The 54,670-nt window shown below is 68.7% G+C and carries 64 protein-coding genes (2 of these 64 running past the window's edge); 4 read left to right on the top strand and 60 right to left on the bottom strand.

Annotated features, from left to right (window positions below):
* Positions 1-21, top strand: the 3' end of a protein-coding gene (gene coaA, locus ITJ59_RS10550) for a type I pantothenate kinase (protein ID WP_194651072.1). Its footprint begins 924 nt before the window's first position; 21 of the gene's 945 nt are visible here — the last part of the coding sequence; the start codon falls outside the window, past its left edge; its stop codon occupies positions 19-21.
* A 118-nt stretch (positions 22-139) separates the two neighbouring features.
* Here the strand turns inward: coaA and glmM are convergent, their stop codons facing one another.
* The 9 genes from glmM to truA form a co-directional block, all read right to left on the bottom strand.
* Positions 140-1,513 carry a phosphoglucosamine mutase gene (glmM, locus tag ITJ59_RS10555; protein ID WP_194651073.1) on the bottom strand — a complete coding sequence of 458 codons (1,374 nt, stop codon included), beginning with the start codon at positions 1,511-1,513 and terminating at the stop codon, positions 140-142.
* A gap of 22 nt (positions 1,514-1,535) precedes the next feature.
* Positions 1,536-2,021: a 30S ribosomal protein S9 gene (gene rpsI, locus ITJ59_RS10560; protein ID WP_111083442.1), complete on the bottom strand. Its 486-nt coding sequence runs from the start codon at positions 2,019-2,021 to the stop codon at positions 1,536-1,538.
* Positions 2,022-2,058: 37 nt separating this feature from the next.
* A complete protein-coding gene (rplM, locus tag ITJ59_RS10565) occupies positions 2,059-2,505 on the bottom strand; it encodes a 50S ribosomal protein L13 (protein ID WP_071259898.1) in 447 nt (148 codons plus the stop codon).
* Between the two features lie 329 nt (positions 2,506-2,834).
* A complete protein-coding gene (locus ITJ59_RS10570) occupies positions 2,835-5,930 on the bottom strand; it encodes an ExeM/NucH family extracellular endonuclease (RefSeq protein WP_194651074.1) in 3,096 nt (1,031 codons plus the stop codon).
* Positions 5,931-6,021: 91 nt separating this feature from the next.
* The gene (locus ITJ59_RS10575; RefSeq protein WP_194651075.1) at positions 6,022-6,270 is read right to left on the bottom strand and encodes a hypothetical protein; all 249 of its coding nucleotides are present in this window, start codon (positions 6,268-6,270) and stop codon (positions 6,022-6,024) included.
* A 1-nt stretch (position 6,271) separates the two neighbouring features.
* Positions 6,272-6,982 (bottom strand): hypothetical protein, encoded by a 711-nt coding sequence (locus ITJ59_RS10580; RefSeq protein ID WP_194651076.1) that lies wholly within the window; start codon positions 6,980-6,982, stop codon positions 6,272-6,274.
* Positions 6,979-7,836, bottom strand: a complete 858-nt coding sequence (locus ITJ59_RS10585) for an ABC transporter ATP-binding protein (protein WP_194651077.1) — start codon at positions 7,834-7,836, stop codon at positions 6,979-6,981. The genes ITJ59_RS10580 and ITJ59_RS10585 overlap by 4 nt, the downstream gene beginning before the upstream one ends.
* 60 nt (positions 7,837-7,896) lie before the next feature.
* Entirely contained in the window at positions 7,897-8,163 is a 267-nt protein-coding gene (locus ITJ59_RS10590) for a hypothetical protein (RefSeq protein ID WP_194651078.1), read from the bottom strand.
* 272 nt (positions 8,164-8,435) lie between these two features.
* Entirely contained in the window at positions 8,436-9,323 is an 888-nt protein-coding gene (gene truA / locus ITJ59_RS10595; protein ID WP_194651079.1) for a tRNA pseudouridine(38-40) synthase TruA, read from the bottom strand.
* Positions 9,324-9,474: 151 nt separating this feature from the next.
* On the opposite strand from truA, the gene ITJ59_RS10600 reads away from it, so the two are divergent.
* The gene (locus ITJ59_RS10600) at positions 9,475-10,464 is read left to right on the top strand and encodes an ATP-binding cassette domain-containing protein (protein WP_194651080.1); all 990 of its coding nucleotides are present in this window, start codon (positions 9,475-9,477) and stop codon (positions 10,462-10,464) included.
* A complete protein-coding gene (locus ITJ59_RS10605; protein WP_194651081.1) occupies positions 10,461-11,291 on the top strand; it encodes an ABC transporter permease in 831 nt (276 codons plus the stop codon). Before ITJ59_RS10600 ends, ITJ59_RS10605 begins: the two co-directional genes overlap by 4 nt.
* A gap of 10 nt (positions 11,292-11,301) precedes the next feature.
* On the opposite strand, the gene ITJ59_RS10610 is transcribed toward ITJ59_RS10605, so the two are convergent.
* From ITJ59_RS10610 to infA, 8 genes are all read right to left on the bottom strand, one after another.
* On the bottom strand, positions 11,302-14,508 hold the full coding sequence (locus ITJ59_RS10610; RefSeq protein WP_194651082.1) for a BTAD domain-containing putative transcriptional regulator: 3,207 nt from the start codon (positions 14,506-14,508) through the stop codon (positions 11,302-11,304).
* A gap of 38 nt (positions 14,509-14,546) precedes the next feature.
* A complete protein-coding gene (locus tag ITJ59_RS10615; RefSeq protein WP_194651083.1) occupies positions 14,547-15,665 on the bottom strand; it encodes an FUSC family protein in 1,119 nt (372 codons plus the stop codon).
* Positions 15,666-15,837: 172 nt separating this feature from the next.
* Positions 15,838-16,407: a 50S ribosomal protein L17 gene (gene rplQ / locus ITJ59_RS10620; protein ID WP_194651084.1), complete on the bottom strand. Its 570-nt coding sequence runs from the start codon at positions 16,405-16,407 to the stop codon at positions 15,838-15,840.
* 63 nt (positions 16,408-16,470) lie between these two features.
* Positions 16,471-17,466: a DNA-directed RNA polymerase subunit alpha gene (locus ITJ59_RS10625; protein WP_071259847.1), complete on the bottom strand. Its 996-nt coding sequence runs from the start codon at positions 17,464-17,466 to the stop codon at positions 16,471-16,473.
* Between the two features lie 190 nt (positions 17,467-17,656).
* Positions 17,657-18,055 carry a 30S ribosomal protein S11 gene (rpsK, locus tag ITJ59_RS10630; protein WP_017885507.1) on the bottom strand — a complete coding sequence of 133 codons (399 nt, stop codon included), beginning with the start codon at positions 18,053-18,055 and terminating at the stop codon, positions 17,657-17,659.
* 9 nt (positions 18,056-18,064) lie between these two features.
* Complete coding sequence (gene rpsM / locus ITJ59_RS10635; RefSeq protein ID WP_058728274.1) at positions 18,065-18,439, bottom strand: 30S ribosomal protein S13; 375 nt, start codon at positions 18,437-18,439, stop codon at positions 18,065-18,067.
* Between the two features lie 186 nt (positions 18,440-18,625).
* On the bottom strand, positions 18,626-18,742 hold the full coding sequence (rpmJ, locus tag ITJ59_RS10640; protein WP_071276701.1) for a 50S ribosomal protein L36: 117 nt from the start codon (positions 18,740-18,742) through the stop codon (positions 18,626-18,628).
* A gap of 70 nt (positions 18,743-18,812) precedes the next feature.
* On the bottom strand, positions 18,813-19,034 hold the full coding sequence (gene infA, locus ITJ59_RS10645; RefSeq protein WP_017885509.1) for a translation initiation factor IF-1: 222 nt from the start codon (positions 19,032-19,034) through the stop codon (positions 18,813-18,815).
* Positions 19,035-19,327: 293 nt separating this feature from the next.
* On the opposite strand from infA, the gene ITJ59_RS10650 reads away from it, so the two are divergent.
* The gene (locus ITJ59_RS10650; protein WP_194651085.1) at positions 19,328-20,614 is read left to right on the top strand and encodes an LCP family protein; all 1,287 of its coding nucleotides are present in this window, start codon (positions 19,328-19,330) and stop codon (positions 20,612-20,614) included.
* Positions 20,615-20,954: 340 nt separating this feature from the next.
* Here ITJ59_RS10650 and map read toward each other — a convergent pair whose 3' ends face one another.
* The 43 genes from map to ITJ59_RS10865 form a co-directional block, all read right to left on the bottom strand.
* A complete protein-coding gene (gene map / locus ITJ59_RS10655) occupies positions 20,955-21,788 on the bottom strand; it encodes a type I methionyl aminopeptidase (RefSeq protein WP_194651086.1) in 834 nt (277 codons plus the stop codon).
* Between the two features lie 6 nt (positions 21,789-21,794).
* Positions 21,795-22,385 (bottom strand): adenylate kinase, encoded by a 591-nt coding sequence (locus ITJ59_RS10660; protein WP_194651087.1) that lies wholly within the window; start codon positions 22,383-22,385, stop codon positions 21,795-21,797.
* Positions 22,382-23,704 carry a preprotein translocase subunit SecY gene (gene secY / locus ITJ59_RS10665; protein ID WP_194651088.1) on the bottom strand — a complete coding sequence of 441 codons (1,323 nt, stop codon included), beginning with the start codon at positions 23,702-23,704 and terminating at the stop codon, positions 22,382-22,384. Before secY ends, ITJ59_RS10660 begins: the two co-directional genes overlap by 4 nt.
* 147 nt (positions 23,705-23,851) lie before the next feature.
* Positions 23,852-24,316 carry a 50S ribosomal protein L15 gene (gene rplO, locus ITJ59_RS10670; protein ID WP_027466723.1) on the bottom strand — a complete coding sequence of 155 codons (465 nt, stop codon included), beginning with the start codon at positions 24,314-24,316 and terminating at the stop codon, positions 23,852-23,854.
* Positions 24,313-24,498 carry a 50S ribosomal protein L30 gene (gene rpmD / locus ITJ59_RS10675; protein WP_173168934.1) on the bottom strand — a complete coding sequence of 62 codons (186 nt, stop codon included), beginning with the start codon at positions 24,496-24,498 and terminating at the stop codon, positions 24,313-24,315. The genes rplO and rpmD overlap by 4 nt, the downstream gene beginning before the upstream one ends.
* On the bottom strand, positions 24,498-25,361 hold the full coding sequence (gene rpsE, locus ITJ59_RS10680; protein ID WP_194651089.1) for a 30S ribosomal protein S5: 864 nt from the start codon (positions 25,359-25,361) through the stop codon (positions 24,498-24,500). Before rpsE ends, rpmD begins: the two co-directional genes overlap by 1 nt.
* Positions 25,358-25,732, bottom strand: coding sequence for a 50S ribosomal protein L18 (gene rplR, locus ITJ59_RS10685; RefSeq protein ID WP_031259041.1), 375 nt, complete (start codon positions 25,730-25,732; stop codon positions 25,358-25,360). Before rplR ends, rpsE begins: the two co-directional genes overlap by 4 nt.
* A gap of 2 nt (positions 25,733-25,734) precedes the next feature.
* Positions 25,735-26,271, bottom strand: a complete 537-nt coding sequence (gene rplF / locus ITJ59_RS10690) for a 50S ribosomal protein L6 (RefSeq protein WP_194651090.1) — start codon at positions 26,269-26,271, stop codon at positions 25,735-25,737.
* A gap of 6 nt (positions 26,272-26,277) precedes the next feature.
* Positions 26,278-26,676 (bottom strand): 30S ribosomal protein S8, encoded by a 399-nt coding sequence (rpsH, locus tag ITJ59_RS10695; RefSeq protein ID WP_017885519.1) that lies wholly within the window; start codon positions 26,674-26,676, stop codon positions 26,278-26,280.
* A gap of 153 nt (positions 26,677-26,829) precedes the next feature.
* Positions 26,830-27,423 carry a 50S ribosomal protein L5 gene (rplE, locus tag ITJ59_RS10700; protein ID WP_194651091.1) on the bottom strand — a complete coding sequence of 198 codons (594 nt, stop codon included), beginning with the start codon at positions 27,421-27,423 and terminating at the stop codon, positions 26,830-26,832.
* Positions 27,423-27,782 (bottom strand): 50S ribosomal protein L24, encoded by a 360-nt coding sequence (gene rplX / locus ITJ59_RS10705; RefSeq protein WP_194651092.1) that lies wholly within the window; start codon positions 27,780-27,782, stop codon positions 27,423-27,425. The genes rplE and rplX overlap by 1 nt, the downstream gene beginning before the upstream one ends.
* 3 nt (positions 27,783-27,785) lie before the next feature.
* Positions 27,786-28,154, bottom strand: coding sequence for a 50S ribosomal protein L14 (gene rplN, locus ITJ59_RS10710; protein WP_111083462.1), 369 nt, complete (start codon positions 28,152-28,154; stop codon positions 27,786-27,788).
* Positions 28,155-28,185: 31 nt separating this feature from the next.
* Positions 28,186-28,470 carry a 30S ribosomal protein S17 gene (gene rpsQ, locus ITJ59_RS10715; protein WP_194651093.1) on the bottom strand — a complete coding sequence of 95 codons (285 nt, stop codon included), beginning with the start codon at positions 28,468-28,470 and terminating at the stop codon, positions 28,186-28,188.
* Positions 28,470-28,790: a 50S ribosomal protein L29 gene (gene rpmC, locus ITJ59_RS10720; protein ID WP_111083464.1), complete on the bottom strand. Its 321-nt coding sequence runs from the start codon at positions 28,788-28,790 to the stop codon at positions 28,470-28,472. The genes rpsQ and rpmC overlap by 1 nt, the downstream gene beginning before the upstream one ends.
* Complete coding sequence (gene rplP, locus ITJ59_RS10725; RefSeq protein WP_111083465.1) at positions 28,790-29,209, bottom strand: 50S ribosomal protein L16; 420 nt, start codon at positions 29,207-29,209, stop codon at positions 28,790-28,792. Before rplP ends, rpmC begins: the two co-directional genes overlap by 1 nt.
* 2 nt (positions 29,210-29,211) lie before the next feature.
* Complete coding sequence (gene rpsC / locus ITJ59_RS10730) at positions 29,212-30,024, bottom strand: 30S ribosomal protein S3 (protein WP_017885527.1); 813 nt, start codon at positions 30,022-30,024, stop codon at positions 29,212-29,214.
* Positions 30,024-30,416, bottom strand: a complete 393-nt coding sequence (gene rplV, locus ITJ59_RS10735) for a 50S ribosomal protein L22 (RefSeq protein ID WP_111083466.1) — start codon at positions 30,414-30,416, stop codon at positions 30,024-30,026. Before rplV ends, rpsC begins: the two co-directional genes overlap by 1 nt.
* Before the next feature lie 25 nt (positions 30,417-30,441).
* Complete coding sequence (gene rpsS, locus ITJ59_RS10740) at positions 30,442-30,723, bottom strand: 30S ribosomal protein S19 (RefSeq protein ID WP_017885529.1); 282 nt, start codon at positions 30,721-30,723, stop codon at positions 30,442-30,444.
* An 11-nt stretch (positions 30,724-30,734) separates the two neighbouring features.
* Positions 30,735-31,574, bottom strand: a complete 840-nt coding sequence (gene rplB, locus ITJ59_RS10745; protein ID WP_194651094.1) for a 50S ribosomal protein L2 — start codon at positions 31,572-31,574, stop codon at positions 30,735-30,737.
* Between the two features lie 18 nt (positions 31,575-31,592).
* Complete coding sequence (rplW, locus tag ITJ59_RS10750) at positions 31,593-31,892, bottom strand: 50S ribosomal protein L23 (protein WP_111083468.1); 300 nt, start codon at positions 31,890-31,892, stop codon at positions 31,593-31,595.
* On the bottom strand, positions 31,889-32,548 hold the full coding sequence (gene rplD, locus ITJ59_RS10755; RefSeq protein WP_194651095.1) for a 50S ribosomal protein L4: 660 nt from the start codon (positions 32,546-32,548) through the stop codon (positions 31,889-31,891). Before rplD ends, rplW begins: the two co-directional genes overlap by 4 nt.
* A gap of 2 nt (positions 32,549-32,550) precedes the next feature.
* On the bottom strand, positions 32,551-33,207 hold the full coding sequence (rplC, locus tag ITJ59_RS10760; protein WP_027466731.1) for a 50S ribosomal protein L3: 657 nt from the start codon (positions 33,205-33,207) through the stop codon (positions 32,551-32,553).
* Positions 33,208-33,219: 12 nt separating this feature from the next.
* Positions 33,220-33,528: a 30S ribosomal protein S10 gene (gene rpsJ / locus ITJ59_RS10765; RefSeq protein ID WP_017885534.1), complete on the bottom strand. Its 309-nt coding sequence runs from the start codon at positions 33,526-33,528 to the stop codon at positions 33,220-33,222.
* A 510-nt stretch (positions 33,529-34,038) separates the two neighbouring features.
* Positions 34,039-34,866 carry a DarT ssDNA thymidine ADP-ribosyltransferase family protein gene (locus tag ITJ59_RS10770; RefSeq protein WP_194651096.1) on the bottom strand — a complete coding sequence of 276 codons (828 nt, stop codon included), beginning with the start codon at positions 34,864-34,866 and terminating at the stop codon, positions 34,039-34,041.
* 79 nt (positions 34,867-34,945) lie between these two features.
* Positions 34,946-35,923 carry a DNA topoisomerase IB gene (locus ITJ59_RS10775; RefSeq protein WP_194651097.1) on the bottom strand — a complete coding sequence of 326 codons (978 nt, stop codon included), beginning with the start codon at positions 35,921-35,923 and terminating at the stop codon, positions 34,946-34,948.
* A 207-nt stretch (positions 35,924-36,130) separates the two neighbouring features.
* Positions 36,131-37,318 (bottom strand): elongation factor Tu, encoded by a 1,188-nt coding sequence (gene tuf, locus ITJ59_RS10780; protein WP_123293136.1) that lies wholly within the window; start codon positions 37,316-37,318, stop codon positions 36,131-36,133.
* Positions 37,319-37,466: 148 nt separating this feature from the next.
* Positions 37,467-39,584 (bottom strand): elongation factor G, encoded by a 2,118-nt coding sequence (fusA, locus tag ITJ59_RS10785; RefSeq protein WP_194651098.1) that lies wholly within the window; start codon positions 39,582-39,584, stop codon positions 37,467-37,469.
* An 87-nt stretch (positions 39,585-39,671) separates the two neighbouring features.
* Complete coding sequence (gene rpsG, locus ITJ59_RS10790) at positions 39,672-40,142, bottom strand: 30S ribosomal protein S7 (protein WP_055950927.1); 471 nt, start codon at positions 40,140-40,142, stop codon at positions 39,672-39,674.
* A gap of 5 nt (positions 40,143-40,147) precedes the next feature.
* Positions 40,148-40,516: a 30S ribosomal protein S12 gene (gene rpsL, locus ITJ59_RS10795; RefSeq protein WP_017885540.1), complete on the bottom strand. Its 369-nt coding sequence runs from the start codon at positions 40,514-40,516 to the stop codon at positions 40,148-40,150.
* A 228-nt stretch (positions 40,517-40,744) separates the two neighbouring features.
* Positions 40,745-41,911, bottom strand: a complete 1,167-nt coding sequence (locus tag ITJ59_RS10800; protein WP_194651099.1) for a hypothetical protein — start codon at positions 41,909-41,911, stop codon at positions 40,745-40,747.
* 36 nt (positions 41,912-41,947) lie between these two features.
* On the bottom strand, positions 41,948-42,433 hold the full coding sequence (locus tag ITJ59_RS10805; RefSeq protein WP_194651100.1) for a DUF6121 family protein: 486 nt from the start codon (positions 42,431-42,433) through the stop codon (positions 41,948-41,950).
* A gap of 27 nt (positions 42,434-42,460) precedes the next feature.
* On the bottom strand, positions 42,461-43,258 hold the full coding sequence (locus ITJ59_RS10810; RefSeq protein WP_416354861.1) for a CBU_0592 family membrane protein: 798 nt from the start codon (positions 43,256-43,258) through the stop codon (positions 42,461-42,463).
* Positions 43,195-43,869, bottom strand: coding sequence for a hypothetical protein (locus ITJ59_RS10815; RefSeq protein WP_194651102.1), 675 nt, complete (start codon positions 43,867-43,869; stop codon positions 43,195-43,197). The genes ITJ59_RS10810 and ITJ59_RS10815 overlap by 64 nt, the downstream gene beginning before the upstream one ends.
* A gap of 1 nt (position 43,870) precedes the next feature.
* Complete coding sequence (locus tag ITJ59_RS10820) at positions 43,871-44,656, bottom strand: hypothetical protein (RefSeq protein ID WP_194651103.1); 786 nt, start codon at positions 44,654-44,656, stop codon at positions 43,871-43,873.
* Entirely contained in the window at positions 44,653-45,705 is a 1,053-nt protein-coding gene (gene pilM / locus ITJ59_RS10825) for a type IV pilus assembly protein PilM (RefSeq protein ID WP_194651104.1), read from the bottom strand. Before pilM ends, ITJ59_RS10820 begins: the two co-directional genes overlap by 4 nt.
* A 62-nt stretch (positions 45,706-45,767) precedes the next feature.
* Entirely contained in the window at positions 45,768-46,625 is an 858-nt protein-coding gene (locus tag ITJ59_RS10830; RefSeq protein ID WP_194651105.1) for a prepilin peptidase, read from the bottom strand.
* Position 46,626: 1 nt separating this feature from the next.
* Positions 46,627-48,519: a pilus assembly PilX family protein gene (locus ITJ59_RS10835; protein WP_194651106.1), complete on the bottom strand. Its 1,893-nt coding sequence runs from the start codon at positions 48,517-48,519 to the stop codon at positions 46,627-46,629.
* Positions 48,516-49,178 carry a PulJ/GspJ family protein gene (locus ITJ59_RS10840; RefSeq protein WP_194651107.1) on the bottom strand — a complete coding sequence of 221 codons (663 nt, stop codon included), beginning with the start codon at positions 49,176-49,178 and terminating at the stop codon, positions 48,516-48,518. The genes ITJ59_RS10835 and ITJ59_RS10840 overlap by 4 nt, the downstream gene beginning before the upstream one ends.
* Positions 49,178-50,521: a prepilin-type N-terminal cleavage/methylation domain-containing protein gene (locus ITJ59_RS10845; protein ID WP_194651108.1), complete on the bottom strand. Its 1,344-nt coding sequence runs from the start codon at positions 50,519-50,521 to the stop codon at positions 49,178-49,180. The genes ITJ59_RS10840 and ITJ59_RS10845 overlap by 1 nt, the downstream gene beginning before the upstream one ends.
* Before the next feature lie 71 nt (positions 50,522-50,592).
* Entirely contained in the window at positions 50,593-51,057 is a 465-nt protein-coding gene (locus ITJ59_RS19625) for a type II secretion system protein (protein ID WP_194651109.1), read from the bottom strand.
* Positions 51,058-51,241: 184 nt separating this feature from the next.
* Positions 51,242-52,474, bottom strand: coding sequence for a type II secretion system F family protein (locus tag ITJ59_RS10855; RefSeq protein WP_194651110.1), 1,233 nt, complete (start codon positions 52,472-52,474; stop codon positions 51,242-51,244).
* Entirely contained in the window at positions 52,474-53,997 is a 1,524-nt protein-coding gene (locus ITJ59_RS10860) for a type IV pilus twitching motility protein PilT (protein WP_194651111.1), read from the bottom strand. The genes ITJ59_RS10855 and ITJ59_RS10860 overlap by 1 nt, the downstream gene beginning before the upstream one ends.
* A gap of 19 nt (positions 53,998-54,016) precedes the next feature.
* Positions 54,017-54,670: the end of a GspE/PulE family protein gene (locus tag ITJ59_RS10865; protein ID WP_194651112.1), read on the bottom strand. It continues 1,014 nt past the right edge of the window; only the last 654 of its 1,668 coding nucleotides appear in the window; its start codon lies off the right edge, out of view; its stop codon occupies positions 54,017-54,019.

A 54,670-nucleotide genomic window follows, 5' to 3' on the forward strand; every position in this document is an offset into this window, starting at 1 on the left:
GTCCTGCTCCGCAAGATCTGAGCCGGGCCGGAGCCTGCGCGGCTGGTTCGGATTCGCCCCGCACAACCAAAGTGCGTTCGAACCGCGCATCTGCATGGTTCGAACGCACTTTGGTTGTGCCACGTGCGATCGGCGACCCCTACGCGGCGTCGAGCGCCAAGCGCTCCTGCACGACCGCGGCGAGCTCCTCGGCGATGCGCTGGGCGTCGTCCTGCGAGGCGGCCTCGACCATGACGCGCACGACGGGCTCGGTGCCCGACGGACGGAGCAGCACACGACCGGTGTCACCGAGCGCAGCCGATGCCGCGGCGACGGCATCCTGCACACCCTGGTCGGCCAGCCCGTGGCGATCGACCCCACGGACGTTGAGCAGCACCTGCGGGAACACCGTCATGCACGATGCGAGCTCCTGCAGCGACTTGCCCGTGCGTGCCATCTCGGCGACCAGGTGCAACCCCGTCAGGATGCCGTCACCCGTGGTGGCGTACTCGTTGAAGATGATGTGGCCGGACTGCTCGCCGCCGATGGAGTAGTCACCCTCGGTCATCTTCTCGAGCACGTAGCGGTCACCCACACCGGCCTCGATCACGGTGATGCCCGCGTCGGCCATGGCGCGCTTCAGCCCGAGGTTCGACATGACCGTCGCGACGAGGGTGTCGTCCTTCAGGCGGCCACGTTCCTGCAGCGACAGCGCCAGGATCGCCATGATCTGGTCGCCGTCGATGGCGTTGCCCGCGGCGTCCACCGCCAGGCAGCGGTCGGCGTCGCCGTCGTGCGCGATGCCGACGTCGGCCCCGGCGGCCAGGACGGCGCGGGACAGGTTGTCGATGTGGGTCGAGCCGACCCCGTCGTTGATGTTCCAGCCGTCCGGGTCGGCGCCGATCAGGGTCACCCTGGCGCCGGCGTTCACGAACACCTCGGGCGAGACGCCTGCGGCAGCACCGTTGGCGCAGTCGAGGACGACGTGGATGCCGTCGAGTCGGTGCGGCAGCGTGCCGAGCAGGTGGACGACGTAGCGGTCCTCGGCGTCGGCGAACCGCGAGATCCGCCCGACGTCGATGCCGGTGGGGGTCGGCGCGGAGTGGTCGTGCATGGCCGCTTCGATGCGGTCCTCGACCTCGTCCGGCAGTTTGCGACCACCCGTGGCGAAGAACTTGATCCCGTTGTCCGGGGCAGGGTTGTGCGACGCGGAGATCATCACGCCGAAGTCGGCGTCGATGTCCGCGACGAGGAACGCAGCTGCAGGGGTGGGGATGACCCCGGCGTCGAGCACGTCGACGCCGGCGGAGGCGAGCCCGGCGGCGACAGCTGCGCCGAGGAACTCGCCGGAGACGCGCGGATCGCGCGCCAGGACCGCGCGCGGGCGCGGTCGGCCGGACGCCCGGCGGGCGTCGGCGTGGTGTCCGTGTGTGAGGACGGCCGCGCTCGCCTGGGCAAGACCCAGTGCGAGCGCGGCCGTCAGCTCGCCGTTGGCGAGACCACGAACCCCGTCGGTACCGAACAGACGCGGCATTGCGATCTTCAGCCGGTGACGACTAGCGCTTCGAGAACTGCGAAGCCTTGCGGGCCTTCTTGAGACCGGCCTTCTTGCGCTCGATGACGCGGGCGTCACGGGTGAGGAAGCCGGCCTTCTTGAGGGTCGCGCGGTTGTTCTCGCGGTCGATCTCGTTCAGGGTGCGGGCGATGGCGAGGCGGAGCGCGCCGGCCTGGCCCGAGGGGCCGCCACCGGTGATGCGTGCGACGACGTCGTACGAGCCGAGGAGCTCGAGGACCTTGAACGGGTCGTTGATGAGCTGCTGGTGCAGCTTGTTCGGGAAGTAGTCCTCGAGCGAGCGACCGTTCACGACGAACGTGCCGGAGCCCGGAACGAGGCGAACGCGCGCGATGGCCTCCTTGCGGCGCCCGACGGCACCGCCGGAGACGTTGAGGATCTGACGGGGAGCGGCCTCGGCAGCGGCGGGTGCGCTCTCCGTGGTGAAGCTCTCCGGGGTCTGGTCGAGGGAATCAGCGATCTGAGCCATGAGTTTCTCTATGTCCTTGAAGTCGTCGTGGCCGGAACTACTGTGCGACCTGGTCGAAGATGTACGCCTTGGGCTGCTGCGCGGAGTGCGGGTGCTCCGCGCCGGCGTAGACCTTCAGCTTCTTGAGCTGCTCGCGACCGAGGGTGTTCTTCGGCAGCATGCCGCGGATCGCCTTCTCGACGGCGCGGGTGGGGTGCTTCTCGAGCATCTCCGGGTAGGAGGTCGCCGTGAGGCCGCCCGGGTAGCCCGAGTGGCGGTAGTAGACCTTCTTCGCGAGCTTCGAACCGGTCAGGGCGACCTTGTCGGCGTTCACGATGATGACGTAGTCACCCATGTCCATGTGCTGGGCGAAGGTGGCCTTGTGCTTGCCGCGCAGGAGCGCCGCGGCGTGGGTGGCGAGACGGCCGAGGACGACGTCGGTCGCGTCGATGACGATCCAGTCGTGCTGGACGTCTGCCGGCTTCGGTGAGAACGTGCGAGTCACAGGAGTGCTGCTTTCGTGTCGAGGTGAGGAGTCCGTGAATCCCACTCCGGTCGGGGTTCCCCGCGGCAGAAGCCGGCGGAACGCCCGTGTGGAGGGCTCATCTGACTGTCCGGCGCACGTGGCGCACAGACCAAGGTGAGAGCCTAGCGGACTCGGGTCGCGTCGGTCAAACGCGGGCGCCTCCGGACGGGAGGCCCGTGGCGGCCTGGCCACGGGCCTCCCGTCCGCCCCGGGGTCGCGCCCACCCCACGGGGTGAGCAGAAGACGTCGGGTCCCGCAGTGCGAACCCGACGTCTTCTGCTCACTCGGCGCCCCGTGGGGCCTGGGGACTACTCCGCAGCCGCAGCCGTGCGGCGGCGGCGGACGATCAGCACGCCGGCACCCGCCGCGAGCAGCAGGAACGCGACCAGTGCTCCGGCGCCGAGCCCGGAAGCACCCGTGAACGCGAGCTGGCCGTCAGCGGTGATCGTGATCGGGGTCCAGCCGATGAGACTGCCGTCCGTGGCCGTCACCGCGAGCCGGTGCTCCCCGACGACCGTGTCCGCCGGGATCGTCACCCGCACCGTGCCGTCGGCCGCGACGACCGCGGTCCCGATCAGCGACGGGGTCGAGAACAGCCACACGTCCACCGTGTCACCGGCGGACTCCGTGCCGACCGTCACCGTGATCGTCTCTCCCGCGCGGGCCGTCGCCGGAGCGGACACCCCGCCGCGGTTCGCTTCGGTCAGCAGCGACGAAGGCGGCGCCACCGGGCCAGCCGGCGGGGTGATCCCGTCGACCGGCGGCACGGGCGTCGGGGTCGGCACCGGCGTCGGGGTCGGGGTCGGCACTGGCGTCGGGGTCGGCACCGGCGTCGGGTCGGTGCCCGGGTCCGTCCCGGGGTCCGTGCCCGCGGCGTCCAGGTCGAAGCCGACCAGGATCGGGTCGTGGTCGCTCGCCCGGAACACGTCGTCGCTGTACAGGTCCGACGCGTTGTAGTTGTAGCGGCTGTACTCCAGACCCACCGACTCGACCGAGTTGATGTTCCAGATGTCCACGCCCGTGACCGTCTTCGCAGCGGCCGGCGACGCGAACACGTGGTCGAGCGACCCGCTCAGCCCGGAGAACACGTACGAGAACTCGGTGGCGTCGAGCGCCGGGCCGAGGTCGGTGTACCCGGCGTCGTCGAGGACGACCACCGGGTCCTCCTTGCTGTAGGCGTTGAAGTCGCCGAGCATGAACACCTTGTCGGTGCCGTACTGCTCCTGCATGTCGGTGGAGAACGTCACGAGGGCCTTCGCCTGCCGCACCCGGTCGGCGTTCGAGGCGCCCTGGCCGTCACCCTGGTCGGCGTTCTCACCGGTGCCGGACCCCTTCGACTTGAAGTGGTTCGCGATCACCAGGAAGTCGTCGTCCGCGGTGCCACCGACCGGACGGAACGCGTCCGCGACGGGCTGACGGGCGTTGGTGAAGGCGGCGTCGAGCAGGATCGTCGAGTCGCCGACGGGTTCGACCCGGTCCTTCTTGTAGATGAGCGCGAGGCGGATGACGTCCTCGCTCGCCGGCACGGTCGCGGGCGACTTCGCGTAGGCCCAGGTGTCCTCGCCGGTGGCTGCGTTGAGCGCCTCGACGAGCGTGGCGACCGCGGCGTCGCGGTCCTGGCCGAAGCGGGCCGAGTTCTCGATCTCCTCGAGCGAGACGACGTCGGCGCCGAGGCCGTTGATCGCCTTGACGATCTTGACCTGCTGGCGCAGGAAGTCCTCCTGCTCAGCAGCACCGCGGGCGTCACAGCCGGAGTTCACCGTCACGGGGTCGCCCTCGCGGTCGGTGTAGTACGAGCAGCCGGTGAGCTGGTCGCCCGTGGTCGGGAAGTAGTTCAGCACGTTGAACCCGGCGAGCTTCAGGTCGCCACCGACGTCCTGCGGCTTCGCCTGCCGCACGTTCGAGAACGACGCGGGCAGGTCGGCCGCCGGGGTCGCACCGGTGATCGGGGCGGTCGGCTGGAACTTCCACCCGCTGTTGCGGTAGTCGAGGACGACCGGCTCCTCGAACGTGGCGGTCGCACCGACGGTGACCGGGCCCTGGGTGAGCCACGACACCGGGATGCCCTGGTTCGCCTTCGTCAGGAAGTTGGTGCTGGCGCCGTCGTCCAACGTGACCTTCCGCGCGGCGTTCGACGCCGCGACGGCCAGCGCCTCGGGGGAACCCGGACGCCCGACCTCGGTCGGCTGGACGAGGCGGCCGGCGCCGCTGGCGAGCACGACCTCGCCGTACTGGTTCGTCGTGTAGTTGTCGGCCACCGTGTACGAGCCCTGCGGCGCGATGAGCATGCTCTCGAGCGACTCGCGCTGCGCGTCCGACGACGGGAACGCGACCGCGGCGGGCTGCGGGGCGACGACGGTGTCGGTGAGCTTCTCGAACGACGCCGTGTTCGACACGGTGAGCTCGGTCAGGCCGAAGTACTCGGAGACGCCGCCGGTGACCCGCACGTGGTCGCCCTCGGCCACCATGCCGGCGGTCGCAGACGAGAAGACGAACACGGCGTCGGACGCGGTGTGGGTGCCGAAGTCGATCGTGCCGCCGGTCCCCGGGGTCTGGATCGTGTAGCCGTTGAAGCCGCCAGTGGCGTAGACCGCCGTGACGACGCCGTCGGTGGTGACGGTCTTGCCGGCGTACGGCGAGGTGTCCGTGGTGCCCTGCAGCTGCGCGATGGTCACGGCCTCGGCGGGCGCTCCGGGCTCCGTCGGTTCCGTCGGGTCGGTGGGGTCGGTGGGCTGCGTCGGTGCGGCCGTCTCACCAGCGGCGTTCCGCGGGGTCAGGGTCGTCGTCACCGAGAAGTCCGTGCCGTTGTCGTCAGTGTCGGTGGTGCCCTGGCGGACCAGTCCGTTCGGCACGGCGTTCGCACCCTCGACGGTGCGCACCGTGCCCTCGTACGTGTTCGAGGCGCCGTAGCCGAGCAGGTCGACGACGCCCGTGGTGCCGGTCGTCACCGGACCCGCGGCGAGCGCCAGCGGTGCGACGGCGTCCGACAGCACGAGCGTGCCCGTGGTGCCCGAGGGGTTCAGCGACGCGGTGTCGTCCGCCGTCGGCAGGTCCGCACCGGCCGCGGTGGCTCCGCCGTTGCCCGCCATCGACACCAGGAAGGTGCCCTTCGCCGGGACGGTCCCCTCCAGCGCGCTCGTCGAGAAGGGACCGGCGCTCGTCGCGGCACGGTACTGCAGCGACCAGCCGTCGAGCGACACCGCGGCGTCGGTCGGGTTGCCGATCTCGATGAACTTCTGGTTGTAGAACGCGCCGTTGCTGCCCGCCTTCAGGTAGGCCTCCTCGATGACGAGGCCGGTCCCCTCGGGGTTCGCGGTGGCTGCGGTGACGGTGACGAGCGGGGCCGCGAGGAGCGTCGCAGCAGCCGTGGCGCACAGCAGAGTGCGCCCGAGGGAGTTGGCCATGCCCGCACGCTACCGACCTGCGGAGTCCCTCAGGTTTCGCGCAGGTGAATGATTGCTCTCGGCAACATCGGGAGCGGGCGTTCAGTCTCAGTCACGCCCCACCCACCAGCCGGAAGAGCACCACAGCAACGGTGATCGCGTACCAGCCCGACAGGCCGCTCCGATTGCGCGTGAGCCGGAGCGAGAGTGCACCGGCGAGGACGGCGATCCCGGCAGCGATGAGACGGGTCAGCGGTGCCTGGCCGTCGACCCCGACGACGAACAGGCCGAGGGTCGCAACGACGACAACAGTCGCTGTGCTGACCGATTGCGCTCGACGGGGCGTTCTCGTGTCTGCCACGTCACACCTCCGCGGACCGCGTGCGGCACCAGCCTGCGATCAGAGGGACACCGATCCACAGAAGCCCAGACGTCGAAGAAGGCAAGAAGGGAGCGCTGCCAGTCACCCCGGCTTGAACCGTGCTGAACCGGATGAAGTCCGACCATGGACCGGCGAGCGCCAGCGCCGTGTCGACGACGAGGATGATCAAGAGGACACTCACGAGGGCGAGCGCGAGGCTTCGGAGTGATGCACCGATGCCGAAGCCGAGGGCTGCCGAAGAGAGGGCGAGCGCAGCGACTTCTCCGAGTTGCGCAAGAAAAGTCTCAGACGTCAACTCACCGCCGAGCGCGCAGGCCACCCCGACCGAGACCAGGGCTACAGCTGCGCTCGCGATGACCAGAACAGCAACCATCGCAACACATGCACATCCGCGCGCGAGGTAGAGGGCGTCGCGCGACAGGCCGGTGAGGATTCCATCGCGTTCCCCGCCGACCCGACCGTCGCCCACGCCGAACACGACCCCGACGATCGACGATGCGAGCGCCGCTGGGAGGCCGACGATCACGAGCACTTCGCCGGCGCCGAAGGACGGAGCCGACTTCACCACCGAGACGCTGAGCACGCCGCACGCGATGACCACGGCACACAACAGCGCGTACGCAGCGATGGCACCCCGCGTGTCGGTGCGTTTGCGGAATTCCAGGTGCGAGCTCTGGACGAACGAGATCATCGCGCCTCCCCTGCCAAGTACTCTCCCGTTGATGTGGTCGCGTAGAGGTCCTCGAGGTCGGTCCCACCTTCCTCGACGCCCAGGACGTCGAGTGAATTCCTGACCGCTTCACGAACGACCTCCGGCGCGGGCGCGTCGACGCTCACCCATCCACCGCGGATCCTGCCGCCGTGTCCCCGCCGACCCAACACGTCGATCAACGCGGCCGGATCGTTCACTCGAATGAGGCAGCCGGTCTGTCCTCTGCGGCGCATCGGCTCGATGCATGTGATCGTTCCGGCACTGATGATCACCGCGACGTCGATGAACTGAGCCAGTTCACTCAAGAGGTGGCTGGAAACCACGACGATCACGCCTCGGCTCCGCATGTCTGCGATGACCGACCTGACCCACGAGATCCCGTTCGGATCGAGACCGTTCATCGGTTCGTCGAGGATCACGAGGCCGGGCTCGCCGATGGTCGCTGCAGCGATCGCCAAGCGCATACGCATGCCGAGGGACAGCGCGCCGACCCTCCGGCGGGCAACGGACTCCAAGCCCGCTCGGCGGAGCGCTTCGTCAGCGGCTTCCGCTCCCACCCGCGCGTAAGAGCCGCGGAGGCGAATGGTCTCGAGGACGGTCCGCCCAGGGTGGAGTCCGTTCTCCGACAGGACGGCACCGACGAGGGTTGGAGGTGACGACAACCTTCCCGACGAGGCTGGGACCAGGCGCGCGAGAACTGACATCAACGACGATTTCCCGGCCCCGTTCGGACCGATCAGGCCGTACACCACGCCTGGGTCGAAACGGATGCTCACCCCGTCCAGGCGCGGTCGACCACGTCCGCGCAGGCGAACGTCGACCATCTCAAGCATGGTGCTCCTCTCGAACAAGGCTGCGGGGAGCGTCTCGCCGCTCCCCGCAGCCGTCATCGATCAACCGAAGAAGTAGTTCCAGAGCGCGCTGAAGAGCTCGGTCACGCTCAGGTTCCCGACGGCCGTGATCCCGGTGCGGATCCATCCCGCCAAGCCGTTCCACCAGTTCTTGAAAGCGTTGACACCGCTCCGGACCGCGTTCTTCATGCCCGTGACGATCGACGACGCGTTGTTCTTGATCCAGTTGACGATCGTCCCGATCGGCACCCGGTCCGTCGAGATCTCCCCCTGCGGAGCGGGTGAGCTCGGCACAGGGCTCGACTTCATCGGGACCGACATCGGAACGCCACGCTCGAGAGCGTGGGCCGACACTGAGATCGTCGACGCGGGTGCTGCCGTCGCGGCGGTTGCGCCCACTGTGCTCAGCATGGCGCCGGTGACGACTGCCCCGATCACCCCGACGGTACGAATCCGGTTCATGTCTACCCCAATCGTTGCGGCTTCTTCGCCGACACCGATCCTGGCATGCTGACCGTTCATATTTCAGAGTTTCAGAACAAAACGGATCTCGTTTCTGTAACGGAGGCGAAGAGAGGTGCTCACCCCCGCCGCGCCCGCGTCTGCTCCGCCCGCCCCGCGAGCTCCTCGTCCGCCGGGTACCCCACCTCGGTCAGCGTCAGCCCCTTCGCCGGCGCCGTCTTGAACGCGCTCGTCCGCGTCTCGGCGACGCGGAGCTCTTCGAGCCGTTCCGGCCCGAACCGCCCCTCGCCGACGGCGATGGTCGCCCCCACCATCGCGCGCACCATGGAGTGGCAGAAGGCATCGGCCTGGAGGCGCGCCACCAGCACGCCGTCCGGCTCGCGGTCCCAGCGGAACTCCTGCAACGTCCGGATGGTCGTCGCGCCCTCGCGCGGCTTGCAGAACGTCGCGAAGTCGTGCAGCCCCAACAGCGTCAGCGCACCGCGCTCCATCGCCGCCGGGTCCAGGCTCGCCCCGTGCCAGACCGTGTGCCCGCGTCGACGTGGATCGCGCGGTGCCTCGGCGTCCGCGATCCGGTACTCGTACCGTCGCCAGAGCGGGGAGAACCGGGCGTCGAACCCGTCCGGCGCGACCGAGGCCCCGGTGACGACGACGTCCCCCTCGGGCGCCGCGATCCCGTTGACGCGTTTCACCAGGCCGTCCAGCGGCGACCGCCCCGAGCCGCGTTTGGCGCTGAGCGCGTCCCACTGTTCGGCGGTCAGGTCGAGGTGGGCGACCTGTCCGGTCGCGTGCACGCCGGCGTCGGTGCGTCCGGCGACGGTGAGCAGTGGTGCGGTGCCCCACCGGGTGAAGACGGTGGCGAGGGCGGCTTCGAGCGCACCCTGCACGGTCCGCAGACCGGGCTGACGGGCCCACCCGGAGAACGCGGCCCCGTCGTACGCGATGTCCAGCCGCAGCCGGATCCCGGCAGCCTCGCCGCCGCCCTGCAGCCCCGCCGTCTCGTCCACGCGACCACCGTACCGGGGCCGCACCGCGCCTCCCGTCCGTCCTGCACAGCACCTGGCTGACGCGCGCTGTCCACCGATGTCAGCGCCACGTCAGTGCCGTGTGAGCGGTCCGCGGCACCATCGTCCTCGACATCGACGAAAGGACCCTTCGATGAACACGACACCGCTCGCGGTCGAGGCCACCGGCCTCGTGAAGACCTTCGGGACGAACCGCGCAGTGGACGGTGTGGACCTCCGTGTGGAGGCCGGCACGGTCTACGGCGTGCTCGGCCCCAACGGCGCCGGCAAGACCACCACCATCTCCATGCTCGCGACCCTGCTCAAGGCGGACGGCGGCGAGGCCCGGATCTTCGGGCACGACGTCCGGCGCGAGGCGCAGACGGTCCGCACCCTGATCGGGGTGACCGGGCAGTACGCCAGCGTCGACGAGACGCTCAGCGCGACCGAGAACCTGGTGGTCTTCGCGCGCCTGCTCGGGCTGTCCCGCGCGGACTCGAAGCGGAAGGCGGTCGAGTTGCTCGAGCGCTTCGGGCTGACCGAGGCCGCGTCGCGCCCGCTCAAGAACTTCTCGGGCGGGATGCGTCGCCGGTTGGACCTGGCGGCGAGCCTCATCGCCCAGCCGCCGCTGATCTTCCTCGACGAGCCGACCACGGGCCTCGATCCCCGGACCCGTGCGCAGATGTGGGACACGATCCGCGAGCTCGTGGCGACGGGCTCGACGGTGCTGCTGACGACGCAGTACCTGGACGAGGCGGACCAGCTCGCCGACCGCATCGCGGTGATCGACCACGGCAAGGTGGTCGCCGAGGGCACGAGCGACGAGCTGAAGGCGTCGATCGGCAGCTCCTCGCTGCAGCTGCGACTGACCGACGCCCTCCGGCTCGACGCCGCCCGTGCGATCGTGCGGAACACCCTCGGTGTCGACGCGGTGGCCAGCCCCGAGGGGTCGCGCCTCACCGCGCCGATGTCGGACCCCGACCGCGTGACCGACCTGCTGGTGTCGTTCCGCGAGGCCGGCATCACCCTCGCCGAGATGAGCGTGCAGAAGCCCACGCTCGACGAGGTCTTCCTGACCATCACGGGCGCACCTGCGACCGCCGGGTCCGCTTCGGAACCCGAGCTCGAAGGGAGCATCGCATGACCACCATCACCACCACGGGCACCTCGGCCCCCCGGGTCACCCCACGCCCCGGTGTCGGCGCGACCGGGCTCGGCGCCACCGTCCGCCAGTCGCTCACGATGGCGTACCGCGGCCTGATCAAGGTCCGGCGCACCCCGGAGCAGCTGTTCGACGTCACCCTGATGCCGATCGTCTTCACCGTGATGTTCACGTACATCTTCGGTGGCGCGATCGCCGGCGACGTCGCGAGCTACCTGCCGATCATCATCCCCGGCATCCTCGTGCAGACGAACATCACGTCGTCGATCGTCACGGGGGTGCAGCTGCGCGAGGACATGGACAAGGGCGTGTTCGACCGCTTCAAGTCCCTGCCCATCGCCCGCATCGCCCCGCTCGCTGGTGCGCTGCTGGCCGACACGGTCCGGTACGCGATCGCCACGACGATCACCTTCACGGTCGGCATCATCATGGGCCTGCGCCCGGCTGGTGGCGTCGGTGCGGTCGTCCTGGCCGGACTGCTGGTCATCGTGGTCGCCTGGGCGATCAGCTGGATCTTCGCCTACTTCGGTGTCGTCGCCCGCACCGCGTCGAGCGTCTCCGGCATCTCGAACCTGGTGCTGTTCCCGCTCACGTTCCTGTCGAACGCCTTCGTGCCGGCGGACACCCTGCCGGACTGGTTGCGCTGGTTCTCCGAGGTCAACCCCATCTCGCACCTGATCACGGCGGTCCGCGACCTCGTGAACCAGGGCACCGTGGGCGTCGACCTGTGGCTCAGCCTGCTCGGCGCGGCGGTGGTCGTCGCGGTCTTCGCACCGCTCACCGTCCGTGCGTACATGCGGAAGGCCTGACAGGTCTCGATCAGCGCACGCGGAACCGCAGCTCCTCGAGCAGAAGCCGCGCCTGCGAGACGGCCTCAGCCCGGTTCGATCCGGCCGAGGCCGTCTCGGCGTCCGTCAGCACCGTGGCGCCCAGGGCGTCGGCGAGGACCGTCCGCATCCGGGTGTGCGCGAGCACACCGAAGTCCTGGCGCGATCCGAGTCGCATCGCCAGCCCCCAGCACCGGGCGGCCTGCTCCGGTCGGCCGTCACGGGCGGCGGCGAGCGCCAGCCCGAGCAGGGCGGTCCCGATCACGGGCAGGTCCAGCCACCACGGGTGGACACGCAGCATCACGAGCGCTCCGACCCGCAGGCGTCTCGCGACCGCCACGTCGTCGACCGGGAGGCCCGGCGCGGCCCCGTCGGACCGGCGCACCGCCGCCTCGTCCCGCGCCGCGATCCGCGCCGAGCCCGCCATGAGCGTCCAGTGCGGCGTCTGCTTCCGCATGGGCAGCACAGAGTCCCAGGCGCGGGTGTACTCCGCCGCCGCATCGTCGAGGGCTCCTTCCCAGCGCGAGCACTCCGCGCCGATCGCCATCGCGAGGACGCCGATCTGCACCCGGTCCTCGTCGAACCCGCCGCGGGCCTCGACCGGCCGGTGCTGCAGGTCGTCGGCGACCTGCCGGGCACGGACGACGTCGCCGGTGCTCGCGGCGCAGAGCCCGACGGTCCAGCCGATCTCGTACAGGTCGTCGTCGGCCCCGAACCGTTCGAGTTGCTCGCGGGCGACCTCGGCGGACCGCAACGCGTCGGCGTGCCGACCGGTCTGCGCCAGCAGCTGGGTCATGGTGACCGCGATGGACCCGGTCGTCCAGGCGTCGTCGTTCGTCCGCGACAGGGCCGCTGCGCGGGTCGCGTAGCGCAGGGCGACGGCGGACTCTCCGTCGTTCTCGGCGAGCGGCGCACTGAGCATGTTCGCCAGGCAGGCGACGCCGGGTTCCGGGTCGTCGCGGTAGCGGGTGAGCAGGGCGACCCCGTCGGCCGGATGACCCAGCGTCAGCAGCAGGGCGGCCTGCGCGTCGAGCACCGCGAACCCGGTCGTGCCGTCGCGCATCACGCGGCGCAGGGTCGACACGGCCAGGGCAGCGGTGCGCTTGTCGCTGAACGCCGACGAGCCACCGGTGACGACCAGGCCGAGCACCGTCGCGGCGCGGTCCTCCGGCGCCGGATCCGCTCGGCGCAGGACCGGGACGACCTCGGGCCCGAGCGCGACGACCTCGCCGTGGGCACCGCGGAGCGACCAGTACCCGCCGAGGGCCGCGAACAGGTGCGCGACCGCCGAGGTGTCGTCGGCAGCCAGGCTCCAGCGGAGCAGCGTCACGAGGTTGTCGGATTCGCGGGCGACCTCGCGGAACCGTTCGAGCTGCGCGGAGCCCGTGATGGTGAGCAGGTTCCGCGCGGCGGCGAAGTCCCGGCCCCAGTGGATCATCGCGCCGCGGACGGCCTCGGCGGCCCCACGGTCCTCGAGCCGGGCCGCTCCGAACTCCCGCACCGTCTCGAGCAGCCGGTACCGCACCGGCTCGCCCTCGTGCTCGACGAGCTGCACGAGGGACTGCTCCACGAGTTCGGCGAGTGCGTCGAGTGCGTCGAGCCGACGGTCCGGAGCCGCGACTGCCTCGACCGCGTCCACCGCCAGCCCGTCCGGGAACAGCGCCAGCCGCGTCAACAGGTCCTGCGCCCCGTCGTTCAGCAGCCGCCAGCTCCACTCGATCACCGCGAGCAGGGTGCGGTGCCGCTCCGGAGCGCTGCGGTCGCCGCCGCGCAGCAGTGCGAACCGGTCGTCCAGCCGCCGTTCGATCTCGTCGGCGCTCATGCCGCGGATGCGCGCCGCCGCGAGCTCGATCGCCAGGGGCGAGCCGTCGAGCCGGGTGCAGATCCGTCGGACGGCGTCCACCGGCAGGACGGCTCCGGGGCGTGCGGCCCGTGCGCGCTCGGTGAACAGGCGTACTGCCGCGCCGTCGGCCTCGACGGGCAACGGTGCCAGCGGCGCCACGACCTCGCCGGCGATGGCGAGCGGGGCACGCGAGGTCGTCAGGATCCGCAGGCTCGGCACGGTCGCGAGCAGGTCGGCGGCGAAGGCGGCGATCTCGGCGACCAGGTGCTCGCAGTTGTCCAGGACGAGCACGGTCGGCCCGTCGGAGAGCGCCCGGACGACGCGGGTGCGGAGGTCGGCGGCGACGGCGTCCCGGAGCGATCGGGTCGACCGGAACTCGGCGATCCCGAGCAGCGCGCCGAGCGCCGGGACGACGTCGTCGGCCGTGGCGAGCGGCGCGAGCTCGAACACGACGACGCCCTGCGTCGGTGGCAGGCCGGCGGCGACCGCCTGCGCGAGGCGGGTCTTCCCCAACCCACCCGCGCCGAGGATCGTGACGAGCCGTCCGGCGGACAGCAGGTCCGAGACGGCGGCGAGGTCGGCCTCCCTGCCGACCAACGTGGTGGGCGCGGCCCGCAGTCCGATGCGCCGGACGCTCCCCGTGGCGGGGCCGGACCGTCGCAGCAACTCGGCGTTCAGCCGCACCAGGTCGGCCGAGGGGTCGGCTCCGAGTTCGTCGGCCAACCGGTCTCGGTGTGCGGCGAACGACGCGATGGCCTCGCTCGTGCGGCCTGCGGACGCCAGGGCCCGCATCGAGCCGGCGACGGCGACCTCGTCGAACGGGTTCGCCAAGGCCTCGGCAGCCCAGAGTTCGGCGGCCTCGTCGGCTCGGCCGTCGTCGAGCAGGGTGCCGCCGAGCGTGCGGCGGAGCGTTCGACGGAGCGCCGCGGCGCGGTCGGCGAGCGCGGTTCCCAGGTCGCCGTCGACGTCTGCTCCCGGATCGCCGCGCCAGAGGTCGAGCGCAGCGCGCACCGCTGCCGGGTCCGCGTGGTCCGCAGCGCGCTCCGCACGGGCGAGGTCGACGTCCCCGGGCTCGCCGCCCAGTGCGTAGCCGGTGCTCGTCGACACCACGAGACCGTCCGCCATGCTCCGGCGCAGACGGGACACGAGGGTTTGCAGCGCCGCACGGGCACCCCGCGGTTGCGCGTCCGGCCAGAGGTCGTCGATCAGGGACTCGGTGCTCAGGGCGTGCCCCCGCGCGAGCACGAGGGCGGTGAGGAACGACCGAGCCAGCGCACCGGGCACCGCCGACGGCCGTCCGTCCGGACCCGCCACCGTGACCGGTCCGAGGACGGCGATGCGGGGCGGGTCGGTCACGGAGCGAGTCTACGGAGCGCCGGTGACGCCGGTCCCCGTCAGCCGCGAGGGCGGTGGAACGCGGACGGGCCCGTGCGGGTGTCGAGGTTGTCCGTGGCGCGGCGCTCGGACTCCACGATGCCGCGCAGCGACACCAACGCCGACGCCGTCACCGCGACGTGTGAGGGGTTCTCGCGCGAGGCGTCCAGTGCCCGCTCGAGTCGTTCGATCGCCTGGTCGCCCTCGTCCTCGGGGCACTCGCCGCGGATCACGCACGCGAGCTTCCGGATCGCGTCGACGAGCGGCTCGGTGAACGCCGGGTCGGGGCGACCGAGGTTCGACGACACCGGACCGGACCGGGCGACGAGCTCGGTGAGGTCCGTCGTGTACCAGGCGACCCGTTCGAGTGCACGGAACCGGGCACCGTCCTGCTGCAGCCGTGCGCGCGACTCGCGGAGCGCGCCGCGCGGGTTGATCTTCCGACTCTCGTGCGCGACCGACACCCGTGCCCGCACGTCGGCGATCGCCCGGTCGAGGGCGTCCTGCTGCCGGTTCCAGGCGTCCTCGTCGCGCTTGCCGCTCTCGAGCACCTGCGCAAGCCCCTCGAGGTGCTCGGCCAGTACCGCGTTGACCTCGTCGATCCGGCGCTCGGCGTCCCAGAAGTGCAGGGGCGGGAACACCAGGAAGTTCACGAGCAGGCCGACGACGACGCCGACGGCCATCTGCACCAGGTACCCGAACGAGTAGCCCTCGGCGTTCGCGCCACCGACGAGCAGCACGAACAACGCCGCCGTCGAGACCCACGTGCTGCCCTCGCCGAGCACCCGGAAACCGCCGACGAGCACACCGATGCCGACCGCCAGGGCCACCGCGAGGATGCCCGGGTCCCCCACGATCATCGTGAAGCCCGCGACGGCGATGCCGAGCAGGATGCCGACGAGCGTCTGGATGCCGTTGCGGAGCCCGGCGAACACCGTGGTCTGCATCGCGACGATCGCCCCGAGCGGTGCGTAGTACGGGTAGTCGGACGCGACCCCGGGCACGTGCCTGGCGATGAACCAGGCCAGTGCCGCGGCGCCGGCTGCCTTGACCGCGTGCAGCAGGCGTGGCTGGGTGCCGGACGTCCGGCTCCACCGCCACGCGCGGCGACCGACTCCCGCGATGTGTTGGAACTCCATGTGGTGACTCTCCCTGTCGGGCGGACACGCTACGGGGCGGTCACTGGGAAGGCGACGTTTCTGCGTTCCCCGGACGTCGGCACCGGACCGGCGCCGGATCGGCACCGATCGCGGGTACGACGAAGCCCCCGCGACCTGGGTCGCGGGGGCTTCGTCGTGGTGACGCGGGGTCTTACTTGGCGTCGTCGGCCTTCGTCGCGGCGTCGTCCTCGACCTCGGCAGCTGCCTCGGTCTCGGTCTCGGTCTCGACGGGAGCGGACTCCTCGGTGGTCTCGGTCTCCTCGACCGGGGCCTCCTCGGTGGTCTCGTCGGCAGCCGGCTCCTCGACCGGAGCAGCGGCGGCCGGAGCCGCGGTGCGCTTCACCGGGGCGGGCGTGCCCGACACCGGCTCGAGGACGAGCTCGATCGACGCCAGCGGGGCGTTGTCGCCCTTGCGGAAGCCGAGCTTCGTGATGCGGGTGTAGCCGCCCTGACGGTCCTCGACCTGCGGGGCGATCTCCGTGAACAGCGTGTGCACGACGGACTTGTCGCGCAGGGCCGCGATGACCCGACGACGAGCGTGCAGGTCGCCGCGCTTCGCGAACGTGATGAGACGCTCGGCGACCGGGCGGAGGCGCTTGGCCTTCGTCTCGGTGGTCGTGATGCGACCGTGCGTGAAGAGGGCGTTGGCGAGGTTGCTCAGGAGCAGGCGCTCGTGAGCGGGACCGCCACCGAGGCGGGGGCCCTTGGTGGGCTTCGGCATGTCAGTTCTCCAGTGGTGAAAGTGGTGCGCGCGGTGTCAGCGCGCTTGCGCGTGAGCGCGAGATCAGTTGTTGGACTCGTCCTCGTCGTACCCGCTGTAGAAGTGGGCGCCGTCGAATCCGGGGACGGTGTCCTTGAGGGACAGGCCGAGCTCGGTGAGCTTGTCCTTGACCTCGTCCACCGACTTCTGACCGAAGTTGCGGATGTTCATGAGCTGCGTCTCCGACAGGGCGACGAGCTCGGACACCGTGTTGATGCCCTCGCGCTTCAGGCAGTTGTAGCTGCGGACCGACAGGTCGAGGTCCTCGATCGGGGTCTGCAGCTCGTTCGACAGGACAGCGTCGACCGGCGCGGGGCCGATCTCGATGCCCTCGGCGGCCGTGTTGAGCTCGCGAGCGAGCCCGAACAGCTCGACCAGCGTGCGACCGGCCGACGCGATGGCGTCGCGCGGCGTGATCGCCGGCTTCGACTCGACGTCGACGACCAGGCGGTCGAAGTCCGTGCGCTCACCGGCACGCGTCGCCTCGACGCGGTAGGTGACCTTGAGGACCGGCGAGTAGATCGAGTCGATCGGGATCTGACCGGCCTCGGAGAACTCGGAACGGTTCTGCGTGGCCGAGACGTAGCCGCGGCCACGCTCGATCGTGAGCTCGAGCTCGAACCGCGCGGTGTCGTTCAGGGTCGCGATGACGAGTTCCGGGTTGTGGATCTCGACGCCGGCCGGAGCGGAGATGTCCGCTGCGGTGACCTGACCGGCACCCTGCTTGCGCAGGTACGCGGTGATCGGCTCGTCGTGCTCGCTGGAGACGACGAGGCTCTTGATGTTGAGGATGATCTCGGTGACGTCTTCCTTCACACCGGGAACGGTGCTGAATTCGTGGAGGACACCGTCGATGCGGATGCTGGTGACAGCCGCGCCGGGGATCGAGGAGAGGAGCGTGCGGCGCAGCGAGTTGCCGAGGGTGTAACCGAAGCCCGGCTCGAGCGGCTCGATGACGAAGCGCGAGCGGTGCTCGGAGATCGACTCCTCGGTCAGGGTGGGGCGCTGTGCAATGAGCACTGTGGGATTCCTTTCGGCGAAGTGTCCGCTATATGACACTTGGCGGTACGACGGGGCCGCGTGGGCCCCGACGGGTCTGTTGAGTTGTGATCACGCGCACCGATGTGCGCGATCGAACGACCAGGAATGGCCGCGGGCCCTGCCCGGCCCCGTCAGGGGACGAGCAGGGCGCGGCCGGTTGCTCCTCGCGTCAGACGCGACGACGCTTCGGCGGGCGGCAACCGTTGTGCGCCTGCGGAGTGACGTCGTTGATCGAACCGACCTCGAGGCCAGCGGCCTGGAGCGAACGGATCGCGGTCTCGCGGCCCGAACCCGGACCCTTCACGAACACGTCGACCTTCTTGACGCCGTGCTCCTGCGCCTGACGCGCAGCGGACTCGGCGGCGAGCTGCGCCGCGAACGGCGTCGACTTGCGCGAACCCTTGAAGCCCACGGCACCCGAGGACGCCCAGCTGAGGACGGCACCCGACGGGTCGGTGATGCTGACGATCGTGTTGTTGAACGTGCTCTTGATGTGGGCCTGGCCCACAGCGACGTTCTTCTTCTCCTTGCGGCGCGGCTTGCGCGCGGCAGTCTTGGGGGTAGCCATCGGGGTCTCCTATCGAGCCTTCTTCTTGCCTGCCACGGTGCGCTTCGGTCCCTTGCGGGTACGCGCGTTGGTCTTGGTGCGCTGACCGCGCACCGGGAGACCACGACGGTGGCGAAGACCCTCGTAGCTACCGATCTCGACCTTGCGTCGGATGTCGGCTGCGACCTCACGGCGGAGGTCACCCTCGACCTTGAAGTTGCCTTCGATGAAGTCACGAAGGGCGACGAGCTGGTCGTCGGTCAGGTCCTTGACGCGGATGTCACCGGAGATACCGGTCTCAGCCAGTGCCTGGACGGCGCGGGTACGGCCGACGCCGTAGATGTACGTGAGTGCGATCTCCACGCGCTTCTCGCGCGGGATGTCGACGCCTGCTAGACGTGCCATGTGATGGCTGCTCCTGTTGTCGATGGAGGTGTGGCGCAGTGCCGGTGCCCGGGCCTCCGCCCCGAGGTGTCCCCCGGCCGTCGTGCGGTCGGGTTCTGGTACTGCGTTGTCGATCTTCAGTTGTGGGTCGTGCTCGAGCAGCCTGCGGTCCGATGGACAGTGCCGGCGCCGGTCACGCGCCCGGGACTAGCCCTGGCGCTGCTTGTGACGCGGGTTGCTCTTGCAGATCACCATGACGCGGCCCTTGCGGCGGATCACTCGGCAGTGTTCGCACATGGGCTTGACGCTGGGGTTGACCTTCATGGTTGTTTCCTCGTGCTCGCTGGCTTCGTGCGCGGCAGGATTGCCGTGCCGTTCCTTTCCAGCTCGCGGATCACTTGTAGCGGTAGACGATCCGGCCGCGGGTCAGGTCGTACGGGCTCAGCTCCACGATCACGCGGTCCTCGGGGAGGATGCGGATGTAGTGCTGGCGCATCTTCCCGGAGATGTGCGCGAGGACCTTGTGTCCGTTCGTCAGCTCAACGCGGAACATCGCGTTGGGCAGAGCTTCGAGCACCGAGCCTTCGATCTCGATGACGCCGTCTTTCTTGGCCATAGCCTCACTGTCGCTTGGTTGTGGAACAGGTGTGATCCCCGAACCGGTCTGCGGGTCGGTTGCCACACCCGAGAGGGCATGACACACCAAAGATCGATCTTATGTGGTAAACCCGCAATTGCCAAGTGCAGGCCCGGCGAGGCCCCTCACCTGGGGCTACCGGCCGGACACCTGAGTGTTCCACAGTGGTTTGACGGCGTGCTCCGGGTGAGCACATGCACCCGGACCGTAGCGTTGCTCCGCAGCCACGTCCGCCGCACAGCTCCCTGCGCGGACCACCGAACGGAGACCACGTGCCCGACGCCACCCGACGCCCCTTCGCCGCACACGGCAAGCAGGCCCGCCGTCGCGGATGGAAGACGCTCGTGACCGTCGTGGCCTCCGCCCTCGCAGTGGTCCTGGTGAGCGGCACGAGCGTCGCCGCGATCGCCGGCGCACAGCTCGCGACCGCGCCGCAGACCGTGCAGCTCAGCACCGACGACCAGAGCACCGCGAAGACCGCCGACATCACGGCGATCAAGGGCGGCGCGAACATCCTGCTCATCGGTAGCGACACCCGCGTCGGCCAGTTCGACTCCGACGAGGATGTCGAGGGCGCCCGCAACGACGTCACGATGCTCATCCACATCTCGCAGGACCACCAGCAGCTCACCGCGGTCAGCTTCCCGCGTGATCTGATGGTGCCGATCCCCGCGTGCACGAACCCCGCGACCGGCACCACCTACCCGGCGTCGACCTCGGCCATGTTCAACACGGCGCTCGGCAACGGCGGCGTCTCGTGCGTGGTCGACACCGTCGAGAACCTCACCGGCCTGAGCATCCCGTACGCCGGCCTCATCACCTTCGACGGCGTGATCGAGATGTCGAACGCCCTCGGCGGCGTCGACGTCTGCGTGGCGCAGCCGATCAACGACACCTTCACCGGCCTGCACCTGACCGCCGGCTCCCACAACCTCGCGGGTTCGGACGCCCTCGCGTTCCTGCGCACCCGCCATGGTGTCGGCGACGGCAGCGACCTCGCACGCATCAGCTCGCAGCAGGTGTTCCTGTCCGCGCTGCTCCGCAAGGTCACCTCCGACGGCACGCTGTCCAACCCGCTAACGCTCTACAAGCTCGCTGGCGCAGCGCTGTCGAACATGACCCTGTCCGACGGCCTGGCACAGACCCGAACCCTGGTCGGGCTCGCTTCCGCCCTGCGGGGCATGAGCACGGCCAACATGCTCTTCGTGCAGTACCCGGTCGCCGACGACCCGGACGACAGCGCGCGCGTCATCGTCGACCAGGAGACGGCCCACACCCTCAACGTGGCGCTGCAGAACGACGTGAAGTCCTCGCTGAGCGACTCGAGCACCGGGCGTGCGTCCGAGGAGTCGCCGTCTGCCGGGAGCACCGCGACGGCGGCCCCGTCGACCGGGTCGACACCGTCGGACACATCGTCGTCGGACACCTCGTCCGGCACGTCATCCGGCACCTCGTCGGCGCCGAGCTCGTCCGCCACCAGCACCGCGACCTCGACCCCGCTGCCGTCGTCGATCACCGGGCAGAGCGCCTCCGAGCAGACCTGCTCCGTCGGCAACTGACCCCACTCAAGACGCCGGCGTCCTCGCACGACGCCGGCGTCCTGGCATCACGCCGGCGTCCTCGCACGACGCCTCCGAACGCACGAGACGCCGCCGTCTTCGGCGGCGTCTCGTCGTCGTGACGGCGTCGACGCACGACGCCGGCGTCTCGCGGCCCTGCAACACGGGGACTGCGCGACGAACCGTACGTGGCGGGGGTGCGCCGGGCCTCCCGGTCGAGGTGCGCGACGCCGGACGGACGGCCCCGTCATCCCGGTGCGCCAGCGCACAACCGGGCGGCCTCCTGCCGTGACGACGGCGTCTCGCGTCCTGCAGCAGCGAACCGGACTGGAGGCCCGTCCTACGGGATCGGGACCGGCGTCACACCCAGCGGGGCCAGGCCCGAAGCGCCGCCGTCGGCGGCCGTGAGCACCCAGATGCCGTCGGCGTGCACCGCGACGCTGTGTTCCCAGTGCGCGGCGTCTCGGCCGTCGAGGGTGCGGACGGTCCAGTCGTCGTCGTCGGTCGAGCTGTCGATCGCACCGGCCGTGACCATCGGCTCGATCGCGACCACGAGACCCGGCTTCACGGCCGGACCAGCGCCGCGGACGCGGTAGTTGAAGACCGGAGGGTCCTCGTGCATGGATCGACCGATGCCGTGACCGGTGTAGTCCTCGACGATGCCCCAGGTACCGGTCTCGTCGATGGCGTCCTCGACCGCGGAACCGACCTCGTGCAGGTTCTTCGCGTGGGCGAGCGCCGCGATGCCGTGCCAGAGCGACCGCTCGGTCGTGTCGCAGAGCGTCTGGCGCGCCGCGGAGACCTCGGCGTCACCGCCGGGGACGACCGTCGTGAAGGCGCTGTCGCCGTTCCAGCCGTCGACCTCGGCGCCGGCGTCCACCGACACGATGTCGCCCGGCGCGAGGACGCGGTCGCCGGGGATGCCGTGCACGATCTCGTCGTTCACCGACACGCAGAGCGTGTGGCGGTAGCCCGGCACCAGCTGGAAGTTCGGGATGCCGCCTCCGCCACGGATCGTCCGTTCGGCGATCTCGTCGAGCGCACCCGTGGTGATGCCGGGGCGGATCGCCGCACGGACGGCATCGAGTGCCTCGGCCGTCAGGAGCCCGGGACGCACCATGGCGCGGAGTTCGTCAGGCGTCTTGTAGATCGACGGCTTGCGGAAGCGGACCACGCCGGGTCAGACGGCCGCGGTGAGCCCGCGAGCCGACAGCGCGGACTGGATGCGGTCGCCGACCTCGGTGACGGCACCGAGGCCGTCGACGTCGAGGACGAGGCCACGCTCGCCGTACGCGGCCACGATCGGTGCGGTCTGCTCGGTGTAGACCTGCTGGCGACGACGGATCGTCTCCTCGTTGTCGTCGCTCCGGCCCTGCTGCTCGGCACGCTTCAGCAGGCGTCCGACGAGCTCGTCCTGGTCTGCGACGAGCTGCACGACGGCATCGATCCCGGTGCCCTGCTCAGCCAGCAGCGCGTCGAGGTACTCGACCTGCCCGACCGTGCGCGGGTAGCCGTCGAGCAGGAAACCGCTCGCAGCGTCGGACTCCTGCAGTCGTGACTTCACGAGCTCGTTCGTCAGCGAGTCCGGCACGTAGTCGCCGGCGTCCATGATCGCCTTCGCCTGCACGCCGAGCGGAGTGCCCTCTGCGACGTTCTTGCGGAAGATGTCCCCGGTCGAGACGGCCGGGATCCCGAAGGACTCCGCGATCCGTCCGGCCTGGGTGCCCTTCCCCGCTCCGGGGGGTCCGACGATGATGAGACGTGCGCTCAACGGAGAAGCCCTTCGTAGTGACGCTGCTGCAGCTGCGAGTCGATCTGCTTCACGGTCTCGAGACCGACACCCACGATGATCAGGATGCTCGCGCCACCGAACGGGAAGTTCTGGTTCGCCCCGAACAGCGCCAGTGCTGCCAGCGGGATGAGCGCGATGAAGCCGAGGTAGAGCGAGCCGGGCAGCGTCACCCGGGTGAGGACGTAGTCGAGGTACTCGGCGGTCGGCCGACCGGCACGGATGCCGGGGATGAAGCCGCCGTACTTCTTCATGTTGTCGGCGACCTCTTCGGGGTTGAAGGTGATCGCGACGTAGAAGTAGGTGAAGCCGACGATGAGCAGGAAGTACAGCACCATGTAGAACAAGTTGTCGCCGGAGACGAGGTTGCTCTCGATCCAGGTGACCCATGCGGCCGGCTCGGAGCCGTCGGAGGGCTTGTTGAACTGCGCGACCAGGGCAGGCAGGTACAGCAGCGACGACGCGAAGATGACGGGAACGACGCCGGCCATGTTCACCTTGATCGGGATGTACGTGTTGTTGCCGCCGTACGTGCGTCGACCGACCATGCGCTTGGCGTACTGGACGGGGATGCGCCGCTGCGACTGCTCGACGAACACGACGGCCATCATGATGACGAGCCCGACGAGGATGACGAACAGGAAGAGCTCGAACGACTGCGACTGCTCGATGGCCCAGAGCGCCGACGGGAACTGCGCCGCGATCGACGTGAAGATGAGGAGCGACATGCCGTTGCCGATGCCGCGCTCGGTGACGAGCTCGCCCATCCACATGATGAGGCCGGTGCCGGCGGTCAGCGTGACGACCATCAGCATGATCGCGTACCAGCTGTCGTTCGAGATGATCGACGAGCACGAGGACGAGGCGTTGGTGCCGAAGAGCTGACCCGACCGCGCGACCGTGATCAGCGTCGTGGACTGCAGCACGCCCAGCGCGATCGTGAGGTAGCGCGTGTACTGCGTCAGCTTCGCCTGGCCGGACTGGCCCTCCTTGTAGAGGGAGTCGAAGTGCGGGATCACCACGCGCAGGAGCTGCACGATGATCGACGACGTGATGTACGGCATGATGCCGAGCGCGAAGACCGAGAGCTTCAGCAGCGCGCCACCGGAGAAGAGGTTGATCAGGTCGTAGAGACCGCCGGACGACGATGCGCTGGCGAGACAGCTCTGCACTGACGCGTAGTCGACGAACGGTGCGGGGATGTACGACCCGAGCCGGAACAGCGCGATGATCGCGAGGGTGAAGCCGATCTTCTTGCGAAGATCAGGGGTGCGCATGATGCGCGCGACCGCTCTGAACACGAGGACTCCGAACTTCTGGGACCGGGGCCGTCGAACGCGACCGTGCCGGTGTCGATCGGCAGGGCCGACCAGGCTGACGGATGCCAGCCACTGTCAAGGAAACCGTAACGGCGGCCCGTGCGCAAACGCACGGGCCGCCGACGGGGGTTACTGGGAGACGGTGCCGCCAGCAGCCACGATCTTCTCGGCGGCGGACGCCGAGACCTTGTCGACCGTGACCGTGATCTTCACGGTGATGTCACCCTGACCGAGAACCTTGACCTTCTCGTTCTTGCGGACGGCGCCCTTGGCGACCAGGCCCGCAACGGTGACGTCGCCACCATCGGGGTAGAGCTCCGAGATCTTGTCCAGGTTCACGACCTGGTACTCGACCCGGAACGGGTTCTTGAACCCGCGGAGCTTCGGGGTGCGCATGTGCAGCGGCATCTGCCCACCCTCGAAGCCGACCCGGACCTGGTAACGGGCCTTCGTGCCCTTGGTACCACGTCCAGCGGTCTTGCCCTTCGAGCCCTCACCGCGACCCACACGGGTGCGGTCCTTCTTGGCGCCCTCGGCGGGGCGGAGGTGGTGCAGCTTCAGCACCTGCACGCGCTCGTTCTTCTCGTCGCTCATGCGTCGACCTCCTCGACCTTCACGAGGTGCGCCACCGTTGCGATGTACCCGCGGTTCTGGGCGTTGTCCTCACGCTCGACCGTACGGCCGATGCGCTTGAGACCCAGGCTGCGGAGCGTGTCGCGCTGGTACTGCTTCTCGCTGATAACGGACTTGATCTGCGTGATCTTCAGCGTCGCCATCACGCACCTGCCTTCTCGGTCGCGGCACGCAGTGCTGCGGCCTCGGCCTGGAGCAGACGAGCCGGGACGACCCGCTCGACGTCGAGGCCACGACGGCTCGCGACGGCGCGGGGCTCCTCGAGCTGCTTCAGAGCCTCGACGGTCGCGTGCACGATGTTGATCGTGTTGGACGAACCGAGCGACTTGCTCAGGACGTCGTGGATACCGGCGCACTCGAGCACGGCGCGGACCGGACCACCGGCGATGACACCGGTACCCGGGCCAGCCGGACGCAGGAGGACGACGCCAGCGGCGGCTTCGCCCTGCACGGGGTGCGGGATGGTGTTGCCGACGCGCGGGACGCGGAAGAAGTTCTTCTTCGCCTCTTCGACGCCCTTGGAGATCGCCGTGGGGACCTCCTTGGCCTTGCCGTAGCCGACGCCCACGAGGCCGTTGCCGTCACCGACGACGACCAGCGCCGTGAAGCTGAAGCGACGACCGCCCTTGACGACCTTCGACACGCGGTTGATGGTCACGACGCGCTCGAGGAACTGGCTGTCGCTGCCGCGGTTGTTGCGGTCACGGCCCTGCTGACGGTCACGCCCGCCACCACGACGGCCACGGTTGTCGGCCGAGTCGCGGTTGTTGGATGCGGAACCCGCAGCGGTCTCGACGGGACGCTCGGCGACGGCAGGTGCCTCCGCCTCCTTGCCCTTCGCGGCCGTGTCGGTGGCCTCGGCGCCCTCAGCGGGTGCCTCGGCACCCTCGGCGGTTGCCTCCGTGCTCGCCTCGGCGGCAGCAGTGGCCTCCGTGGTCTCGACGGCGTCCGTGGCCTCGACGGCCTCGGTCTTGGCGTCTTCGTTGGTGTTCGCGTTGTCGCTCACAGGTTCAGCCCTCCTTCACGGGCACCGTCGGCGATCGCGGCGACGCGACCGGCGTACTTGCTGCCGCCGCGGTCGAAGACCACGGCCTCGACGCCAGCCGACTTCGCGCGCTCGGCGAGGAGCTCACCGACGCGACGGGCCTTGGCGGTCTTGTCGCCGTCGAACGAGCGGAGGTCGGCCTCCATCGTCGAGGCGCTTGCGAGGGTGTGACCCTTCGCGTCGTCGATGACCTGCACGAACACGTGACGCGACGAGCGGGTGACGGCGAGACGGGGACGAGCCTCGGTGCCGGTGATCTTCTTGCGGAGACGGTTGTGACGGCGCGCCTTGGCGGCCGCCTTGCTCTTGCCTCGTGTCTTGAGGAGTCCCATGATCACTTACCTGACTTTCCGGCCTTGCGGCGCACGTTCTCGCCGGCGTAACGGACACCCTTGCCCTTGTACGGCTCGGGCTTCCGGAGCTTCCGGATGTTCGCCGCCACTTCGCCCACGGCCTGCTTGTCGATGCCGTTGACGGTGACCTTGTTGTTGCCCTCCACCGCGAAGCTGATGCCCGCCGGCGGCTCGACCGTGATCGAGTGGGAGTACCCGAGCGCGAACTCGAGGTTCGAGCCCTTCGCCTGCACGCGGTAACCGGTGCCGACGACCTCGAGGCCCTTGGTGTAGCCCTGAGTGACGCCGATGATGTTGTTGGCGATCAGGGTACGGGTCAGGCCGTGGAGCGAACGCGACTCGCGCTCGTCGTCCGGACGGGTGACGAGAACCTGGTTCTCCTCGACCTTGGCCTGGATGGGCTCCGCGATGACGAGCGCGAGCTCGCCCTTCGGGCCCTTGACCGCCACGCTCTGACCGTCAACGGAGACGGTCACGCCGGCGGGGATGTCGATGGGAAGACGTCCGATTCGTGACATTGTCGATCACCACACGTAGGCGAGGACTTCCCCACCCACGCCCTTCTGCTCGGCTTCGCGGTCGGTCAGGAGGCCGGACGAGGTCGAGAGGATCGCCACACCGAGGCCACCGAGGACCTGGGGGATCTCCGTCGACTTCGCGTAGACCCGGAGGCCCGGCTTCGAGACGCGCTTGATGCCGGCGATCGAACGCTCGCGCTCGGGGCCGTACTTCAGGTCGATGGTGAGGGTCTGCCCGACGCGGGCGTCCTCCACCTTCCACTCGCTGATGTAGCCCTCACGCTTGAGGATGTCGGCGATGTTCTTCTTGAGCTTGGAGCTCGGGAGCGCGACGGCGTCGTGGTGCGCGGAGTTCGCGTTCCGCAATCTGGTCAGCATGTCTGCGACCGGATCGGTCATCGTCATGATGTTCGTCCATTTCTCGCCTGGTTTCGACACCCGTTCCACGAATGCCGACCTGAGCGATCGAGTGACCCCGGGGCGGTTCCCCAGGGTCGGTGTGTTCGTGCGTGCGGGCCGGAGGACGTGAATCCTCCGGCCCGCACCGCCCGAAGTAGTTTAGACCGTCTGCTCGTTCGAGCGGAACGGGAAGCCGAGCTGACGGAGCAGCGCGCGTCCCTCGTCGTCCGTCTTCGCGGTGGTGACGACAGTGATGTCGAAGCCGCGGACACGGTCGATGCGGTCCTGGTCGATCTCGTGGAACACGGACTGCTCCGAGAGACCGAACGTGTAGTTGCCGTTGCCGTCGAACTGCTTGTCGCTGAGTCCGCGGAAGTCGCGGATGCGGGGCAGTGCGAGCGAGATCAGGCGGTCGAGGAACTCCCACGCACGGTCACCACGGAGGGTGACGTGTGCGCCGATGGCCTGACCCTCGCGCAGCTTGAACTGCGCGATGGACTTGCGGGCGATGTTGACCTGGGGCTTCTGACCCGTGATCGCCGTGAGGTCCTTGATGGCCCCGTCGATGATCTTCGAGTCGCGAGCCGCCTCGCCGACACCGGTGTTCACGACGACCTTGACCAGGCCGGGAACCTGGTTGACGTTCGCGTAACCGAACTGCTCGGTGAGCGTGGCCTTGATCTCGTCCTTGTACTTCTGCTTGAGGCGCGGCTGGGCCTTGGGGGCCTCAGTCGTTGCAGTCGTGTCAGTCATCAGATCTTCTCACCAGACTTCTTGGCGTAGCGGACGCGGACGGTCTTCTTGACGCCGCCCTTCTCCACCTCTTCGGTACGGAAGCCGACGCGGGTCGGCTTCTTCGTCTTCGGGTCGACGATGGCGACGTTCGACACGTGGATCGATGCCTCGTGCTTCTCGATGCCACCGGTCTTCGAGCCGCGCTGCGTCTGGCCGACGCGGACGTGCTTCGTGACGAAGTTCACGCCCTCGACGACGACACGCTGCTTGTCCTTGAGGACCTCGATGACCTTGCCCTGCTTGCCACGGTCGCCGCCACGTTCCTGCGTCGCGCCCGTGATGACCTGGACGAGGTCACCCTTCTTGATGTTCGCCATGGCTTACAGCACCTCCGGCGCGAGCGAGATGATCTTCATGAACTTCTTGTCACGGAGCTCGCGACCGACCGGACCGAAGATGCGCGTGCCGCGCGGGTCGCCGTCAGCCTTGAGGATCACTGCCGCGTTCTCGTCGAACTTGATGTAGGAGCCGTCCTGACGACGGGTCTCCTTCTTGGTGCGAACGATGACCGCCTTGACGACGTCACCCTTCTTCACGTTGCCGCCCGGGATGGCGTCCTTCACCGTGGCGACGATGACGTCACCGAGACCGGCGTAGCGACGACCCGAACCACCGAGCACGCGGATGGTCAAGATCTCCTTGGCACCCGTGTTGTCGGCGATCTTCAGGCGGGATTCCTGCTGAATCACTGCTGTCTCCTATTCCGAAGCAGGCCGAGGCCTACTTGGCCTTCTCGAGGATCTCGACCAGGCGCCAGCGCTTGGAAGCGCTGAGGGGACGGGTCTCGCTGATCACGACGAGGTCACCGACGCCGGCGGAGCCGAGCTCGTCGTGGGCCTTCACCTTGGACGTGCGACGGATGATCTTGCCGTAGAGCGCGTGCTTCACGCGGTCCTCGACCTCGACCACGATGGTCTTGTCCATCTTGTCGCTCGTCACGTAGCCGCGACGTGTCTTGCGGTAGCCGCGAGCGAGGGCGGCGGAGGTCTTCTCTTCGTTCGCCATTACTTCTCCTCGGCGGTCTCGGCCTCGGTCGACTCAGCCGGCTTGTCAGCCTTCTTCGTCGTCTTCTTGGCCTTGGTGGCGGTCTCGACGGGCGCGGGAGTGGCACGGATGCCGAGCTCGCGCTCGCGGAGGACGGTGTAGATGCGAGCGATGTCGCGCTTGACGGCACGGAGACGACCGTGGCTCTCCAGCTGGCCGGTGGCCGACTGGAAGCGGAGGTTGAAGAGTTCCTCCTTGGCCTTCTTCAGCTCGTCAGCGAGACGCTCGTTCTCGAACGTGTCGAGCTCCGTCGGACGGAGCTCCTTGGAACCGATCGCCATTATGCGTCGCCCTCCTCGCGCTTGATGATGCGTGCCTTGAGGGGCAGCTTGTGGATTGCACGGGTCAGCGCCTCGCGGGCGATGTCCTCGGTGACGCCGGAGAGCTCGAAGAGCACACGACCCGGCTTGACGTTGGCGACCCACCACTCGGGCGAGCCCTTACCGGAACCCATGCGGGTCTCAGCCGGCTTCTTGGTGAGCGGACGGTCCGGGTAGATGTTGATCCACACCTTGCCGCCACGCTTGATGTGACGCGTCATCGCGATACGAGCGGACTCGATCTGACGGTTGGTCACGTACGCCGGGGTGAGGGCCTGGATGCCGTAGTCGCCGAAGCTGACCTTGGTACCACCGGTGGCCTGACCCGAGCGCTTCGGGTGGTGCTGCTTACGGTGCTTGACTCGACGGGGAATAAGCATGGTTACGCCTCAACTCCTGCGCCGGCCGGCGCGTCCTGCGGGGCCTGCTGCGGGCGGCGGTCACCGCGGTCGCCGCCACGACGGTCGCCGCCGCGGTCGCCGCGCTCACCACGCGGGCCGCCACGACGCTCGGGGCGCGACGAACGCTGGTTCGCCTGCTCGCGAGCGAGCTCCTTGTTCGTGATGTCGCCCTTGTAGATCCAGACCTTCACGCCGATGCGGCCGAACGTGGTCCGGGCCTCGTAGAAGCCGTAGTCGATGTTCGCGCGGAGCGTGTGCAGGGGCACGCGGCCCTCGCGGTAGAACTCCGAACGCGACATCTCCGCGCCGCCGAGACGACCCGACACCTGGATGCGGACACCCTTGGCGCCGGCGCGCTGTGCACCCTGCAGGCCCTTGCGCATGGCGCGACGGAACGCGACACGAGCGGAAAGCTGCTCGGCGATGCCCTGCGCGACGAGCTGGGCCTCGGTCTCGGGGTTCTTGACCTCGAGGATGTTCAGCTGGATCTGCTTCTTGGTGAGCTTCTCGAGCTCACCGCGAACGCGCTCCGCCTCGGCGCCGCGGCGGCCGATGACGATGCCCGGACGCGCCGTGTGGATGTCCACGCGGACACGGTCACGGGTGCGCTCGAGCTCGATGCGGGCGACACCGGCGCGGTCGAGGGTCTTCTTCAGGTACTCGCGCACCTTGATGTCCTCGGCCACGTAGTCGGCGTAGCGCTGACCGGCCTTCTTGCTGTCGGTGAACCAGTGCGAGACGTGGTCCGTCGTGATCCCGAGACGGAAGCCGTACGGGTTGACCTTCTGGCCCATTAGTTGCTCGCCTTCTTGCTCGTCGCGGCAGCCTCGGCCTCTTCCGGCGTCGCGAGGACGACCGTGATGTGGCTGGTGCGCTTGTTGATGCGGAAGGCCCGGCCCTGGGCGCGCGGCTGGAACCGCTTCAGGGTCGTTCCCTCGTCGACGAAGACGCGGCTCACGTAGAGGTCGCGCTCGTCGAGGAAGCTGTTCGTCGAGTCAGCCTTCACCCGGGCGTTCGCGATCGCCGAAGCGACCAGCTTGTACACGGGCTCCGAAGCGCCCTGGGGGGCGAACTTCAGGATGGCGAGCGCCTCGTGGGCCTGCTTGCCGCGGATCAGCTCGATGACGCGACGGGCCTTCTGAGGCGTGACGCGGATGTGTCGCACGCGTGCGATCGACTCCACCATTTCGTTCCTCCTCTGCGTCCCCGCGTTAGCGGCGACGGCCCTTCTTGTCGTCCTTCACGTGACCACGGAAGGTGCGGGTCGGCGCGAACTCGCCGAGCTTGTGACCGACCATCGACTCGGTGACGAACACCGGGATGTGCTTGCGGCCGTCGTGCACCGCGATGGTGTGACCGAGCATGTTCGGGACGATCATCGACCGACGCGACCAGGTACGGATCACGTTCTTGGTGTTGGCCTCGTTCTGCGTGACGACCTTGCGGAGCAGGTGCTCGTCGACGAAGGGGCCCTTCTTCAGACTGCGTGGCATCTTCTGAACTCCTACTTGCGCTTCTTGCCGGCGTTACGGCGACGGACGATGAGCTTGTCGCTCGGCTTGTTCGGCTTGCGCGTACGACCCTCGGACTGGCCCCAGGGGCTGACCGGGTGACGACCACCGGAGGTCTTGCCCTCGCCACCACCGTGGGGGTGGTCGACCGGGTTCATCGCGACACCACGCACGGTCGGGCGGACGCCCTTCCAGCGCATGCGGCCGGCCTTGCCCCAGTTGATGTTCGACTGCTCGGCGTTGCCGACCTCGCCGATCGTGGCGCGGCAGCGTGCGTCGACGTTGCGGACCTCGCCCGACGGCAGACGGAGCTGCGCGTAGGGGCCGTCCTTGGCGACGAGACGGACCGAGGCGCCAGCCGAGCGGGCCATCTTCGCGCCGCCACCGGGGCGGAGCTCGATGGCGTGCACGACGGTACCCACGGGGATGTTGCGCAGCGGCAGGTTGTTGCCGGGCTTGATGTCGGCGCCGGCGCCCTGCTCGATGACGTCGCCCTGCTTCAGCTTGTTCGGCGCGATGATGTACCGCTTGGTGCCGTCCACGTAGTGCAGGAGCGCGATGCGCGCGGTGCGGTTGGGGTCGTACTCGATGTGAGCGACCTTGGCGTCCACGCCGTCCTTGTCGGACCGACGGAAGTCGATCACGCGGTACTGGCGCTTGTGGCCACCACCGATGTGACGCGTGGTGATACGGCCGGAGCTGTTGCGACCACCGGTCTTCGGCAGCGGACGAAGCAGGGACTTCTCCGGAGTCGAACGGGTGATCTCAGCGAAGTCTGCGACCGACGAGCCGCGACGACCGGGGGTCGTCGGCTTGTAGTTACGAATAGCCATGATTTATCCCTCTGGTCCTCAGCCGACAGCCGTGAAGATGTCGATCGAACCGGACTTGAGCGTCACGATGGCGCGCTTGGTGTCCTTGCGCTTGCCGAGACCGAACTTGGTGCGACGGGTCTTGCCCGGGCGGTTCAGCGTGTTGATGCTCGCGACCTTGACCTCGAAGATCTTCTCGATGGCGAGCTTGATCTCGGTCTTGTTCGAGCGGGGGTCCACGATGAACGTGTACTTGCCCTGGTCGATGAGCGCGTAGCTCTTCTCCGAGACGACCGGCGAGATGATGACGTCGCGCGGGTCCTTGTTGAAGCCGCTCATGCGGTGATCTCCTTCGCGGTCTTCGACGCGATGAAGGCGTCGAGGGCGCTCTTGCTGAAGACGACGGCGTCCGACTTGAGGACGTCGTAGGCGTTCAGCTGGCCGTACGAGAGCGCGTGGACGTTCGGCAGGTTGCGGATCGACTTGAGCGTCAGCTCGTCGTTCGACTCGAGCACGATCAGCACGTGCTTGACCGGCGCGACCTTCTCGAGCAGCGTGCGAGCGACCTTGGTCGACGGGACGTCGGCCTCGATGAAGCCGTCGACAGCCGAGATGCGGCCACCGCGGGCGCGGTCCGAGAGCGAGCCGAGCAGGGCTGCGGCGATCATCTTCTTGGGGGTGCGCTGCGAGTAGTCGCGGGGGGTCGGTCCGTGGACGACGCCACCACCGGTGTGCTCAGGAGCACGGACGGAACCCTGACGGGCGCGGCCGGTGCCCTTCTGCTTGAACGGCTTGCGACCGGCACCGCGGACTTCGCCGCGGTTCTTGGTCTTGTGGGTGCCCTGACGCGCGGCTGCGAGCTGCGCGGTGACGACCTGGTGGATCAGCGGGACGTTGGTCTCGACGTCGAACAGAGCTGCGGGCAGCTCGACGGTGCCGGACTTGACACCCGATGCGTCGAGGACGTCGATCGTGGTTGCGGTCGTGGTGGCCATGATCACTTACCCTTCACGGCGGTGCGGACGAAGACGGAGCGGCCACGAGCACCGGGGACGGCGCCCTTGACGAGCAGCAGACCCTTCTCGGCGTCGACGGCGTGCACCGTGAGGTTGAGGACGGTCACGCGGTCGCCACCCATACGACCGGCCATGCGCATGCCCTTGAAGACACGCGACGGGGTCGAGGAAGCACCGATCGAGCCGGGCTTGCGGTGGTTGCGGTGTGCACCGTGCGAGGCGCCGACGCCGTGGAAGCCGTGGCGCTTCATGACACCGGCGAAGCCCTTGCCCTTGGAGGTACCGACGACGTCGACCTTCTGGCCCGCCGTGAACGTGCCGTCCACGGTGAGCTCCTGGCCGAGCGTGTACTCAGCGGAGTCGTTGGTCCGGATCTCGGTGAGGGTGCGACGCGGGGTCACGCCAGCGGCCTCGAAGTGACCTGCGGCCGGCTTGTTGACCTTGCGCGGGTCGATGGCACCGGCGGCGATCTGGATCGCCTCGTAGCCGTCGCGCTCAGCGTTGCGGATCTGGGTGACCACGTTCGGTCCGACCTCGATCACGGTGACGGGGATGAACTTGTTGTTCTCGTCCCACACCTGGGTCATCCCGAGCTTCTTGCCGAGGAGGCCCTTGACGGTCTTGGTTGAGTTCGCCATTGGTCAGCCCCCTTACAGCTTGATCTCGATGTTGACGTCTGCCGGCAGGTCGAGTCGCATGAGCGAGTCGACGGCCTTCGGCGTCGGGTCGACGATGTCGATGACCCGCTTGTGCGTGCGCTTCTCGAAGTGCTCGCGCGAGTCCTTGTACTTGTGAGGGGAACGGATCACTGCGATCACGTTCTTCTCGGTGGGGAGTGGCACCGGGCCGACCACGGTTGCACCGGCACGGGTCACCGTGTCGACGATCTTCCGGGCCGACGTGTCGATGACCTCGTGGTCATACGACTTGAGCCGGATGCGGATCTTCTGTCCCGCCATGTGTCTCTTGTCCTCTCTCTGCGCCGCGCACCCGCAGGCCGCCTGACGCCGCTCGGCTCCGCATTGCTGCAGACCGTGCTGTTTTCCTGAACCAACCGGCCGCATCCGCTGGGGATGACCGCTGTTCACCTGTCAACCGCGCGGGCGACCTCGGCCGTCCAGCGTGGGCAATCGACTTCCTCGCACTCCGGGCGCAACGCAGTTGCGTCCGTCATGACCTCGGGGAGTCGTGTTCTGCTGCCTGCGGCCCAACCCAGCCCTGCTGAACAAGGGGGTTGTGCACTGCCAGAGCAGTGATCCTGCGGACTCGCACCCGCGGGGAATTCGGAACCGGACAAGTCTCGCATGTCCCCGGCTCACGTGCAACCCGGGCGTGTCGCGAAATGCCGGGCGTGTCGACACCGGGTCGCTTCCCCGGTTCCACGGGGATCGGGCGGCCTGGAGGCACGGGTCGACCCCGCAACGCGGAGCGCCCTCCGGACGTGGTCCGGAGGGCGCTCGTGGGGACGGTTACTCGGCCGTCACCGGGGGCACGAACCACGGCGGGAAGACCGCGACTCGCGGTGCGTGCCCACCGTGGTCGGCCAGCACGGCGCGGACGGTCTGACGGGCCTTGTCGTTCGGCACGCCGATGACCGCAACCGAGGAGAACGGGACGGTCGGCCCCGCGAGGAGCTCGAGTCCGAGCATCTCCGGATCGGTGAAGTCGGTGCGACGGATCAGGTTCGTCGCGGCGTCGGGGCCGACGGCGAACCGGGCGTCGTCGGCGTCGGCGTCCTGGTCGGCGACGACCACCGAGTCACCGAACGCGGACACCGGCACGACGAGCACCACGTAGTCCACGGCGCGCGTGCGTCGCGCGGCGTCGGACCAGCGCGCACCTGCGGCACCGGTGCGGAGCTCGTCCCAGCGGACGGCGTCGGGCGACAGGGTGAACGGCACGTGCGTCGCGATCGTGCTGCCGTCGGGCGCTTCGGCCTCGGCGCGGGCTGCCCGGGTCTCCGGGCTGCTGACGTCGACCGAGGGCTCGGCCTGGTCGGCAGCCAGGATCGCACCGGACCCGACGATGCCGTCGAGGTTGTCGATGTGGGTCACGTGGTGCGCGCGCAGCGACGCGAAGACCCGCGCCTCCGGCAGGTCCGCGGAGGACGACCGGAGCGACGTCGGAGAACGGAGCGACGTCCCGGGGCCGGAGGCCGGCGGGTCGACGCGGAGGTTGGTGGTGATGCGCGTCCGGCGTGGCGAGGGAGCAGGAGGGATGTCCGACTCCGCACGCTGGCGGGGTGCGCAGATGTCGCAGAGCTCGGTGGGGAAACCGTGGATGCACTCGTCAGTCACGACTGTTGTGGGTCCTTCCGTGCCGTGTGGGGTGGTCCGGCACGTCGACCAACGCTACGTCATCCGGACGCTCCCGGGGTCATTGACGGTAGAGCAAGGCCCGAACCTCGGACTCCGCGGCGTGGATCCGGGCCGGATCGATGGTCTCACCGTGCTCGTACGCGTCCAGCAGCCGCGGGTCGATGTAGCTCTGTCGGCACACCGTCGGGGTGTTGCCGAGCTCGTCGCTCGCCGCCTTCACCGCACGGGACACCGCACGCTTGCGCTTGGCCTCCGACGGCTGCGGTCCGGTCTGTGCGAGGTCGACGGCCGCGGCCACCGTCCCGTGCAGCGTCCGGAAGTCCTTCGCCGTGAAGTCGTCACCGGCGCGCTCCTTGACGTACCCGTTGATGTCCTCGGCGGAGAGCGGCTCCCACTCGTCGCCACGGCGCTCACGGAAGGACAGCAGGCGCGCGTTCGGCCCACGGCGCTTCATGCCGACGATCACCGAGGCCAGGTCCGCGTCGTGGATCGACGAGGACCACTCCTGCCCGCTCTTGCCGGGGAAGTCGAGCTCGATGTCGTCACCCGAGACGTGTGCGTGGGCGCAGAGCAGCGTCGACAGCCCACGACTGCCGTGCTCGTTCGCGTACCGCTCGGAACCCACCCGGAGCGACCCCTGGTCGAGCATCCGGAACGCCGCTGCGAGGGCCCGGCGACGATCGGGCTCCGGGCGGCGGAGGTCCTGCGTCACCCCGCGTCGGGCGACCGGCAGCGACTCCGCGAGGGCGAGCGCGCGGTCGTACTTGATCCGGTCCATCCGCTCGCGCCAGGACGGGTGGTACATGTACTGACGCCGACCGGCACCGTCGATCCCGGTCGCGAGGACGTGGCCGTTCTCGAACGGCGAGATCCACACGTCCTCCCACGCCGGCGGGATGACGAGCTCCTCGAGCCGTCGGCGCACGGCGCGGTCGGTGACGGTCGCGCCGTCGGGATCGCGGTAGGAGAAGCCGCGTCCGCTCCGGACACGGTGGTAGCCACGACCGGAGGTCGTGGAGCGGCGCAGACGGGTCACGCTCTCGAGCCAACTCCCCCGTGCCTGAGACGCCGCATGGGGCGGACAGGGGCCTCCGCGGCGGGCCGGCGCCGCGCCTCCCGTCCGTGCCCTGCGATGGCCGTCAGCGACCGCCAGTGGCTCCTGAACGGCTCAGCCGGTCGGCTCGGGAACGAGAAAGCGGGGCCGAGCCCGAAGGCTCGACCCCGCTGACGCAGGTAACCGGAGTTACTTGAGGATCTTCTCGACCGTACCGGCGCCCACCGTGCGGCCACCCTCACGGATGGCGAAGCGGAGGCCCTCTTCCATGGCGATCGGCTGGATCAGCTCGACGGTCATGGCGACGGTGTCGCCGGGCATGACCATCTCGGTGCCCTCGGGCAGCGTGATGACGCCGGTGACGTCCGTGGTGCGGAAGTAGAACTGCGGACGGTAGTTCGCGTAGAACGGGTTGTGACGCCCGCCCTCTTCCTTGGTCAGGATGTACGAGTTCGCCTGGAACTCGGTGTGCGGCGTGACCGAACCGGGCTTGACGACGACCTGGCCGCGCTCCACGTCCTCGCGCTTGAGGCCACGGATGAGCAGACCGGTGTTGTCACCGGCGACCGCCTGGTCGAGCAGCTTGCGGAACATCTCGATGCCCGTGACCGTGGTCTTCTGCGTCGCGCGGATGCCGACGATCTCGACCTCGGCGTTCAGGTTGAGCGTTCCACGCTCGACGCGACCGGTGACGACCGTGCCACGACCGGTGATCGTGAAGACGTCCTCGATCGGCATCAGGAACGGCTGGTCGGTGGCGCGCACCGGGTCCGGCACGTGCTCGTCGACCTGGGCCATGAGCTCCTGGACCGACTTGACCCACTTCTCGTCGCCCTCGAGCGCCTTGAGCGCCGAGACCTGCACGACGGGGGCGTCCTCGTCGAACTGCTGCGAGCCGAGGAGCTCGCGGACCTCGAGCTCGACGAGCTCCAGGATCTCCTCGTCGTCCACCATGTCGGACTTGTTCAGCGCGACGACGATGTAGGGGACGCCGACCTGGCGGGCGAGCAGCACGTGCTCACGCGTCTGGGGCATCGGGCCGTCGGTGGCGGCGACCACGAGGATCGCGCCGTCCATCTGCGCCGCACCCGTGATCATGTTCTTCACGTAGTCGGCGTGGCCGGGGGCGTCGACGTGCGCGTAGTGACGCTTCTCGGTCTGGTACTCGACGTGCGAGATGTTGATCGTGATGCCGCGCTGGCGCTCCTCGGGAGCGTTGTCGATCTGCGCGAAGTCACGGGCCTCGTTGAGGTCCGGGTACTGGTCGTGCAGAACCTTGGTGATCGCCGCCGTGAGCGTGGTCTTGCCGTGGTCGACGTGACCGATGGTTCCGATGTTGACGTGCGGCTTGGTGCGCTCGAACTTGGCCTTGGCCACTGTGGGTCCTCCTCAGGACTCGGAAGCGACACCCCCGGCCGGCCCTGGATGGGCTCTGGACCGTTGGTGCGCGGTGTGTGTCTTTACTTTACTTGGTGGCGAGGGGCCCGTCGCCGGGCGCCCCCGCCTGTGGAGAGACGCTCGGGCGTCACTCCCCCGCGTTCTTCGCGATGATCTCCTCGGCGACCTTGGCCGGGACCTGGCTGTAGGTCTCGAAGGTCATCGAGTAGACCGCACGACCAGAGGTCTTCGACCGCAGGTCGCCGACGTAGCCGAACATCTCGGACAGCGGCACGCTCGCGCGGACCACCTTGACGCCCGAGGCGTCCTCCATCGAGGCGATCTGGCCACGACGGGAGTTCAGGTCACCGATGACGTCGCCCATGTACTCCTCAGGAGTACGGACCTCGACGGCCATGATCGGCTCGAGGATCGCCGGACCGGCCTTGCGAGCCGCTTCCTTGTAGGCGATCGACCCGGCGATCTTGAACGCCATCTCGGACGAGTCGACGTCGTGCGCCGCGCCGTCCTTGAGGATGGCCTTCACGCCGACGGTCGGGTAGCCCGCGAGGATGCCGACCTGCATGGCGTCCTGGATACCGGCGTCGACCGACGGGATGTACTCACGCGGGACACGGCCACCGGAGGTCGCGTTGACGAACTCGTAGACCTTCTCGCTCGTGACCTCCATCGGCTCGAGGGCGATCTGCACCTTCGCGAATTGGCCGGAACCACCGGTCTGCTTCTTGTGGGTGTAGTCGTACCGCTCGACGATCTTCGTGAGGGTCTCGCGGTAGGCCACCTGGGGCTTGCCGACGCTCGCCTCGACGTGGAACTCGCGCTTCATGCGGTCGACGAGGATGTCGAGGTGGAGCTCGCCCATGCCCTTGATCGTCGTCTGACCGGTCTCGGCGTTGAGCTCGACGCGGAACGTCGGGTCCTCTTCGGCGAGCTTCTGGATGGCGGTGGAGAGCTTCTCCTGGTCGGCCTTCGTGTTCGGCTCGATCGCGACCTCGATGACCGGCTCCGGGAACGTCATCGACTCGAGGACGACCTGGTTGGTCGGGTCGCACAGGGTGTCACCGGTGGTGGTGTCCTTGAGGCCGATGACCGCGTAGATGTGGCCGGCGGTCACGTTGGCGACCGGGTTCTCCTTGTTGGAGTGCATCTGGAAGATCTTCCCGATGCGCTCCTTCTTGCCCTTGGTCGAGTTGATGACCTGTGCGCCGGACTCGATCGAGCCGGAGTACACGCGGACGTAGGTGAGGCGACCGAAGAAGGGGTGCACCGCGACCTTGAACGCCAGGGCCGAGAACGGCTCCGTCGCGTCGGGCTTGCGGATGATCTCCTTCTCCTCGTCCTTGACGTCGTGGCCGATCATCGGCGGCACGTCGAGCGGGGACGGGAGGTAGTCGATGACGGCGTCGAGCATCGGCTGGACACCGCGGTTCTTGAAGGCGGAACCGCACAGCACCGGGTAGAGCGTGCTGCTCACGGTGAGGGCGCGGATCGCGGCCTTGATCTCGTCGACCGAGAAGTCCGTGTCGCCCTCGAGGTAACGCTCCATGAGGACGTCGTCTGCCTCGGCCACGCGCTCGATGAGCTTCTCGCGGTACTCGGCGGCGCGGTCCTGCAGGTCGGCCGGGATCTCTTCGATCTCGTACTTCGCACCCATCGCGACGTCACCCTTGGCGTCGCCGCGCCAGGTGAGTGCACGCATCTGGACGAGGTCGACGACGCCTTCGAACGAGCTCTCGGAACCGATCGGCAGCTGGAGCACGAGGGGCTCGGCACCGAGGCGGTTGATGATCGTGTCGACGGTGTAGTAGAAGTCCGCGCCGAGCTTGTCCATCTTGTTGACGAAGCAGATACGCGGGACGTTGTACTTGTCCGCCTGACGCCACACGGTCTCGGACTGGGGCTCGACGCCCTCCTTGCCGTCGAAGACGGCGACGGCACCGTCGAGGACGCGGAGCGAACGCTCCACCTCGACCGTGAAGTCCACGTGACCGGGGGTGTCGATGATGTTGATCTGGTTGTTGTCCCAGAAGCAGGTCGTCGCGGCCGACGTGATCGTAATGCCGCGCTCCTGCTCCTGCGCCATCCAGTCCATCGTGGCAGCGCCGTCGTGGACCTCACCGATCTTGTGCGTGATGCCCGTGTAGAACAGGATGCGCTCGGTCGTCGTGGTCTTGCCGGCATCGATGTGCGCCATGATGCCGATGTTGCGGACCTTGTTCAGGTCGGTGAGCACGTCCTGTGCCACAGGGTTCCTCCGGAAGAGTTGTAGGAGAGGTTGGCGGCCGTCCGGGCGCCGGGGTTCTTGACCACCGGCACCCGGACGGTGCCGGGACTACCAGCGGTAGTGGGCGAAGGCCTTGTTCGACTCGGCCATCTTGTGCGTGTCCTCGCGGCGCTTGACCGCGGCACCGAGACCGTTCGACGCGTCGAGGATCTCGTTCATGAGACGCTCGGTCATCGTCTTCTCGCGACGGGCCTTGGCGTACGAGGTCAGCCAGCGGAGCGCGAGGGTGTTCGCGCGGTGCGGCTTGACCTCGACCGGGACCTGGTAGGTCGAGCCACCGACGCGGCGGCTGCGGACCTCGAGGGTCGGACGGACGTTGTCGAGCGCCTTCTTGAGCGTGACGACAGCATCCTGCTGGTTCTTGGCAGTGACGCCCTCGAGTGCACCGTAGACGATGCGCTCGGCGAGGCCCTTCTTGCCGTCGAGCAGGATCTTGTTGACGAGCTGGCTGACGATCGGCGCACCGTAGACCGGGTCGGCGACGACGGGACGCTTGGGGGCGGGACCCTTACGAGGCATCTAACTCAACCCTTCTTCGCGCCGTAGCGGCTACGAGCCTGCTTACGGTTCTTGACGGCCTGGGTGTCCAGGGCGCCACGGATGATCTTGTACCGCACGCCGGGGAGGTCCTTCACACGACCGCCACGGACGAGCACCATCGAGTGCTCCTGGAGGTTGTGACCCTCACCGGGGATGTACGCCGTGACCTCGGTGCCGTTCGAGAGCTTCACACGAGCGACCTTGCGCAGTGCGGAGTTCGGCTTCTTCGGGGTGGTGGTGTAGACGCGGGTGCACACACCACGCTGCTGGGGGTTCGCCTTCAGGGCGGGCGCCTTGGTCTTGGTGACCTTCGGCGTACGACCCTTGCGAACCAGCTGCTGAATAGTAGGCAACTGTTCTCCTGGTTCTTCGCTCGTGCTCTCTGGCCGGCGCGATCCGCCGGCTTCCTCGTCCCACGCTGATGACCGCCTGACGGCGGAGGAACCAGTGGGGGACGGAGTGGTCCGACTGGGCGATCTCGCCCGCCGGACTTTTCGGGCGCGCCCGAGGGCGCACACCCAGAAGAGACTACCCGCGTAACGGGACGAAATCAATCCGGGCCGGCACCACGCCGGACACCGTCATGAGCCGGTGTCGGAGGACCCGTTGCCGACCGCCGACCGGAAGGTCGCGCCGGAGCCGGAGAAGCCCGTGATGTACCCGCTGGCGTTCACGTTGAGGGGCCCCGCCGTGGCCGTGCCGGTCCCACCCGCGCCCGCGATGTCGGCCGTGAAGGTCGCCCGGCCGAACGTCGTGGTCGTCACGAGCCAGCCGTTCGTGCTCCAGCTGCCGACGGACACGGTGGGCCGCGTCTCGAGCGTCCACTTCTCGTTCGTGTAGGTGTAGGCGGGGTTCTCGCCGTAGGCGTAGAAGCTGCACCCGGCAGGACTCGCGTCGGTCGAGGCGATGCAGCCGTCCACCCATGCATCGACGGCCCGCTTCGCCGCCTGCTCGCCGGCATTGGTCAACGCCGCCGTCATCTGCACGGGCGTCGACGAGCTGCCGCCGAAACCGCCGACCACAGCGCTGCCGCCGGTCGCCTTCGTCCACTTGCCGCCGTCGTACGCGACCGCGTACGTGCCGGGGAGCGCCCGGAGGCTGACGGTGCCGTCCTTCGCGGTCTTCACCGACGTCCCCGCGACCTGCACTGCGGCGCCGGACGGACCACGGACGCTGACGTCGACGGTCCCGAGGTCCGGCGCCTGCAGCTCCCACACCGGGAACACACCCCAGTCGGTGCCGTTCTGGTCCAGCGTGAAGGTCGCCGCGACGTCACGGCCCCCTTGACGCAGGTAGGCGCTGACCGTCGCGGTCTCACCGTCGGTCCTGGTCGCGGCCACCCGGTACCCGGTGACCTTGCCGCTCGCCTTCGCGTACGCGGCGTCGGTGAGGAGCACGTCGGACTTGGTCCGGTCGATGCCGGCTGCGTCGAGGGCGTCGTCGACCTTGCCAGCCGTCAGGTCGTCGAGGAAGGCCCGCACCGGCCGGTCGGCCGAGTGGGTGGCCGAGCCGAACAGTGAGCCGGCGATCCCGCCGACCAGCAACAGCGACAGCGCCGCGATGCCCGCGATGATCCCGACGACCTGGCCGCGGCGGAGCTTCCGGCGCGGTGCGCGCGGCGCGTACGGCGCGTACGACGTGGTCGACGCACCCGCTGCCGTGTCCTGCGTCCCGCGGATCGACGACACCGACGGCACGGCTCCCCAACCGTTCTGCTGGCCCGGATCAGGCGTGTGCTGGTCGCTCATCGTTCCCCCGTCGTGTGTCCGTCGTGCCCAGGCAGACTACCGCCCGGCCGTGTCGTCCCTGGCGATGGTCGGCTGGTGATGCTGCCCCGCCTCCGAGCTCCGGTCCGCCGCCCGCGACTGGTGCCGTGCCGTCGAGATCCCCCCGATCACGCACAGGAGTGCCACGACGACCGACCCGACCACGAACGGCCCGAGCGCGTAGCCCGCGGGGAAGACGAGGAGTTCGGTCAGGTCGCCGCGGATCATCGCGTACCCGACCGCCCCGACTCCGAGCATCACCAGGTAGGCCGTCGCAGCCGCCACCAGGCCGGTGACGCCGGGGTTGCCCTCGCGGGCACCGACCGCGGTCGCGAGGAACACCACCACCGCGGCCCCGATCACCATGGCCGGCCCGAGGTACGGGGTCGCGTCGGGTTGCGAGATCGCTTCGACGTCGGCGAGGAGCGCTTCGAACCCCGCGACGGCGACGACGAGCGCGATGAAGAGGACCGACGTCATCGTCGCGATCAACCACCGGGACATGGGGTGATCGTATCGCCGACCGGCCGGTCAGCGGGAGGCGTCGGTCCGCTCGGCGTGCCCGGCACCGTCGGCGCGCTCCTGGGCTGCGGCGACCAGGGCGAGTGCGATCGTCGCGGTGATGATCGGGACCGTCTCGGTCATCGGGGCCACCTGCGTCGTGCCGGTGGTGGGTGCAGCCTGCGTCGTGCGCGCCTGCGCTCCGACCGGGAGGCCCGTGGTCGCGCCCGCCTCGGCGGTCGCTTCCGGCTCGTGGTCACGCAGGGCGGGGCCGATGATCGGCAGGACCCCGGTGGTGGCGGCCGGCTCGGCGTGCGGCACGGTCGCCTCGGAGGCCGTCGGCTCGCCCCGCCTCGCCGCACGACGGGCACGACCCATCTTGACCAGGACGACGACGGCGACGATCGCCCAGATGCCGTTCACGATCGTCGACGGCACGGCGTGGTGCGCCGCCACGTTCACGGCGACGGCCAACCCGCCGACCAGGTTGAAGAGCTGGTAGACCGGCCCGTTCGGGAGCTTCCCCGTGGAGAAGAGTATGTAACCTGCCAGCACGGTTACCGCACCGAACCAACCGAGGAATTCCACGATTCCGACCAACACGCGCGACTCCGGGCACGACGAGGAACGGCCGATTCGAGCCGACCGTTCGAGAGGGGATGAGCAGCCGCGAGCACGGCGTCGAGAGCATCGTACGCACACCGACGGGTGTCGCGGAAGAGGGGTCGGCGTGGCGCGTCCCACCCCAGTCGGAGGGGGTCGGTTCAGCCCTTCGCGGAGGTGCTCTCGTCCGCCGTCAGGACGTACACGTAGCCGCCGAAGGTCCACGTCGTCGAGGCGTTTGCATCCTGATCGGTGGAGTCCTGCGTGGCGGACGACGACACGGTGCTGACGAGGAAGAGCCGGGCTCCGTCCTGGAGCCCACCGACGAAGGCGAGCGCCTGGTCGAAGGACCCGTCCACCGACACCGACACGGGGATCGCTGAGAAGTTCTTCCCCGAGATCGCCGGATCGGTGGCCGGAGTGGTCGCGTCGGCGGCGGGCTCGGCCGTCGCGCTCGCGGCTGGCGTGGCGCTCGCTCCGGATGCCGGCGAAGCGTAGGCCACCGCGTCGGACGTCGTGATCGCGGAGACCTTGACCCCGGCACCTGCGGCGATCCGGTCGACCGCACCGTAGAACGACGACATGCTGGCGCTCGACGGGACCGAGGCGGTGAGCTTCGCGAGCTCGGCCTTGAGCTCCGGCAAGGACCTCGAGCGGTCTCGCAGCCGAGCGAGCTCCGCGGCCGTGGTGCGGTTCGTCGCGTCGACGGAGGTCTGCTGGGTGTGATCAGCAGCGGCCTGTGCGAGATGGGGCTGCACACCGAGGAAGAACCCGGCGAGCGCCACCACGACCATCGCCACGACGGCGACGAGCATGTTGAGTCTGGTGCGCGTCATCTCATTCACCCTTGTCCAGGTACTTGCCGTCGAAGGCCGCCCCGTCGACATGGATCGTCATGTTGACCGTGTAGGCGCCCGTCGTCGGGTCGAGGGTGACGGCGTTGGCCGTTGCGTCGACGAAACCGGTCAGCCCCTTGACCGCGTCGAGCCACTGCGGAACGGACGGGAGCGTCGAGCTCTGGGCATCGATGGTCAGGGTCGCCACACGCTCCCCCTGCAGCGGTGTGTCGGCCTGGGTGTAGGCCTCGAGCGGCGTCGACGAGTCGATCGCCACCCCGGTGATCTCGACTCCGGCGGGCAGGGACGACTTCAACGACCCGAGGTAGGACTTCCACGCGATCTCGGTCGACCCGCCGACGGACTGGGCTGCTTCGCGCAGGGCGGTACCGGACTCCGTGTCGCGGACGTCCTTGTACTGCGCCTGCTGACGCAGGAGGGAGAGCGTCTGGTTCTGCGCGTCGGAGAGGTCGTCGTGCGCTTGACCGGCCAGCAGACTGGCGCCACCGGTACCGATGCAGGCGACCACGCCCACCAGGACCACCCCGGCCCACATCCGCCGGACCACGCTTCGGCTCCGACGTTCGGCGAGGACCTCGGTCGGCAGGAGGTCGGCGCTGGGACGTGCGCCGACGAAGACGTCGTTCCCGCTGCCTCGGCCCTGACGCTTGGCTCGCACGGCACTGTCGGCGGCTACTCGCGCCGCGGTCGTGTCCTGCACGGCGGTCCGCCGACGCAGGCGACCGGTCGTCGCGCCGAAGGGTCCGGGCTTCGTCGTCTGGCTCATGCGGCCTTGCCTCCGGTCGCGAGGCCCCAGGCGACCGCGATCGATGCGCCGTGAACCTGCAGGTCCTCGGCGCGGATCGACTTCGCGAGCGAGGCGTTGGCGAAGGGTGCACCGAACCGGACGGGGGTGCGTGTGTACTCCGACAGGGCGGACGAGAAGCCGGGCAGGGCGGCGCCAGCACCGCCGAGCAGGATCGTGCCGACGGGCTCTGCGGGATGCGTGTTGGCGAAGTAGTTCACGGTGTTGCGGAGACTCGCCAACAGTTCGCCGACGGTCTCTCGGACCGCGGCGACGGCGAGCGCATCGTCACTCGTCTTCGCGGTGAGCGGGTCCATGCCGAGGTGTCGTTTGACGGCCTCGGCGGACCCCTCGCTGATCGACAGCCGCCCGGCGAGCATCCGCGTGATGTCGTCACCACCCGTCGGGATGATGCGCACGAACTTCGGGACGCCGTCGGTGACGACGACGACAGTGGTGGTGTTCCCGCCGCACTCGACGATCGCAGCGGTGCCACGCTGATGCGCTGGTGCGAGCACGCGGGCCAAGGCGAACGGGATGAGGTCGACGCCGACCGGGTTGAGACCGGCGTTCTGCACGGCGCGCACGTTGGCGAGCACGGCGTCCTTCACGGCAGCGATGAGCAGGCCGGTGACGGTCGGACCGTTCTCACCGAAGCCCTCGCCGGTCGGGTAGAAGTCGAGGATGGCGTCGCCGACCGGCACCGGGAGCATGTCCTGCACCTGGAACGGCAGCGACTCCCGGATCTGCGCGATCGGTGCGCGCGGGACGGTCAGGTCGCGCGACAGCACGCGCTGGTTGCCCATGCCGAGCACGACGTCCTTGGACCGGAAGCGTCCGATCGACCACAGCTGGCGCAGTGCACCTGCGACGGTGTTCGGTTCGACGACCTCGCCCTGCCGCGTCGCGCCCTCGGGCACGGGGACCTCGGCGAATCGGACGATGGTCGGCTTCGAGCGGTCGGCGTCCTGCACCTCGACGGCGCGGATCGCCGCGGCGCCGATGTCGACACCCACGATGCTCTTCGGCATTGCTGGTCCTTCCGTGACCGTCTTCGGGTCGGTCTGGCGAGTCGGTGCGCGCTCGGGGTGTGTCAGGCGAGTCCGAGCACGCCCAGGTAGAGGTTCCACGCCGGCACCCCGACGGCGATGCCGAGCCAGGCACCCGCGAGCATCCACGGCCCGAACGGGATCCCGCTCCGTCGACCGGCCCGGCCGAGGACCAGGAGGACGATTGCGAAGGTACCGCCGAGCAGGAATGCACCGAAAGAACCCACTGCGAGGGGTCCCCATCCGAGGTACGCCAGCACGAACCCGAGGACGACGGCGAGTTTGACGTCGCCGAGCCCCATCCCGCCGGGTACGGCGAGCGCGAGCGCGAGGTAGACGACCCCGAGGACGACGAGTCCGACGAGTCCGCGGAGCGCAGCACCCCAGTCGCCGGAGACGGCCGAAGCCGCGAGCAGCAGGCCCGGGAGCACAATGTACGCCGGCAGCACGATGCGGTTGGGCAGCGTGTGCGTGTCGAGGTCGATGAGGGTGAGCGAGACGCTGATCGCCATCAAGTACAGGAGCGCGACGAGCAGCAACACCCCGTGGATGACGGCCCGGCCGCCGTCGAGGTCCGCCCACGGCGACCACGGTGCGAGCACCGAGCACATCGCCACCGAGACGAACAGGAGGCCCGTGGCGGCTTCGACGAGCGGGTAACGAGCGGAGATGGGCGCGCTGCAGTCGCGGCACCGCGCGCGCAGGACCAGCCACGAGACCACCGGGACGTTGTCGCGGCGACGGATCTCGTGCCCGCAGCCCGGACACGCGCTGGCGGGGGCGACGACCGACATGCCAGCGGGTACGCGGTGGACGACGACGTTGAGGAACGAGCCGATCGCCAGGCCGAGCAGGCCCACGAGGACGGTGACGAACGGCACGACGGACGAGAGATCGGTCATGTCACTTCCCCGTGGGGCTGCCGTCGTACCGGAACGCGGTCGCAGATTCGGTCTCCGTCGTCACGCCGTACGTGGTCGAGGCCGGTTGCAGGAACTTCGGGGGCGCCGACGTCTTGAGCCGGGTGTCGTAGGAGTAGGCCTTCGCGTACCCCGTGGACCAGCTGCTGTTCCCCGAGTACGTCGTGCGCACCGAGCCACGGAACTGCTGTGCGATGGACCCGTAGATGGTGAGGGTGCCGAGGTTCGCACCGAACGCGCTGTTCTGGACGTTGAACGTGCCGAGGTTGCTCGCGATCGCGGCATCGATCTCGATGTTCGCGGTCGCCGCGAGGTTCGTGGACGATCCGTTCGACGTCGAGCAGGCGCTGCTGGTTCCGGACGAACACGAGATCGGGTTGGAGATCGAGACCGCCCGCTGCCCCACGAGTCCGAGCATGTCGTCCGAGCTCCGGCCGTTCTGGTAGACGATGCTGCCGGTCACGTACACGAAGTTCTCCGCCGCGAGTGTCATCTGCCCGCCGAACGAACCGGACACGAAGACGTCGCCGTTGCGACACCCGTAGTACCCGGAGTCCCCGAGGCTCCCGGTGAACTCGTTGTTCTTCGGGTACCCGAGTCCGTTGCCGTAGTCGGAGACCGTCGACGCGCTGCTGCCGCTCCCACTCTTGACGTTCTGCTGGCAGTAGACCGGCGAGCCCGACGCGACGGTTCCGTTGACGGTCCCGCTCGGTGTCGTGTTCGCCGGCCAGGAGTTTGGGTCGCTGGTCACGCTCGGCACCGTCTGCACGTACACCAGGTTCGCGGGCAGGGTCGGGATGACCGCGCCGGAGCCGCCGAGCGCCGAGACCGAACCGCACAGCGCGTCGTTCGTGCTACCGCCGGTGATCAGTCCGCTGGTGGTGCCGGTGAGCTGCGTATTCTTCGTCCACGGCGAGACCACGCGCATTTTACCACCGGCCAGGAACGTGATCGAGGTCGGGCCGGTGTACACGCAGCCGGGCTTGGCGACCTTGTCAGGCAGGTCCGTCCGGGCCTCCTGCTTCATGTTCGCGTTCGTGCTCGGCATCGGCAAGGTGCCCGCATTGCTGATCGTCCCGATGTCGAACTTGGTCGCGGCGCGACAGGACGAGCTGATCGCGGTGTCCCGACTCGTGTAGAAGAAGTCGGCGGGCCCGGTGTCCTTGACCGTCGACTTGAACGTGGCGCCGCAGGCGGTGATCACGTCGTTCGTCCGGACCGGCCCGTCGAGCGTGTCCCCCGCAGCGAACTGGACCGGGTTGCAGCTCGTGACCGCGTCCCAGGTGAGGTCGTTGCGGTGTGCCGAGACGCACCGGGTCGATCCGCCGGTGACCGTCTCACCGGTCAGGCTCGGGTCCTGCGACTCGTAGTTCGTGAAGTACAGGTAGTTGACGAACCCGTCGCCCCGCAGGTCGACGACGAGCGTACGGGTCGCCTTGTCCGCCTTGCCGGTGACCCGCAGCCGGACCTTCCCGGTGGTCGCGAAGTCGGAGTTGTCGACCTCGTACCGGTAGAACTGGTCAGTGCTGCCGACCACGGGCGCCCACGGTCCGCCCACCGTCGTGCCGAACGCCTTGTTCAGGGGATCGGCGGTGAGCGCGCTGGTGGTCGAGAACGCGCTCCGGACCCCGTACTTCACGTAGGAGTTGTCGGCGGCGAGACGCCCCTGGTAGTCGGACAGACCGGCGTACGCCGCCGCCATCGCCTTGTTGTAGTCGTCGTCGTTCGCTGCCTTCGTGGCTCCGCTGGTCGCGGTGGCGACCACCAGGGAGAGCACGATCATGAGCACCGCACCGAGCCCGATGACCGCGGCCAAGGCCACGCCACGCTCGTCGTCGCGCTCCCGCAGGGCACGGATCATCCGGATCAGCATCATGACTCCGTCGCTGCGCCGTAGTCGAGGTTGCGCAGGTTGATGGTGGCTTGGAACGTCGTGTCGTTCGTGGACGTCCCCGACGTGGGTCCGACCCGGAGCGTGACCGTGACCGAACGGATCGCGTCGAAGGTGGTCGAGGTTGGTGTGAACACCCCGCCGGCGGCGTTGACGTAACTGAACAGGGTGCTGTTGCTGCCGTCCGTGCGCACGACGTCCGCGAGCACGACCGTCTTCGTCGCCCCGGTGAACGTGCAGTACCCCGTCAGCGGGCAGTCTCCCCGCTGGAGTTGCATGCGCAGCTTGGTGCCCTGCACGTCGACCGTGACCCGGGTGAGGCCGGCACGCGCGCTGGTCAGGTCGACTCCCGAGTAGAACACCATGCTCGTCGGCGTTGCGCTCTCGAACGCGGCCTTGTTCGTCGTCTTCGTCAGCTGCACGCGAGAGGCTTCGCGGAGGTACCGGCTCACCTGCGTCATGGAGGTCGTGCCCTGTCGGGTGCTCTCGTTCACGGACGAGACGGTGCGCTGCGCCTTGAGCATCGACACGAAGAAGCTACCGACCAGGGTGAGCAGCAGTGACGTGATGAGCATCGCGACGAGGAGTTCGACGAGGGTGATGCCCCGCTGGTCACGGCGAAGTCGTCGGACGAGGGCGCGCATCAGCTGGCCGGCCTGGGGTCGACCATGACCACGCCGCCGGTGACGACGCCGTTGGTGACCATCGCTGCGTTGGCCGGCGCGAGGGCGAGCGTGGTCGCGGTCGATCCTGAGGTCGACCCCGCGAACACCTTCCACGTGCCCCACGGCAAGGCGATCGTCGCCGTGTTCGCGCTGACGGCCGGGAAGGTGAGCGTCATGCCGACCGCGCAACCAGGGTCGCCGTTCACCCCGGTCGTGGACACCGCGGTCAGGAACTGGCCCTTCGTGAGCTTGGAGAGTGTGACCGCGCCCATCTGCACCGGGATCGTCGCCGTGTTGACCACGGGATCCGGTGAGGTACCGACCTTCCCCTTCGCGTTCGGGGTCGTCCACGATCCCGGGTCCGAGCTCAAGCAGGTCGTCGTCGAAGCCGTCCCCGATGCGTCGACGACGTACGCCCCGGCGATCGCGCGGTACCCCGCGGCGTAGGGGAAGAGCGACGCGGACGAAGCGGTCTTGGTCAACTGGGTCGTGCCCGACGTGGGGTTGACGAGCGTCGTCGGCATGTTGGTCGGCAGCGTCGCGCCGACGACCGGTGTCGTCGTGTACGCGAACGCGTACTTCGCTGCCAGGTCGAAGCTGAACGCTGCGGCGCCCGACGCTCCGGCAGCGACCGTGACCGTCTGCGATGACGGGCTGAGCTGCTGGTTCGAGTCGATGTACCCGGTCCGCGCGATCGCCACCGTGTAGGTGCCGGGCGCGACACCGGAGACGTAGGTGCAGCCCTCGGAATCGGTCGCGGGGACCGTGACGCCCGACGGACCGGTGATGGTCGGGACGATGCCGCTGACCCCGACGCCGCTCGCGTTCGTGACGCCGATGAGGATGGAGCCGGTGGTGTCCGAGTGGATGTTCGTGAGCGGGGCGATCGCGCTCGACATCGTGACCTGCTGCGAGCCGGAGGCCGAGCCGCTGGTCTTCCAGCTGACGGTCACGGTGACGGCCTTGTAGGACAGCGTGCCGTCACCCGTCCCGCAGGCCGTCGCGCTGCCGGCGGACCGAGTCCACGACACCTTGCGGGTCAGCGTGAACGACTGGTTGCCGACCTTCGGCGTGGTCGTGCCGCTCTTGATGTCGAAGATGCTCGGGAGGTCGCGGAGGTTGTCGATGTCGGCCATCGCCACCGTCGACGCGACCTCGCGGGCCCTGGTGTCCTTCGACAGGACGAGGGAAGCAGTGATGCCTGCTGCGATGCCGGCCGCGATCACGGCGAAGATGGTCATGGCGACCATCACCTCGATGATCGTGAAGCCGTCCTCGTTGTCACGGGCGGAACGCAGACGCTCGGCGATGCGCGAGATCATGACGTTCCTCTCTCAGAGCGACTGTGCGGAAAGGGAGGCACGGTCCGCGGACCGCACCTCCCCTTGCGTGGCTACTTCTTCGTGAACACGCCCGTCGCGCAGGTACCTTCGGCTACGCCAGAAGAGTCGGTCGCACCGAAGTTCTGCTTAGTCGACTTGCTGGTGCCCTGGATGCAGAACGCGGTCTTGGCGGCGTTGACGGTGTACGAGATGGTGGTGTCGCTTCCCACCGTGCTGCCGGCTGCCTTGTACGGGTCGGCGGTGAGGGCCGCCGCGTCCAGCGAGTCCGGGTACGCGCCGGTGTCAGACTGCGACACCACGGTCACGAGAGCGGTCTTCACGTTGGTGATGTCGGACTTCACAGCCGAGTTCTTCGCGTTGTTCTGGACACCGATGTAGACCGGGATGGCGATCGCGGCCAGGATGCCGATGATGATGACGACGACCAGGAGCTCGATCAGGGTGAAGCCCTTCTCGTCGTCCTTGAGGAGACCCTTGCGGCGAGCGTCGAGCTTGCCCATGAGAGCGAAGTACATGGTTGTTCCATTCTGCGGGAATGAGGATGAATTGATTTTCGGGGCTTGCTCGGCCGCCGCACATCAGCGTATTGGCGGCGAATCCACCGGGTAATCCCGAGAACGGGGGTCAACCGAGGTGCAAAACACCCCCAGTGCGGGGGATGCAGCAATTGCACATCGCCCCGTACTGGGGGTGCAACGATTAGGATGCGTTCTGGACGACGTTCGTGATCTGGAAGATCGGCATGTACAGCGCGATGATCATGCCGCCCACCACGACCCCGAGGAACGCGATGAGCAGCGGCTCGATCAGTGAGGTCAGGGCGTCCGTGGTGGCCTCGACCTCGGCGTCGTAGAACACCGCGATCTTCTCGAGCATGATCTCGAGCGAGCCGGCGTCTTCACCGACGGCCACCATTTGCGTCACCATTGCGGGGAAGACTGTCTCCGCGGCCAACGGCACGGCGATGGAATCGCCTTTCCTGACAGCTTCCGCGACATTGTCGAGTGCGCGTTTCACGACGAAGTTGTTCGAGACCTCGCCGACGATGCGCAATGCCTGCAGGATGGGAACACCCGCGCCGATCATGTTCGAGAAATTGCGCGCGAACCGCGCGATGACGATCTTCTTCTGCAACGGACCGAACACCGGCAGCTTCAGGGTGATGGGATCGACGAATGCTCGAACGCGGTCGGTGTTCTTGTTCGCACGCCACCAGAACCAGAAGGCGGCGATGGCGATGGCGAGCGGGATCGCGATGTACCGCATGGCGTGCGACAGGTAGACGAGCATGAGCGTCGGCAGGGGCAGCTTGCCGCCGAGCGAGGAGAACATGTCCTGGAAGATCGGCACGATGAAGATGAGCATGATCGCGACGGCGAGCAGCGACATGACGAGCACGACCACCGGGTAGGTCATCGCCGACTTGATGGTGGTCCGGAGCTTGTGCTCCTTCTCGAAGTTGGTGGCGATCGAGTCCATGGCCTGGTCGAGGAACCCGCCGGTCTCCCCCGCACGGATCATGTTGATCATGATCGGCGGGAACTCGACCGGGAACTTCGCGACCGCGTCAGAGAACGAGACGCCGCGCTCGACGTCGTCGCGGACCTTGCCGAGGATCTCCTTGAGCTTCTTGTTCTCGGTCTGGTCGGCGAGGATCGACAGCGCGCGCAGCAGGGACAGGCCCGAGGTGAGCATCGTCGAGGCCTGCCGCGACATGATCGCCAGGTCCTTGAGACCGACGCCCTTCTCGAAGCCGGGGATCTTGATCTCGGTCTGCAGCCCGGTGCCGGCCGTGGACTCGGTGATCGCGATCGGCGAGACACCCATGCCGCGGAGCCGCTGGACGACCGCCCCTTCGGACGAGGCGTCGAGGCGACCCTTGACGAGCTTGCCGTCGCCGTCGCGCCCGCGGTAGTCGAATGCGAGGGACATCAGTAGCCTCCGGAGAACTTGTCGCCGAAGTCGATCCCGCTGGCGGCGATCGCGGCGGCCGATGAGTCGGACGGGGATTCGACGCGCTGCACCAGCCGGTCGAAGCCCTCTTCGTCGTGCACCTTCTCCATGGCTGCCTTGCGCGAGATCGTGCCGACGTTGACGAGTTCGGCGAGGTCCTGGTCCATGGTGTGCATGCCGAGGTCACGCCCGGCCTGCATGGCCGAGGTGATCTGGTAGGTCTTGCCCTCGCGGATCAGGTTGCCGATGGCGGGGGTGATCGTCATGATCTCGGTGGCGACGACGCGGCCGACACCGTTGGCCTTCGGCACCAGCGTCTGACAGACGACGCCCTGCAGGGTCGCTGCGAGCTGGGTGCGGATCTGGCCCTGCTGGTGCGGTGGGAAGACGTCGATGACGCGGTCGATGGTGCCGGGGGCGCTCTGCGTGTGCAGGGTGGCGAAGACCAGGTGGCCGGTCTCGGCGGCGGTGAGGGCGACGGAGATCGTCTCGAGGTCACGGAGCTCGCCGATCAGGATGACGTCGGGGTCCTGACGCAGCACGTGCTTCAGCGCAGCGGCGAAGGAGTGCGTGTCGGCACCGACCTCGCGCTGGTTGATGATCGCCTTCTTGTGGTCGTGCATGAACTCGATCGGGTCCTCGACCGTCACGATGTGGTCGGCCCGGCTCTCGTTGACCAGGTCGATGAGGGCGGCGAGCGTGGTCGACTTGCCGGAGCCGGTCGGACCGGTGACCAGGACGAGTCCGCGGGGCAGGCCGGCGAAGTCACCGACGTGCGCGGGGATGCCGAGCTGCTTGAGGGTCTTGATCTTGGTGGGGATGATCCGGAAGGCCGCGCCCCAGTTGCCGCGCTGCTGGTAGAAGTTCACGCGGAAGCGGTACTCCGGCGACAGCGAGTAGGCGAAGTCGAGCTCCTGCTCCTGGTCGAACTGGCCCGCCTGTTCGACGGACAGCATCGTCTTGAGGGCGGCGATGACCTTGCCACGCGACCACGCGCCTCCGGGGACGGCAGGACGGAGCGAGCCGTCGACGCGGACGGTGGGCGGGGCGTCGGCGGTGACGTGCAGGTCGGACGCGCCCTGGTAGACGACCTGGGCGAGCGCCGTGATCAGGTCGGGGTCGGCGACCTCGCGCGCGTGGCGCGAGAAGTCGATGTCGCCGCCGAGCGCGGCGGTCGGTGTGGGGGCAGGCGCCACGGGGAGCTGCTGCGTCGGGGCCTCGGCGTAGCCGTAGGTCGCGGTCGACGACGGCACCCCGGCGGGCGGCGTCGCCGGAGCGGCGAGCGGCTGTGCGACGGGCACGGCGACCGGCGATCCGGACGGTGCCGGCCAGCCGGCGGTGTCGTCACCGAGGTCGTACACCTGCTCCGGCGCGGCCGACGCTGCGGCTGCGGCCAGCCGGGCGGCACGGCGCGAGCCCACCTCGGTGCCGGGGTTGCCCGGGTGCCAGCCGTCGACGGGTTCGTCGCCGGGGATGGTGATGTCGTACACGGAGTCGGTCATCTGCTGGGCTCTTTCGTGGCTACGCGACCACGCGCAGGATCTCGTCGACGCTCGTCAGGCCGAGCTTGACCTTCTCGAAGCCGTCCTGGCGGAGCGTGAGCATCCCCTGCGCCTGGGCGACCCGGCTGATCTCGGCGCTCGAGGCACGGGAGACGGCGAGGCGTTCGATCTCCTCGGTGACGGTCATGACCTCGTGCAGGGCGATGCGGCCGCGGTACCCGGTGTTCGAGCAGACCGAGCAGCCGATGGGGGCGAAGAACGCCGGCACGTCTTCGCCGGGGCGCAGGAAGCCCAGGGTGCGGAGCTGCTCGGCCTCGTACACGGCGGGGGCCTTGCACCGGTCGCACAGTCGACGCGCCAGGCGCTGGGCCACCACGGAGTCGAGGGCGGAGCCCACCAGGAAGGGTTCGATGTCCATCTCGGTGAGACGAGTCACGGCGGACGGAGCGTCGTTCGTGTGCAGGGTGGACAGCACGAGGTGGCCGGTCAGGGAGGCTTCGATGGCGATCTGGGCGGTCTCGTGGTCACGGATCTCGCCGAGCAGGACGACGTCGGGGTCGGACCGCAGGATCGAGCGCAGCGCCGACGCGAAGGTCAGACCCGCCTTGGGGTTGACCTGCACCTGGTTGATGCCGGCCATCCGGTACTCGACCGGGTCCTCGACCGTGATGAC

The sequence above is a fragment of the Curtobacterium sp. VKM Ac-1393 genome (assembly GCF_015350995.1).
Classification (GTDB): Bacteria; Actinomycetota; Actinomycetes; order Actinomycetales; family Microbacteriaceae; genus Curtobacterium.

Excerpts from the sequence above, each read along its gene's own strand:
- glmM (WP_194651073.1), bottom strand. The coding sequence starts at position 1,513 with ATGCCGCGTCTGTTCGGTACCGACGGGGTTCGTGGTCTCGCCAACGGC.
- rpsI (WP_111083442.1), bottom strand. The coding sequence starts at position 2,021 with ATGGCTCAGATCGCTGATTCCCTCGACCAGACCCCGGAGAGCTTCACC.
- ITJ59_RS10570 (WP_194651074.1), bottom strand. The coding sequence starts at position 5,930 with ATGGCCAACTCCCTCGGGCGCACTCTGCTGTGCGCCACGGCTGCTGCG.
- ITJ59_RS10580 (WP_194651076.1), bottom strand. The coding sequence starts at position 6,982 with ATGATCTCGTTCGTCCAGAGCTCGCACCTGGAATTCCGCAAACGCACC.
- ITJ59_RS10585 (WP_194651077.1), bottom strand. The coding sequence starts at position 7,836 with ATGCTTGAGATGGTCGACGTTCGCCTGCGCGGACGTGGTCGACCGCGC.
- ITJ59_RS10590 (WP_194651078.1), bottom strand. The coding sequence starts at position 8,163 with ATGAAGTCGAGCCCTGTGCCGAGCTCACCCGCTCCGCAGGGGGAGATC.
- ITJ59_RS10600 (WP_194651080.1), top strand. The coding sequence starts at position 9,475 with ATGAACACGACACCGCTCGCGGTCGAGGCCACCGGCCTCGTGAAGACC.
- ITJ59_RS10605 (WP_194651081.1), top strand. The coding sequence starts at position 10,461 with ATGACCACCATCACCACCACGGGCACCTCGGCCCCCCGGGTCACCCCA.
- ITJ59_RS10615 (WP_194651083.1), bottom strand. The coding sequence starts at position 15,665 with ATGGAGTTCCAACACATCGCGGGAGTCGGTCGCCGCGCGTGGCGGTGG.
- rplQ (WP_194651084.1), bottom strand. The coding sequence starts at position 16,407 with ATGCCGAAGCCCACCAAGGGCCCCCGCCTCGGTGGCGGTCCCGCTCAC.
- rpsK (WP_017885507.1), bottom strand. The coding sequence starts at position 18,055 with ATGGCTACCCCCAAGACTGCCGCGCGCAAGCCGCGCCGCAAGGAGAAG.
- rpsM (WP_058728274.1), bottom strand. The coding sequence starts at position 18,439 with ATGGCACGTCTAGCAGGCGTCGACATCCCGCGCGAGAAGCGCGTGGAG.
- rpmJ (WP_071276701.1), bottom strand. The coding sequence starts at position 18,742 with ATGAAGGTCAACCCCAGCGTCAAGCCCATGTGCGAACACTGCCGAGTG.
- infA (WP_017885509.1), bottom strand. The coding sequence starts at position 19,034 with ATGGCCAAGAAAGACGGCGTCATCGAGATCGAAGGCTCGGTGCTCGAA.
- rplO (WP_027466723.1), bottom strand. The coding sequence starts at position 24,316 with ATGAGCGACGAGAAGAACGAGCGCGTGCAGGTGCTGAAGCTGCACCAC.
- rpmD (WP_173168934.1), bottom strand. The coding sequence starts at position 24,498 with ATGGCGACGCTGAAGATCACGCAGATCAAGTCCGTTATCAGCGAGAAG.
- rplR (WP_031259041.1), bottom strand. The coding sequence starts at position 25,732 with ATGGGACTCCTCAAGACACGAGGCAAGAGCAAGGCGGCCGCCAAGGCG.
- rplF (WP_194651090.1), bottom strand. The coding sequence starts at position 26,271 with ATGTCACGAATCGGACGTCTTCCCATCGACATCCCCGCCGGCGTGACC.
- rpsH (WP_017885519.1), bottom strand. The coding sequence starts at position 26,676 with ATGACGATGACCGATCCGGTCGCAGACATGCTGACCAGATTGCGGAAC.
- rplE (WP_194651091.1), bottom strand. The coding sequence starts at position 27,423 with ATGACTGACACGACTGCAACGACTGAGGCCCCCAAGGCCCAGCCGCGC.
- rplX (WP_194651092.1), bottom strand. The coding sequence starts at position 27,782 with ATGGCGAACATCAAGAAGGGTGACCTCGTCCAGGTCATCACGGGCGCG.
- rpsQ (WP_194651093.1), bottom strand. The coding sequence starts at position 28,470 with ATGGCGAACGAAGAGAAGACCTCCGCCGCCCTCGCTCGCGGCTACCGC.
- rpmC (WP_111083464.1), bottom strand. The coding sequence starts at position 28,790 with ATGGCGATCGGTTCCAAGGAGCTCCGTCCGACGGAGCTCGACACGTTC.
- rplP (WP_111083465.1), bottom strand. The coding sequence starts at position 29,209 with ATGCTTATTCCCCGTCGAGTCAAGCACCGTAAGCAGCACCACCCGAAG.
- rpsC (WP_017885527.1), bottom strand. The coding sequence starts at position 30,024 with ATGGGCCAGAAGGTCAACCCGTACGGCTTCCGTCTCGGGATCACGACG.
- rplV (WP_111083466.1), bottom strand. The coding sequence starts at position 30,416 with ATGGTGGAGTCGATCGCACGCGTGCGACACATCCGCGTCACGCCTCAG.
- rpsS (WP_017885529.1), bottom strand. The coding sequence starts at position 30,723 with ATGCCACGCAGTCTGAAGAAGGGCCCCTTCGTCGACGAGCACCTGCTC.
- rplB (WP_194651094.1), bottom strand. The coding sequence starts at position 31,574 with ATGGCTATTCGTAACTACAAGCCGACGACCCCCGGTCGTCGCGGCTCG.
- rplW (WP_111083468.1), bottom strand. The coding sequence starts at position 31,892 with ATGAGCGGCTTCAACAAGGACCCGCGCGACGTCATCATCTCGCCGGTC.
- rplD (WP_194651095.1), bottom strand. The coding sequence starts at position 32,548 with ATGGCCACCACGACCGCAACCACGATCGACGTCCTCGACGCATCGGGT.
- rplC (WP_027466731.1), bottom strand. The coding sequence starts at position 33,207 with ATGGCGAACTCAACCAAGACCGTCAAGGGCCTCCTCGGCAAGAAGCTC.
- rpsJ (WP_017885534.1), bottom strand. The coding sequence starts at position 33,528 with ATGGCGGGACAGAAGATCCGCATCCGGCTCAAGTCGTATGACCACGAG.
- rpsG (WP_055950927.1), bottom strand. The coding sequence starts at position 40,142 with ATGCCTCGTAAGGGTCCCGCCCCCAAGCGTCCCGTCGTCGCCGACCCG.
- ITJ59_RS10800 (WP_194651099.1), bottom strand. The coding sequence starts at position 41,911 with ATGAGCGACCAGCACACGCCTGATCCGGGCCAGCAGAACGGTTGGGGA.
- ITJ59_RS10805 (WP_194651100.1), bottom strand. The coding sequence starts at position 42,433 with ATGTCCCGGTGGTTGATCGCGACGATGACGTCGGTCCTCTTCATCGCG.
- ITJ59_RS10815 (WP_194651102.1), bottom strand. The coding sequence starts at position 43,869 with ATGACGCGCACCAGACTCAACATGCTCGTCGCCGTCGTGGCGATGGTC.
- ITJ59_RS10820 (WP_194651103.1), bottom strand. The coding sequence starts at position 44,656 with ATGAGCCAGACGACGAAGCCCGGACCCTTCGGCGCGACGACCGGTCGC.
- pilM (WP_194651104.1), bottom strand. The coding sequence starts at position 45,705 with ATGCCGAAGAGCATCGTGGGTGTCGACATCGGCGCCGCGGCGATCCGC.
- ITJ59_RS10830 (WP_194651105.1), bottom strand. The coding sequence starts at position 46,625 with ATGACCGATCTCTCGTCCGTCGTGCCGTTCGTCACCGTCCTCGTGGGC.
- ITJ59_RS10835 (WP_194651106.1), bottom strand. The coding sequence starts at position 48,519 with ATGATGCTGATCCGGATGATCCGTGCCCTGCGGGAGCGCGACGACGAG.
- ITJ59_RS10840 (WP_194651107.1), bottom strand. The coding sequence starts at position 49,178 with ATGCGCGCCCTCGTCCGACGACTTCGCCGTGACCAGCGGGGCATCACC.
- ITJ59_RS10845 (WP_194651108.1), bottom strand. The coding sequence starts at position 50,521 with ATGATCTCGCGCATCGCCGAGCGTCTGCGTTCCGCCCGTGACAACGAG.
- ITJ59_RS19625 (WP_194651109.1), bottom strand. The coding sequence starts at position 51,057 with ATGTACTTCGCTCTCATGGGCAAGCTCGACGCTCGCCGCAAGGGTCTC.
- ITJ59_RS10855 (WP_194651110.1), bottom strand. The coding sequence starts at position 52,474 with ATGTCCCTCGCATTCGACTACCGCGGGCGCGACGGCGACGGCAAGCTC.
- ITJ59_RS10860 (WP_194651111.1), bottom strand. The coding sequence starts at position 53,997 with ATGACCGACTCCGTGTACGACATCACCATCCCCGGCGACGAACCCGTC.